This is a genomic window from Pirellulales bacterium, assembly GCA_019694455.1.
Lineage (GTDB): Bacteria > Planctomycetota > Planctomycetia > Pirellulales > JAEUIK01 > JAIBBY01.
The window spans coordinates 57,672-101,779 of record JAIBBY010000012.1; the positions used below are offsets into that span (position 1 = coordinate 57,672).

Sequence of the window (44,108 nt, forward strand, 5' to 3'; positions counted from 1 at the left end):
GATCGGCTTCGTTGTCGCCAACGATTCTTTCACTGGTCGAATCGAACTGAAGTTGGCGACCAACTCGGCAGGCGATGTTGCCGAGGTGGCAGAGCGCCGTAGAAAAGTGACTGATTTCGATGTCGGCGTTCGGGCGATTGCCCGATCGAATGCAATCGATGAAGTTGCGATGGTGGGGCGTTCCCAACTCGTCGGCCTTCATCGAATCGATCAGTTTGTTCTTGCGGCCATATAACTGCCAGCCCGCCTTTTTACCGAGTACCAGCAAGCCATCAGTTCCATAGAAGGCATTGCCGTTCTCGTGCCCTTCTTGCACATACGGCGACCAAAGCCGCATCTCGAAAACAAGTTGCCGCTTGTGCCCGACTGTCCCATCGCCTGCGTACTCGAAGGCCACGTATTGCGTGTCGGGGAATTGTTGATCGTCGTCGAAGCGATACTTGCCGCCCAGCGCCGCGACTCGATTGGGATGGGATTCGACGCCGAGGCCCCAACGGGCGATATCGACTTCGTGAATGCCGTCGTTGCCCATGTCGCCAGTGCCGAAGTCGTGCCACCAATGCCAGCCGTAATGAAAACGATTGGCCTGAAAGGGAACAAACGGCGCCGGCCCGATCCAGGCGTCGTAATCGACCCCGGCGGGCGGTTCGCTCGGTTGGACTCCGCGGCCAATCTCGCCGCGCAGTTGACTGTTCCAGGCCTTGGCGACCAACACATCGCCAATGGCGCCTTGCCGTAGTAGTTCAAACGCCTTTTGAATATGCGCGGCGCTACGGCTTTGCGTGCCGACCTGCACCACGCGATTGTGGCGGCGAGCGGCCTCGATCATCATGCGCCCTTCGCGAATGTTGTGAGCGCAGGGCTTTTCGACATAGACGTGCTTGCCGGCCTGGCACGCCAGGATGGCCGCGGGTCCGTGCCAATGATCGGGTGTCGCGACGATGACGGCGTCTACCGATTTGTCGTCAAGCACTTGGCGGAGGTCGCTGACAACTTGCGGACGCTTTTGAGTGATTTCCTCAATCTTGGCGGCCGCCTCATGGGCACGGCTGGCATCCACATCGCAGACGTAGGCCAACTCGACGTCGGGTTGACCGGCAAAGCTGCGCGCCAGGAACGAGCCTTGTCCGCCACAACCGATCGCCCCAAACACCAGTCGCTCGCTGGCCTCCGCACGCGCGGCGCCCGGCACGGCCATCACCGCCGCGGCGACCGCGGCGCCGGCGAGAAAACCACGACGATCAGGCGCCGCGTCTGGGCGATCTTGGCCGAATTGCATGTGCGAATCCCACAACGTGGCGAGAGTATGGCCGTAATGAGGACAGTGGAACACACGGGCGATGGGTTCGCAAATTTGTCGCCGCGCAAGACGCGACTAAGGCCCCTTGAGACTGGTGAGATAGGCCAGCAAGTCGGCGGCGTCTTGCGCCGTGACTTCCTGCAACACCAATTCGGGCATCAGCGACTTGGTCTGCGCTTCGATCGATTCGATCTGGTCGACTGGAATGCGCATGATGCGATTCTCGGCGTCCTTCAGCACTACCTCGCGGTCGTCGCGTTGGGCCACAAATCCCAGGTGGATCTGGCCTGCGCTGGTCTCAATCAAGTACGGAACATACTCGGGCGCGATCGCCTTGGAAGGTTGCAAAATGGTTTCCAAGAGCGCCGCTCGCTCGTACTTCTTGCCAATGGTGGTCAGGTCGGGACCGATGGCCCCCCCTGCTCCGCCAATGGCATGACACTTGTTGCACTGCGCCGCGGCGCTGCGCAAGAACACCTCGCGACCGCGCCGCGCGTCGCCCGCCAATTCAAGAATCGCAGCGGCGGAAACGTCGCTGCCCAATCGCTTGGGTTTGCGATCCTCGGGCACGAAGCGATCGTACAGCACGCGCACATTGGTGTCTGGATGTTTGATGGCCGCGGCGATGGCCACCTCGCTCAAGGCGCCAGACAACTTGCCAGAATCGATCCACTTGTAAAGCGCGATTGCGCCGGCCGACTCATGCGCCATCTGACCGACGATCTGCCGCCGCATGGCTTCGTCGGCGGCGGCGAACAAATCGGCGAGCGGAAGCCAGGCCTGCATGCGAATCAGCGTGTCGAGCGTCAAATGCCGAGTCATGTCGTCCGGCGATGCAGCTAGCGCCGCGAGTTTACGTTCGGCCTCGGCTGGTCGAATTCGCGCCAGCGCCACGGCGGCCGCCTGCCGATCGGCTGCTTTCAGCGAACTGTCGGCCAGCAAATCGATCAGCGCGTCGCCCTGCGAAGTAATGGCGTGTTCAGCAATCAACTCGATGGCGGCGCCGCACAAGGTGGGCTCGACAAGTACTGCGCGGAGATCGCCATCGAAACCGGCGTCGTCGCGCAGCGGTTTCCAGGCGCCAGCCAGATTGCGACTCACGAGCTTCAAAGTCGTGGCGCGAACCTCGGCGCCAAATTGAGGATTGCGCGCCACGCTCCAAACCGCGCGGCCCGCCTGGGGCGAGTCGATCCATGACAGACGATTCACGATGGCGGGCACGCGTTCAGGCGCGCTCGCTCGTTCCAGTTCGGCGGCCAGCATCGTCGCCGCGCGATCCGAGTCGAGGGCTTGCAACAGATCGAAGCGTTCAAGAGATGTCGATTCTGGCCGCGAAACAACATCGAACAGTTCGGCCTTGTTCGACCTGGCGGCGATGTGCATCGCTTCCGTCAGATAGCGATCGCCATCGCGATAGCCCCTGGCGTACCGCAACAAGGCTTGGCGGCCCGCGTCGGTCGGGGATTGACCGATGGCCAGCAGCGCCTCGCGTTGGACGCCTGGCGATTCGTCTCCCAGCCGCTCCAAGATCAGTGGCATGTATTGTTCGCCATGCCGAGCGAGAATGCGCACAGCCAGTTCGCGATCACGCGGCGCTTTGCTCGAGAGTTGCTGAACGACCGCTTGCCGCGCATCCCCGCCAATGCGGTCTAATAGCCACAACGCTCGTGCGGCCAGTTCTGGCTGAGCTGTTGCAACTAGCGATTGCAAAGCGGGGACTGTTTCCGCCGGAGTCGCCAGCAGATGCTCGCGAGCGAGGAATTGCGTTGCCAGATTGGGACTGGCAAGCGCGGCCAGCGCAGCGCTGGCAGTTGTATACGGTCCGGGTTTCGCGAGCGGTGGCTCTAGCGCCACGCTCGGTTTTAGTCGGTAGATGCGGCCTTGATGGGGGTTGTTGTAGGCATGCCCGCCCACACCGCCGTCGTACCAATCGGCGATGAACAGCGTGCCATCGGGCGCCACGCAAATATCATCGGGGCGAAAGTAGTCGTCGCCTTGGCTGGTAATCAGCAATTCGCTGGTGGCGGTCATGCCAGCGCCCGACGGCGTATGTCGATATGCGCGAACCTCGCGTGGCCCGGCATCGCAGTGCAGCGCGGCGCCGCGCAGCTTGGGAAAGGCGGCGCCTTCATAACAGCAAATGCCACACGGCGAACCAAATCCGGTGACCAGCGTGGCCGGCACAAAGCCGGGCACATGCCCCCGAAAATGCCAATGCTCGCCAAACGGCGTGCCGGGTGGAACTTTGGCGGGAGGATGACCAAACCAACCATAGTCGCCCCCTGCCATGATCCAGCAAATGCGCGCGCTCTGGTTGCCATCGTTGTCGTTGTCGCTGCAAATCACTTCGCCAAATGAATTGACGCATAGCTCGTAAGGGTTGCGAAAATTGACGGCGACCGTTTCGAGTCGCGTGCCATCCAACTCGCCGCGCAGCATGGCGCCCCACTGGTATTTGATATGCGATCCGTCGGCGCCAGTGACGTCGAAACCGCCGTCGCCATGCGCCATCCACCACTTATGATCAGGACCGAGCACCAGGCTGTGCGCGCCGTGGTCGTGATTGTGCCCGCCAAAGCCGGTAAGAAGCTTTTTTGGTGGGCCATCGGCGCGAAGATCGCCATCGTTGTCTTCAAAGACCCACAGGTCCGGACTGGTGGCGACGTACACCTTGGGCCCGGCAACGCAAACGCTCATGGGACAGAACAGTCCTTCGGCGAACACGGTCGCGCGATCCGCACGTCCGTCGCCGTCAGTGTCTTGGAGCACTTTGATTTTGTCGGCTGGCGGCATCTTTGCCTGGCCGCGGTAGTGCTGAATCTCGGCAACCCAGACTCGACCCTGAGTATCGACATCGATGGCGGCCGGATTGGTGAGCAGCGGTTCGGCGGCAAACAATTCCACCACGGCGCCGGCCGGAGATTGCAGCTTTTTGACGGCCTCCTCTGGTGGAAGTTGCGCCAGCGCGGACGATGAGATGAAAATGAAAAGCAGCGTTTTTGCGGCGAATCGCACCATCCACTCCCAGGCCATTCGGTCTTGATGGCTTCAGCTTTAGTAGTTGAATCGCAAGCCACGGGCGCGCAAATCGCGCACCAATTGACTGTTGCCTACATATTGCACGGCGTCGAACCCGGCGTCACGCGCCCCTTCGACATTCCCCAGAACATCGTCAACGAAGAAGATCTCGGCCGGCGCCACGCCAGCCAACTCGGCGGCGGCGTGATAGATCTTTGCTTCAGGCTTGACGGCGCCTATGCGGAAGCTCAATGCCAATGTTTCAAACGGCTTGGGAATCAGGCTATACCGACCGTCCGCAAAAAAATTGTAGTGCAACTCGTTGGTGTTCGAGAGCAATCCTAGTCGATAGCCGGCGCCCCACAGACTGGCCAGCACGCCGCAGGTTGAGACGTTCACTTCAAAGATGTCGCTCGCCGCAACGGCCAGTTGCGACAAGGGTGGCCGGCGCTCGATCTGCTGGCAAATTCGCTCGTAGAATTCAGCCGTGCCAATATCGCCTCGCTCGTAATCGATTTCCAAGCCAGTATCGAACAACGCGTGGCGCACTGACTCTGTTTCGACGCCCGCCACCTGCGCTATCTGCCGGCACATGCGCGCATGGCTGAACTTCAGGAGCACGCCGCCGAGGTCAAAGTACAAAAACTGGATCGCCATACCGCCAATCGCTTCGTGCTGGTTCGTATTTGGGTGCCACAAGATTACGAACCACGGCGGCGAATATCCAGCAGTCCTATATCCCGCGCGCGAAAAAAACCTTCCGCCTGTCGCCAAGCGGAAGGTTCGCATTGCGCCATCACAGCGCCGGCTGTTTGACCGCGTTAGCGGTTGAAGTAGAAGCCGAACCCGCCACCGGGATATCCGTAGCTCGGATACCGGAAGCCCGGAGCGCCAAAGCCGGCGCCATAACCGGCCCCATAGCCCATCCCGTAGCCGGCGCCGTAGCGGAAGCCGCTGCCATAGCTTCCGGGGAATCGACCGTAAGGAGCACAGTGTGGCCGATAATGATTGTGGTGTCCGCCCCAATAGTTGCTCTGCCAACCATTTCCGTAACCGCCGCCATGGCCCCACCCACCAGCCATGACAGTACCGGAGGCAAACGTCATGCTCGCCAGCACGACCAGGGCCAACAGTCCGCGTTTCATCGCATGTTCCTTTCTGTTTGGCGAAGCGCCGCGATGAGGTTCCAACTCATCGCTCGTTGCGAAGGCAATACTTCGCACCGGGCGTGCCAAATATCTGGGACCAGGAGAAACGCCGCAAAACCGGGACAAATCGAGCAGATTGCCATGCCGCGGCGCATTTACACCAGGTCAAAATGATGGCGCGCGCCGTCGTATTGATAATGCAGCGGATGCGAAACTAGCGAGTAGCAGTGACCAAGGCGTCGATGAGGCGGTCGAGATCGTCGTCGTTTTGGTAAACGTGCGGACTGAGCCGCAACCTTCCCGCACGATGATTGACGATCACGTCGCGCGTGGCGCAGTGGCGCCGTAACTGGGCAGGGTCGCGGCCGGGCAGTTCGCACGCAACGATCCCGCTGCTATGGCCATCTTCGCGGCGACTGACGATGCGCGCTCCGATTCGGGTCAGTCGATCGCAGAGACGGTCGGTGTATTCCAGCAGTCGCTCGGAGATTCGATCAATGCCATAGGTTTCCAACAACCGCAGACTGGCGCCCAGGGCCAAGCAGCCCGCCAGATTTTGCGAACCTCCTTCGAATCGAGAGGCGGCCGGCTTGAGATCCAGATCAGTCCTAGTGAAGTCGCCGGCATGGCGCACGCTATGCCAGCCCACATTGAGCGGCCGCAGTTCCTCAAGTCGGCTGCGGCGGATATAGAGCAGCCCGGCGCCTTCGGGGCCGAGCATCCATTTGTGCCCATCGGCGGCGAGGAAGTCGATTCCAAGCTGATCGACCTGAAGCGGCAGCACGCCCAATCCCTGGATGGCGTCGACCAGCAAGGCAATGCCGCGATCCTGCGCAAGCGCGGCGATCTGCTCGAGATGGTTGCGCCAGCCGGTCGCATATCCGACCCAGCTTACGGCAATCAGGCGTGTGCGCTGGTCGCAAGCAGCGGCTAGCGCATTCAGGTCGAGAGCTTCGCTATTGGCAGGCACGCGGCGCGTTTCGACGCCTCGGCTTTGAAGGTTGAGCCAAGGGTAAAGATTCGAGGGAAATTCGTACGGCGGCACGACTACGTTGTCGCCGGGACGCCACGGAAAACCCTCGGCCACCAATCCGATTCCCTGCGTGGTGTTGCCGACCAGAGCTATCTCGTCGACATGTGCGCCAATGAGCCGTGCCGCGGTCTGCCGGGTGGCCTCGGCGCCTAGCTCCCATTGGCTCCACAACTTGGCGCCGCTATTGGCCAATTGCTCGGCGTATTCAACTAGCGCGGACGCCGCCGGCTGAGAAAGGGGCGCCACCGCCGCATGATCGAAGTAGGCGTACCGCTGGGCCACGGGCATTTGAGCCCGAAACTGCTCCCAAGTTGGCGGTGCTACAGTCGACATAGCCAGTCCGATTTCCGCCAGGGCAAAACTGGTGATGAGCAAGGCGAAGTTTGCCGAATCACGTATGCAAGGCGGCGGGCGAACCTCGTGGCCCTGAGGGCCAGCGCCAACTATACTCGGAACACTTGCCGCCCCCTACCGATCCGCTTGCAGGAGTCTGTTGGAATGCCGAAGGCCCTCACCATCTCAGGGCTGGTTGTCTCAGCCTTGTTGATTCTGGTTTTTGGCGCGGATCTGGCGATCGGTGTCCCGCTAGGCGGGGTCAGCAAACTGATGGATAGCTTGTTTGTGGTGGCCGCCGCCATACTGGGGTATATGAGCTGGAGCTCATTTCGAGAGCAAGCATAGTCTCAGCAAAGGCTCAAGCGGCACGGCGATGCAGAATTGACTGGGCGGGTTGCGGTTTGCGTTCTTGTAGCCTGCGCTGGACGTACTCCCGCACATTGACAATGGCCAGTTGCTGCTGCTGGACGGAATAGCTCAAGACGCGTTCGAGCGCCTTGATGCCGGCGGCGCCGGCCTGATCCAACAGCGCGACGTTGATCGCCAAATGAAAGAAACCTCCGGCCGCCGCGGAAGCTAACGAGCGATTGGCGCTGCGCACTGAGCCGCCCAGCGAGAAGCGCTCGCGATCAGGAAAATGAACCGACGCGTCAACTCTCCACAGTCCAAAGCGCGTCGGTTGCGGCGACGCACCGCAAACGCCGGCGCCAGACCTGAACAACCGCAATGACCGAGCAACCAGTGAAACCGATTCGCTTTTCGGAGCAAGTCGCAGGGCGGTAACTCCCCAGCGCGCCGCCACATCGAGATGATTCGATTCCGTGTCGCTGGCCAAGCTGCTTACTTGCAACCCTGCGGCCGCGGCGCGATCGAGTCGTCGTGTCAACTCGCGGTGGTATACGGTTCGGGTCGCGGAGGGGCCTGCCCAGGTGGCATCTGTCGCCAGACCTACCTCTTGCACTGGACTGACGCTTAAGACACGGTCGAGCGACTTTGATGCGGCCGGATCGGGACAGAACCAGGTTGCGGACAAACCTAGCCCACTGAGCAACTTGACCAGGTCTCCCACCCGCGATGGCGCTGCTTCGAGCGGTCGCGGCGCCGCCAGATCGAGCGAGATGACAAACGAGCCAGCATCGGTTTGCACACGCATCGACAATCCATCCATGGACAATCGAAAGGGCCTCGCACCTATACTAGGCAATCGGCGTGGACGGCAGCGGCGCTCGACGATTTCACTCTCGCAGGCGGCCAGATGTGAAGCGACGTCGATCAATCGGATTGCGCGGCCGGCAAAGTTTACCTGGACGCTAAGAACTGGCCGCCGCATCGGCAAGGATCGCTTCAACCATTCCGCGCATGTTGTACGTTTGGGCCTCTAATTGCGGCGGATAGCCCACGGCGCGCAGCGCGTCTGAGGTGATCGGACTAATGCTGACGAGGCGTGTGCGGCGAAGCGCTTCGCCGAACTGTCGCACCACTGCACGGGCAATGGCGCTACTAGTGACGGTCAGATAATCAGCGTCTCCCCCCGAAAGTGCGGCAGCAACGCTTGCATCGGGTTCGTTGGCGTCGCGACTTTGATAGACAATCACCTGGTCGACGTGAGCGCCGGCCTCCTGCAAGCGCTCGCTGAGCACCTCGCGCCCACGGCTAGCGCGCAGCAGCAAACAGTGTTTGTCGCGCACAAGTGGGGCAAGCGCGCCGGCAAGCGCTTCGGCGCGGTAGTCCTGTGGCTGAAGATCAGACTTCAGGCGGTAGCGCATCAGCGCTTCGCTGGTCCCTGAGCCAATGGCGGCAATCCTGGCGCCGCCGAGCGCGCGCAGATCACCGCCCAGCAAAATCAATCGCTCTAGAAAATAGCGCACGCCATTGGCGCTGGAGAACACCAGCCAGTCGTAGCTGGACAGCCGCGCGATTGCGTCGTCGACCGCCGCCTGGTCCGCTGGCGCGCCGATCACGATGGCCGGAGACGAGAGCACCTGGGCGCCTTGCTGCTCCAATAGCCGTCGCAGTTCATTTTGCTGCTCGTCCGCGCGGGTCACGATCACCGTCTTGCCAAACAGTGGCCGACTGGTGAACCAGTCAATGCCGCTCGTTTCCGCGGCGACGGGTCCCACGACAAAGGCGATTGGCGGCCGCAGCTTTTCAAGCTGCAGTCGCTCGGCAACGTCGCGCAGCACGCAGCGGATCGTTTGCTGATCTGGCCAGGAGCAGCGGCGCACGATGGCGACGGGCGTATCCGCCGGTTTGCCGGCCGCAATCAAGGCAGCGCACCAATGCGGCGCCGTGGTCACTCCCATATAGACCACTAGCGTTCCCGGAAACGCGGCCAGGGCGCGATAATCGATTGCCGATGCCGCCTTGCCGTCTTGTTCCTGTCCCGTGACGAAGGCGACGGCCGACGCGATGTCGCGATGGGTGAGCGGCACGCCCGCATAGGCGCTGATGGCGACGGCGGTGGTCACGCCGGGGACGATTTCGAAGGGAACCCGCGCCGCGACCAGGGCTTGCACCTCTTCCGCGGCGCGTCCAAAGATCATGGGGTCTCCAGACTTCAGCCGAACCACCGCTCGACCTTCCTGGGCCGCGGCGATCATGCGCCGATTGATTTCGGTTTGCGACCAAAGGCGTCCCCCGCCATGGCGTCCGAGGCAGACGATCTCCGCTTGCGGCGCGGCATGCTTGAGGACGCGCGGATTGACCAAGTAGTCGTAGAGGACCAGATCGGCCTGTTGCAGGCACTCGACTCCGCGCAGCGTAATCAGGTCCGCATCGCCGGGTCCGGCGCCCACCAGGTAGACCATGGCAGCAGTGGAGCGGGGCTTGAGGGACATGAAATGCGGCCCGTTTGCGTGGATGCGCGATTGAGTTAAAGTGGTGTGAGACTCAAATTCTTCGTCGGCGCCGGCTCATTAGGCGCTATTCGCCTCCCCTCCGCACCGCGCAGTTTCAGCCACTATGGCAAGCCAAGACACCACCGGTCGGCAGCCGATCTCGCCGCAAACCCGCGCTCGCCTGCAGGAGTTGTTTAATCGCGGCAATCAGATGATGGCGAAAGGCAGCTTCGACTACGCGGAGGAAATGTTCACCAGTTGCGTGTTGGGCGATCCGGCGAACGTGCTCTACATCCAAAATTTCCTGGCGAACGAACAGAAGAAATATAACAACAACAAAAAAGGGAGCAAACTCGCCGCCATCAAGGGGGCGGGCCCCCGCGCGGCGATCAAGAAGGCCAGTCTTTCCAAGGATTGGAAAGGAACGATCAAGGCGGGGCTCGATTTTTTGAAGCTCAATCCCTGGGACATTTCGACGCTCAAGGCGATGGCCGCCGCGTGCGACGAGTTGGATTACGAAGACTCGCAATTGGCGCTGCTCAAGGCGGCGCTCGACGCCGACATCAACGACGGCGAAATCAATCGGCTGGCCGGACGCGCGCTGGCGCGCGTGCAGCGCTACGACGACGCCATTCGCTGTTGGGTACGCGTGCAGAAGGCGGTCCCCGGCGACCCCGAGGCCGCGAAGGCGATCGGCGATTTGACCGTTGAGAAGACGATTAACAAGGGGGGCTACGAGGGAGCGGAATCGACTCGCGACGCCAAACTGCAACGCAGCGACGATGCGGCGCCCGTTGGGTTGCAAATGTCGCCCGAGCGACAACTGGAAAAGGCGATCGCCAAAGATCCGGCCGATGCGTCGAACTACGTCAAATTGGCCGAGTTGCATTTGAATAAGGATCAGCTTGATGAAGGCGAAAAGTGGTTGACCAAGGCGGTGGAAGTTTCGGGTCGCGACATCAACCTGATTGAGCGGCTCGAAAATGTGCAACTCGCGCGCATGAAGGAGCATGTGGCGATCGCCGAAAAGCAAGCCCGTGAAAAGCGAACGCAAGAGACGATCGACGCCTTTAACCAGATGAAGGCCGAGCTGAACCATCGCGAGATGGAGGTGTTTCGAGGCCGCGCCGATCGCAATCCCAACCATACGGGCTACAAATACGAACTCGGTGTGCGGCTACATCGGGCCGGGATGTACAAAGAGGCGATTCCGCTGCTACAGCAAGCGCAAAGCGACCTGACCCGGCAAGGCGAAGTGCGGCTGTTGCTGGGAGAATGCTTTCAGCAAATCAAGCAGTACAGTCTGGCCATGAGCAATTATGAAGGGGCCATTGGCTCGATCTCGGCGGTCGACACCGAGCGGCGAAAGCTGGCGTTGTACCGGGCGGGCAAGCTGGCCATTGGCCTGAAAGACGCGGCCCGGGCAAACAAATACCTCACGGAATTGGCGGGTCTTGATTTCGGTTACAAAGACACGGCGGCTCTACTGGACAAACTCAGCGAGATACAGGATAAAGGCTGATTCCAAATCACGTTACCAGCCGTAGTTCGCTGGCCTTTGTCCTAGAAAAGCTGACTCTCCATGCCACAGACCAAGAGCGCCAAGAAACGCTTCCGCCAGGATATCGATCGCCGTGCCCGCAACCGCGCGGGCCGCAGCAAGTTGAAAACGATCATCAAGAAGGCCACCGTCGCCATTGAGGCGGGGCAAGCGGACGAGGCCAAGGCCGCTTATCCCTTGGTGCAAAAAGCGCTCGATCAGGCCGCCGCGAAGAATCTCATTCACCGCAATGCCGCTGCTCGGGTGAAGTCGCGATTGACGGCGCGAATCAAGGCCTTGGGCGCGAAGTAAGTAGCGCCCAGCCAATGGGCGGGACGAGAGGCAACCCTTCAAGCTGCTTCAAAAGACGATTGCGTCGGCTGAGAAAATCGGCCCTTCAACACAGGTGCGGCGGTAGTCCCACTGGCCATCGTCTTGGCGCACTCGCGCCACGCAGCTAAAGCAGATCCCCAGGCCGCAGGCCATTGGGGTTTCTAGTGAAACCAGACAGGGCACGCCTGCGGCACGCGTCAATTTAGCCACAGCGGCCATCATCGGTTCCGGGCCACAGCAGACCACCTGGCAACCAGCGGTCGCGTCGGTCAATGCTTGGTTTAGCAAGTCCGTGACGAGTCCGTGATGGCCGGCCGAGCCATCGTCGGTGCTCAATCGCAAATCAATGCCTAGCGCGCGAAAGTCGTCGAGCCCCGCGTGGTAGTCGGCTGATCGTGCGCCGTAGCACAGGGTCACGCGTTTTGCTACCGCGCCGGAGCGCTGGGGATCGCCGTACTGGCGCATGCCGAGATACTCGCGCGCCAAGGCGAGAAAGGGCGTTTGGCCGATGCCGCCCGCGACCATCAAAAGATGATTCGCAGGCGCGGCCGGAAATCCATTGCCCAGCGGTCCCCACACTTCGAGCGGCATGTCTGGCCGCAGCGCGGCCAGCCGGGCGGTCATTTTGCCGACCACCAGATAGACGACTTCGACGCCAACCGGCTGACCAGCGGAATCTAGTACCGTGTCGTATAAGGCCAACGGCCGGCCTAGCAGCGGATCGTCACAACCCGACAGACGGAGCATGACGAATTGACCGGGCACAATGCGCTTGGCGATTTCGGGGCAGCGAAACCGCAAGCGGAACGTGTCGCGGGCAATGCGTTCGTTTAGCTCAACAACAACTCGGCCCTGCCAGGCTTGATCGGCAAAATGCGCGTGTTCGCAGTGGCTCACTTACGTCGCCCCTTCGGCACGGCGCTTCGGCCGCCGGTTCGATCGCGTCCCTTTTGTGTGCCGCGCTTGGCACGTGTCGATTCACCTACATGTGGCGCAGCCTGAGCGGCGGCCACTTTTTTTCGCACGCCACGGGCGACGCGCACCCGACTGGTCACCGACGGCGTCGACGCCGGATCGCGCGGCTTCTTGCCGCGGCGAACGGCGGCGCGGAGTTCATCGACTTCTTCGGCGGTCAAGCGGCGCGATGTGCCGAGCGGCAGTCCTTTGACCTTGATCCGCCCGATGCCGACCCGCTTGAGCTTGAGCACCTTGTGACCGATCTTGGCCAAGAGGCGGCGAATTTCGCGATTCTTGCCTTCGCGGAGCACAATCTCTAGCTGGGTGCTCTTTTGGTGCTGACTGAGGATGGCGACTCGCTCGGCACGGGCCACCCCTTCGGCCAAGCGGACGCCGCCGACCAGTTGTTCGAGCTCCACGGGCGTTGGCGCGCCGGCGACAATGACCTGATAGGTTTTTTCAACGCCGTAGCGCGGATGCGTTAATTGATCGGCCAGTTCGCCATCGTTTGTGACAAGAATCAAGCCCTCGCTGGAGCGATCCAACCGGCCGACGGCAAAGACGCGCTCGCGACCGGGAGGCACCAGATCGATGACGCGCGGACGACCCGAGGGATCGAAATTGGTGGTGACGACGCCGACGGGCTTGTTGACGAGGTAATAAACCAACCGCGCCTTATCGAGGAGGGCCCCGTCGACGTGAATCTCTTGGCGCTCGGGATTCACCTTGGCGCCTAATTCGGAGACGGCCTGGCCGTCGACCTCGACGCGTCCCGCCAAGATCAACTCCTCGCACTTGCGGCGGCTGCCCACTCCGGCGGCGGCCATCGCCTTTTGCAGACGCATCGCGCCTGCCTCGTCGGCCTGCGTTTCGGCGTCGCGCGCGGCGACGGGTTTGCTCTGACGGTTGGATTTTGGACGGGTGCGGCGCTGCACGTGAGACTTCGACTTTGCGAGTTTGGCAACTGGCGGCCAGTGCGTGGGATGGCTCGCTATTATAGCGGATCATTCGACCACTGGCGGGCGGCTTTTTGCGCAATCGGCGATGCCGGCGCGATGTACTTGCCGCGAATCGCGGCTTGGAGCAATGCGATTAGTACGGCGGCGGGGCCATATTGGGACCAGACATCGCCGGTCCCGACGAGACCGGTCCGGCGGAGGGACGCGGATTGCCCGTCCGGCGGCCAAACCAGTTGCCGGGATTCATGACGCCGCCCGATCCGAATCGCGAGCGATCAACCTCGGGGATTTGCTGGTCGTAGTCGAGTGGCCGCATGCCGCCTGTCGTCGGCCCGGAGTCGTTATCGGGATACGGATCGAACTGGACGGCTTCGTTCTGCTGCCGGTAGACGTTGCCCGGATTGAAGAAGTTGGGCATGGCGACGCTGGAACTGCACCCCGCCGCGGAGATGGCGAGACAAGCCACGAGGGTTGCAAACGCAGTTCGCATAAAATTGCTCTGGAGCCGAAAATCGGCGGTTGGTCGGGGGGCGGATTATAGTTAAGCCGCCGCCGCGCAAGAAGCGGAGTCTTGCGATGGGGTAGGCTAGTTGCAAGCATCGTCGCGGTTGCGCAATGGCTTGAGGCGCTTGCAGGTGGACGTCAGACTCGCAGCCAAAGAGGCAGTTTAGGGAAGATAGACGTCTAGCAGCGTGGCGGATGGCAACGGCGTCAGGTTAACTGGCCCGAGTTCCGCTGGCAGTAGCGCCACCTCGCCGGCGGACACAGGGACGCCAGCAGGATCGCCAGAGATGTTCACGGCGCCGGCCAACACGACCAGCAGATGCAGGCGATTGCCGCCGCCGATTGGCCTGGTTTGATCAAATTGCCAGCGATCGATCACAAAATGATCGCAGGCTACCAGTCGTTCGACCTGATCAGATTCGGTCGCAATCGGGGTTTCGAATAAGCGGGGGCCTACATTGAAGTCGATCACTTCCAGGGCCTCGGCGACGTGAAGGGCCCGTGGCAATCCGTCGCTGCCATGCCGGTTCCAGTCGAAAAGGCGGTAGGTCACATCGCTCGATTGCTGAATCTCGGCAACCACCAGGCCGGCGCCGAGCGCATGGACCGTTCCGGGCGGCAAGAACAGGCAATCGCCGGGGTGTGGCTGCAACGTGCTAAGGCACGCCTCGCAGTCGCCGCGTTGCATCGCTTGCTCAAAAGCGGGCCGATCGACGCCCTGGTTCAGGCCGGCGTGGATCGTCGCTCCTGGTTCGGCATGCAGCACCACCCAGGCCTCGGTTTTGCCGCGATCTGGTGGATCGAGCAAGGCGGCTTGTGCATCGTTGGGATGGACCTGCACTGATAGTGGCTGGGCCGCATCCAGCAGTTTGACAAGTAAGGGAAAGCGAGACTGCGGCGCGTGCCGCCCCAATAGCTGGGGGCCATGCTTCGTGACCAATTCGTGGAGCGACAGACCGGCCAATGGTCCAAAAGCGACCACGCTTTGCTCGTTCCCCTGGTTGGGAGCGCGATCGACGACCTCCCAGCTTTCAGCGCACGTTTGTTCAGGTTCAAGCGGTTTGTTGAATTGGCCAGCCAAACGGTGGCCGCCCCATATGTAGTGCTTGAAAACTGGCCGAAATCGCAGCGGATACATCGGTTTTTCGCCCAAAGATTGGCGACAGAGTAGCAGGCTGCCCACCGCCGCTCCATGTTTGAGGGGAAATTTGCAGAAATTTACTTGGCGCAGTCGTTAGCGCAGTTTACTATCACACACGATTCGGGGGTCATACCGGTATTTGGGATCATCTAGGAGGGACGCTTCATGCTCGTGAGAATGCATCGACTACTTCTATTTAGCGCAGCGTTTATTGCGCTCGGCGCCACTGCTAGCGCCGCATCGGTATCGTACAACACCAACTTCAGCTTTCCGCTCTCGCCGGGCAGCCAAAACGTCTCGCTGCCGCAGTTCAATCCGTCGCTTGGCACCTTGGTGTCCGTGACCCTTGGCCTAAATGCCAATGTTCAGGCCCAAGTGACCGCTGAGAACGACTCCACCATTGGTGGCAATATGGGGGTCGATCTGACGGGCATTATCAAGGCCTCTGGCCCCAGCCTCACGACCAATGCCGCCATTCTGCAATCGGCGGGTCCCGTTGCGGTTGGCCCCACTGATGGCGTCGGCGGCAGCGGCCCGGACTTTGTCAACTTTGGATTGATTAGCGGTTCGGACAGCGCTACAAACTCGTTGCTGTCTGGCTTGGCCCCTTACATCGGGCTGGGCAATGTCAGCATCGCGGTCAGCGGCAATGGCGGCTTCGCCGTCAATGGCGTGTCGAACAGCACCATTCAGGTGTCGAGTTTTGGCGCCAACGGCATCGCGGAAGTGACCTACAACTACAACCCAGTTCCGGAACCGGGCACCTTGGCCCTGGCCGGGATGGGCGCGTTGGCATTGGTCGCCTTTGCACGGCGCCGTCGTTAATCCGTTTGCAATTGCTTTAACAGCAAAGAAAAAGCCGCCATGAGGCGGCTTTTTCTTTGCGCGGTTGGATATACTGCCGCGCATGGATGCCGCGATGCGAACTACTCTTACCGCGCCGCCACAGGTCGTGTGGATTGGCGAGCGCAGCGATGCCCTGTGGAGAACAGCGTTCGATACGCTTGCACAGAACGCGATCGTCACGCGGTGGGAAGATACGCAAGGCATTGCCGCGAGCGGACGATGGCTGCCATGCGACTTGATCGTGGTCGCCGCGTCGCGGTGGGGAGAAATCGAACCATCCGCGCTCGCGCAAGCACGACGGACTTGGCCACTGGCCGGTGTGATCGAGTTGGCCGGCATGTGGCGCGAAGGGGAGGGGCGCGCTGGCCGCGGCATCTCGGGCGCCTTGCGTGTGTATCAGCGCGATTGGCCCGCATTTTGGATGGGGCAATTGGCGCATTGGCGACAGGGCGAATTGCCAATGTGGTCGCTGCCGGTCGCCATGGGCGAGGAAGACCGGGTTCTTGAACGTAAGTCTCCGCAATCGCTGGCGCTGCGCAGCGCTGCCGTTTGCTCGGCCGGTCCTAAACTAGCGACATTGATAGCCGATGCGCTATTGGCCGCGGGATTGAGTCCTTTCCAAGTTAGCGACGTGCAGAAGTTGCTCGATGCAGAACTAATCGTGTGGGATCTCGGACATGCGGACAGCGATTTGAGTTCGCAAGTGCGCGCCGCGCGGCTTGCCAACCCGACCGCCACGATCGTGTTGCTGGCCGACTTTCCACGATTCGATTTCACGCGCCAATGGCTCGACGCCGGCGCGAAGGCAGTGCTTGGCAAGCCGTTCTATCTGGACGAGCTCGTTATCGCCTGCCAGATGGCATCCAGCGCCGCATTCGCAATGAGCCAATGACTTGCGAGAGCGCGCGACGCAGCGCGATTGATTCGACTGGCGAATGGCATGTGGACTACGAGCCCGCGAACCGCAATTTGGAGCGCCTGGATCCGCGACCCAAACCGCGTTAGCGGCGAGAGAGTTTTTTTGCGGCTGCGCTCTTTCGTGGGGCGTATGTTTGCCGACAATGCTCACGGGCAATTCTCTCTGGACCGTGAGCGCAGGAATGCACGAAGACTCAAAGCGACCAGGAAGTTCCACCCCGACGCAGAAGCAGGTTCAGCTCTTCACCGATGGCGCATGCAGCGGCAACCCGGGGCCCGGCGGCTGGGCGTTCATTCTTTTCGATCCGGTTTCTGGCAAGGAGTTGGAGGATTCGGGGGGCAATCCCGAGACGACGAACAATCGCATGGAACTGATGGCGGTCATCGAGGGACTGGGCAAGCTCAAGCGGCCCACTGCGGTGACTGTGCTGACCGATAGCGTGTACGTCGGCAAGGGAATGACCGAATGGCTACCCAAATGGAAACGCAATGGGTGGCGCACCGGCAAGAACGGCCGCGGGGGCGAAGTGAAGAATCAAGACCTGTGGATGGAGCTTGACCGACTGTTGCGAGTCCACACTCTGCGATACGAGCGCGTGGCGGGACATAGCGGGCATCCGCAAAACGATCGCTGTGACAAACTCGCGGTGGCGGCGTATCAACAATACCTCAAGCGCTAGCTGGCGCAGTCGCTTACGCCAGACGCTCGTGGGCATGTTCGTGTCCGGCGTGACGATGGGGCCGGAAGTCGAACAGTTCGATCTCTGGCTGCTGGCCGCGAATGACTTGCGACATCAGTTGCGCGGTCGCCGGCGATTGGTGCAACCCGCCGCGAAAATGCCCGGCCGCCACAAAGGCGTTTTCCAGTTCGCCGAGCCGACCGAGGTAGGGCAGGCCGTCGGGGGTGCCGGGCCGGAGTCCGGCCCAGGCGCGTTCGACGGTGGCGGCGCGAAGCGCTGGAACAAGGCCGAGACCAAAATCCAAGAGTCCGGCGACACCGTCGGCCGTGGCGCGACTGTCGAAGCCGACTTTCTCTTCGGTGGCGCCGATGAGCACACGGCCATCGGGGCGGGGGACAAAGTAGCGGCGACCTTCGTTCAGGATGTGCCGCAGCGGCGGCGACGCGGCGGCGAGCAGCACGATCTGCCCGCGCACAGGGACCATCGGCAGCGGCGCGCCAAGCCGAGCGCCGAGATGCCCGGTCCAGGCGCCGCCGCAGAGGCAGATTGCGCCTGCGGTTCGTGTTCCGCTTTGGGTTTCGATTGCTTCGACCCGGCCGGCGCGAACCTGAAAACCTTCGACAGCGACATTGGCTTCCACGGCCACGCCGCGCTGACGGCAGGCGACGAGCAGGGCTTTGAGATGCCGAGGGTTGCGGACCTGAGCCTCGTCGGGGAGCAGCGCTGCCGCTCGCACTTGCGAGAGCACTTGCGAATCGGCCAGCGCCGGCTCGCGCGCGGCCAGTTCTTTGTTGCTCAACTCTTCAACCGCAAGGCCGCCATTGCGCCACAGTTGCGCAGCCTCGCGCAATAGGGCGGCTTGATCGGCGTCGCGCGCCACATGGATGCTGCCCGTGCGGCGAAAACCGTTGTCGATGCCGGTTTCTTCGCTTAGCGCTTGCGCCCAGATGGGATGCAACTCGTGGCTGAGGCCGACCAATTGATCGTAGGCGTTGGCCGCGGTGGCGCGATTACCGGGGGGCAGGATGCCGGCGCCGGCCCAAGAGGCCTCGTGCCCCGGCTGGCCGCGGTCGAGCACCAAAACGCGGAGGCGGTGACTGGCCAGTTCGTAAGCGAGCGACAGCCCAATGACGCCGCCGCCAATGATCAGACAATCGTGCATTTACTTCGGCGCCCCAAATGAGCGTGTTGTGACGGAGTGCATTTTACCGTAGGCAGCGGTTGGCATGGAGAGGCGGAATTGTACATTCGCGGGCGCGGGAGGATCGCGCTGAATTGATTTGCAACGAATTGCGAAATATGGGGGGGGTAAACTCCGAAAACCGCGACTCCGAAAACGATCGTAAGCAGCCAGCGGCACGCGGAAGTTGAATCGCCGCTTATGGTTCGCGCGAGCGAGGCGGCGAAATGCGCGGCGCGAGTTTTCGGAGTTTTCGGAATCGCCTCCGAAAACGATATTTGTCGTAAGTCGCCAAGGCGCAGCGCCGGATTTCGAACTATTGCTATGCGACAACGGATGCCGTCTGCCGACCGGCCACGGCGTAGACCCCCTCTGTCGGCACGGGTACACTTGCCGTCTTTGGTACCGGTTTACGACGCAAGTCGTTGGTTTGGCCCGCCCGCGTCTGTTGAAGGAGTCGTTTGTGCCGATCGAAATGGACAAGTTGGTTTCCCTTTGCAAGCGGCGCGGGTTCTTGTTTCAGTCGAGCGAGATCTATGGCGGGCTGAATGGCTTTTGGGACTATGGCCCGTTGGGGGTGGAGCTCAAGCGGAACGTCAAGGAGGCGTGGTGGCAGGACATGGTGACCAGCCACGACGAGACGCTGGCGCCGGCGGGGGCCCCTACCCCGTATGAAATGGCCGGCCTCGATTGCACGATCATCATGCACCCGCAGGTTTGGAAGGTCTCTGGGCACTACGATCTGTTTCACGACTTCATGGTCGATTGTCGCGAGTCGAAGCGGCGTTACCGGCACGACCAGGTCTATGGCCGCTGGGTCGAGGCCAAAGGGAAGCTGATCTTCGTCGCCACGCAGAGCCAAGGGACCGACGGCGAGGCCGACACGCAGCAGCGAGCGCTGAAGTTCTTCAACCTGCGGGCCAAGGACGCCGAGCAGCTTGCCTGGCAATCGCCGATGGTCAACCTGACCACCGTGAAGGATTTTGCCGAGGCGCTGGGGCCCGAGGCCAAGGAGTTGGGCACGCTCACCGCGCCGCGCGAGTTCAACTTGATGTTCAAGACCTACGTGGGGGCGTTGTCGGGAGAGGAAGGCGCCGCTTTCCTGCGGCCCGAGACGGCGCAAGGCATATTTGTGAACTTCAAGAACGTGCTCGACAGCACGCGGGTCGGCGTGCCGTTTGGCATCGCGCAGATGGGCAAGAGCTTTCGCAACGAGATCACGCCGCGCAACTTCACGTTTCGCTCGCGCGAGTTCGAGCAGATGGAGATTGAGTTCTTCTGTCACCCGAACACGTCGCGCGATTGGTATCAGTTTTGGCGCGACCGCCGTTTTCGCTGGTACACCGAACTGGGACTGGCGGGGGAGCGGCTACGGCTGCGCGAGCACGAGCAAGACGAACTGAGTCACTACTCGTGTGGAACGGCGGACATCGAATACGCGTTTCCGTTTTTGCCGCCGGGCGAGTTTGGCGAGCTGGAAGGAATTGCCCATCGCGGCGACTTCGATCTGCGCAGCCACATGGAAGGGAAGCTGGTGCGCGACGGCGATCAGCTTGTCGTCGAAAAAGGGGCCGACGGCAAGCCGCGCTACGCCGGCAGCGGACGCGACATGAGCTATTTTGACGACGTGACCCGCGAGCGCTTTGTGCCGCATGTGATTGAGCCATCTAGCGGCGCCGACCGCGCCACGCTCGCCTTTTTGTGCGAGGCGTACCACGAAGACGTGGTGCCCGACGCCGAGGGCAAACCGCGCGAGCGGCTGGTGATGAAGTTCCATCCGCGGCTGGCGCCGATGAAAGCGGCGGTGTTTCCGCTGGTGAAGAAGGATGGCATGCCCGAGGTGGCCATGCGCATCTATCGCGATTTGAAGAAGCGGTACAACGTGTTTTACGACGAGAAGGGAGCGGTGGGACGGCGTTACGCTCGGCAGGACGAAGCGGGGACGCCGTACTGCATCACCGTCGACGGCCAGACGATGCAAGACCAGACGGTGACGATCCGCGACCGCGATTCGCTGGAGCAATGGCGGATCAAGGTCGATGATTGCACGAGCGAAATCGAGCGACGACTGAACGAGTCGCGCGGCTAAGCGCCGCCCAAGCGGGCGGCCGCCACAGGGGAGACAGCACATGGCCCAAGCGCCTGCGACTGGCCCGCGTTGGATACGCGCGCTGATCTTTTTGTTGTCGTTGCTGCTGTTTGTCTTTTACACCTGGCTGCTGTCGTTCATCCTGCGCGACATCGATCGACTGCCGGGCCCCGACTACGAGGCGATTCGGGCGCGCTATGTCGGGCAGCCACTCATCGACCGCGGCGCGGCGATCGGCCAAGAAATCGCCAAGCTGACCACCGAGACGGCCCATGAGCGGGAGAATCAGCAGCTTGTGCAACAGAGCACGGCCAACTCGCAGGCCACGCTGGGGCAGCTAATTCAGTTGCACCGCGCGAGCGTCGAGAAGGGGGTGAACCTCAGCGCCGAGGAGCAGCAGGCGTTTGTCGAGAGCGAAAAGCTGTTTCTCGACAATCAGCGCAAGTTTCAGGCGGCCAATGAGGAGATTGCCCGGCTGACGACGCGGCGGCAGGAACTGGAAAGCGAGGCCAAAGAGGTCGAACAGAAGATCGAGGAGAAGAGCGGGCCGCTCCGCGAGGAGTATCAGCGGCTAAGCGCGCTACACGGCTACCGGCAGGCGGCGCTCAAGCTGGCGGTGCTGCTGCCGGTGCTGATCGTGGCGGCGGTGATTTCGATCCGCAAGGCGGGGAGCGCCTACCGGCCGATCGTGTTTCCGCTGCTCTTGGCCAGTCTGTGGCTGGTCGGGCTGGTGATGCACGAGCATTTTCCGAGCGAGCTGTTCAAGTACATCGCCATCTCGGCGGGCATTCTGGTGGTGATCGCCATCTTGGTGTCGTTGATCCGGGTGATTGTGGCGCCGCGCGGCGCGTGGCTCTTGGGCCGCTACCGCGAGGCGTACAACCGGGGGCAATGCCCGATCTGCGCCCAGCCGATCCGGCGAGCGCAAAACCGCCCGCTGGCGGTGGCGACAACTGGCGGGGCGGCGGCGGGAGCGACCGCGCGGGGCAGCGGCGGCGAGACTGCCGATGAGCCATACTCTTGCCCGGCGTGCGGCACGCGACTATTCGAGCAGTGCGATAAGTGCGAGCACCTGCGGCACACGTTGTTGCCGTACTGCCAGAGTTGCGGGGCGGGGGAAGGGCCGCTGGCCGAGGAAGCGCAAGTGGCGCCGTAAGGCGTTGATCGCTTGGGAGGAAGAGCATGTTCCGGTTACCCCCTAACTTTCCAGACCCCCAGTTCCCCGAGTTTTGGTTGTTCGTAGCCATCGTAGGTATTATCCATGTAGGACTTTTTGTAACGCTGTACTGGTGGGTCGCCAGGTATCGCAATCCGCTGGTCATCGCGGGCGGGTACTTTCTGACGCACACCGTCGTGGCAGCGATCGTGCTGCCGTTTTTGTTTGCCGCTGCCGGCGACCAGGCGTGGGTGCTATCTTTTTGTCTGTGCTGCATTGACTTGCCGAGTTTTGCTTTCTTTGGATGGATATTTGACCAGGGCTCTCGGACGAAGGGGGCCTTGGCTTACATCTTGGTTGGCGGCGGAATGTACGCGATCGTTGGTTTGGTGATCGGTTCGATCGCGCTGCTCTACCGGGCAAATCCACAGTCGAAGTGAGGGCAAAGTGCGTTTCCAGTTCATCATCCCGGTGTACACTGTTCGTGACAGAACGCGAATCCGCTGAGGGTCAGTTCGCATCCGCCGCGATCAAGCAGGCGCAGAGCGCTCGTCGGCCGACAACACAAGGACGAACACATGCGTCCCCGCGTATTGGGCAACGCGTAGTGTCGCGAGCAACGAGACATCAAATAGGGTAGGCATGACGATGTTTAGGCGAATGCTGCTGTGCATGTCGATCGCACTTGTCGCAGCCCGCGATGCTCATGCGGAGATCATCCTGGAAACTGCGTCTGGCTGGGACGGACATTCCGCAATCGGCAACCTTGTTGTAGGCGACACCTGGGGACAGACATTTAGGACGCCGGATAACGTGAGCCACTTATCCGAGGCGTCGTTCTGGGTTCAAACATATCCGGTGAATCCTTATGGGAACGGACCATATACCTTCGACATCACCGGCTATCTCATGGCCTGGGATGGCGAGAAGGGAATTCAGCCGATCCTTGCGGACAGCAAAGTTTCGGTAAACACCTCGGTTGGGGAATTCAGCCGCGTTGATTTTGACTTTCAGGGGGTCAGCGTGGCGGAGAATAGCCAATACGTCCTCTTCTTCATGGTCTCGCCAACGCCCGTGCTGAATTACGTCAATTTCGGATTCGTCGATGGCAACCCTTACGCGGATGGTGGCCTCTCCAGTCCCTACGCTGGGAGCTTCTACCTAATCAGTCTTCTGCCGTGGGGTCGATCTGTAGACGACTTAGCCTTCGAGTTGCGATTTGCGGCCGTCCCGGAGCCTTCTACATTCGGACTTGGATTGCTTGGAAGTTTTGCGCTGCTCGCCGTGTCGCTCCGGCGTGGCCGCCCATGACCAGCGCATCGACTCCGGCCTCTTTGATCGCGCGAACGATGCGGGCCAGTTTTTCGTCCGGGCTCACGGGGGAGAGTCCTCGAACGGCCGACTCCCGTGGGAGAATAGAAGCTTCACGGCCTCGTGCCTCTTGAACGAATCCTCATCCAGTTCCATCGCCAAGCGAGTCAATTCCGGCAAATGGGCGTCGAGCCAGATTTCTTCGGCCTGGTGCGCGGTTTCCGCCGTGCCGCTGAGTAGCAGTTCGTCGATTTCGGCATGCACCGAGTTGGAGTCGAGCAACGGTTCCATCGTGGTAATTCTAGCACGGCCGGCGATTGCGAGCGCCGAAGTAATTGCGGAGCAATTCGCGTCAGATCATCGTGGGTTCGCGGCCCAGGGCAGCGGAGGCGCCGACTCCGGGGGGTACTTTCTGTCGCACGCGGCCGTGGCGGCGATCGTGCGGCCGGTTTTTCTCCACGCGAATGGGGAACAGCCTGGGACATCTGGCGGAGTAGTTTCGAAGGCGAGCAACGCGATTCAACCCACTTCGATACTTGAAGGAAGGGAATGTTATTCTGCGCTCATCCTTGCCCGGTTGATTTTGGCGTGGCCAGCGACCTTCTGCCAAGTCTCAATATAAAAAAGAGAAACAGTACTCGCGGCATGAATGGCCAGTCTCGCAATTCGGGAGTCGACTGGGACGTGGTCCTTGCCTTTGCCGTGTGCGTCTCCCGCATGAGTCCGCAGGGCGCCGATCCCGCCCACCACGCTGAATAGCCCAGAGAGGACTTGCCGAATATCCTGCTCCCATACCTTCGGTAGGTCGTCACGCCCCGGGGACAGCTTTAAGTGCTTGGCGACTTCCGTCACCAAGCCTTTTATGTCCTTATTGACTGGGTATGCTTTGCCCATCTCGTCGAGGATGCACTTGCATACGCTCTCGACAGTGGAACATGCGGACGTGATCGCGTCGGCCGGATCGCGGTCAGCTTCGCTCAGCGCGCGCTCAAAGTCGGCATGTACTGAACCGAGATCCAACGCCTTCGCTTTTTCCTGCAGGGCACTCGCAGCCACCGTGTTGGTCGTAACTGTTACAACCTTGTACACGTTACCGAGCCTACGCAACTCATGTCCGTCGAAACTCAACCGCTTGTTCATGTATACAACGACTGCCGTCAACTTCTCCGGCTCGTCGAGATAGTCGCGAGGATCGGCCACCGCCTCGATCACACGAATGATCGCTGCGTTTCCGTCCGGTCCACGCGCAGCGTTCTGCAAAACGGCCTGTACAGATGGGACTCGGGATGCGCTGCCGATGCGCAGCTCAATGTTCAGACCGCCGAAAAAACTCTCCAACTTGGGACCGCTTCTGTAGTGTCCGACAGCCGGAGTCGAATCGTTAGCGGAGCCGCCGGTCACGACCTCCGTGAGGGCAGTAATCGTTTGAACGCTAAATCGCTTCGTCATCGCCATTCAAAGTATCGGGGTGCCCTGGCCTGCGACATGTCCACCTAATGGGGTTGCCCCTGGATCGCGGAAGCTTGAGTTGGTCGAATCGTATGGCGATGAGCTTAACAGTGCCTATCGGCACAGTACAACACAAGGGTTTCGGTCGGATATGAACTGCGGCGACGCCGTGGCGCGAATCGATGCCGACACCAAGGAACTAACGCTGCGACACCGTGGTTACGCGCGGATACGTGGCAAGATCGTAGGCCTGCCACCGCTCAAGCGGAGCGTGCGCTGGGAGGCGCGGCTGACGCTGCCGGTGGATGACACCGGAGAGTTTCCTTCGCCAGTTGTGGAGCAATCTCCTTTGCAAGACAGGGAGGAATTCGTGTTCCGATTTTCCTGCATTGGAGTGAATCTCGACCTGCAAATCAGCGACACCGGGCGAGTATGGCATACCGTGGCGACGCTGAAGGCGGATGCGGAGGGGGAACTCGATGTCGGAGAGATTGCGGTTGACGCCGATAAGTTGGAGGCCGCGCTGACGGACCCGATGGCCTTGGCGTTTGCCGGCGCCGACATCGACGACGAACAGTTCGTACTGAACGATCGTGGGCATGACTCGCGGGCATGGCTTGCCCATGCCGTCGAAGCAGCGAACCGGGCGAACAAGAAGCTGCTCATCGTCGCAACCGACCCGAATGGACCGTTGTGCCGAGACCTCGCCCAATGGTTGCGCGAAGATCGCGCCGTCACCGACGGCTGTCGGCTGTTGGCGCTGCGTGTATCGCAACCGTTTGGAATCGACGCGCACTCATTTGTGCCTTGGCTGGACGTCAGTTTTGCCGACGCCGAACAGATGGTTATGGCGATTGTGTCACCGCAAGGAATCCTGTTGGAGCGCTGGCGGCCCGGCGAGTTTTCGCACGACGGCCGGATCGATCGCGCAAAAGTCCAAGCGCTGCTCACAAAACATCGAAACTGATGGCCCATGGTGAGGGCGATTGGCAATTGTCAGCGTGTTTTGCAGAGTCCGTCGTCACAATAGCCGCCGCTTGGGCTTGTTCGGGGCCTATTTCTTGCTACCTTTGAGGGTCCGCCGCGAACCCGCGAGACCGGTCGACGTATCTTGTGATATGCCAACGGTCTGCCGGCCGGCGACAGACGCACCCCTAGCTCAATTGGATAGAGCATCGGTCTACGGAACCGAAGGTTAGAGGTTCGAGCCCTCTGGGGTGTACTTTTCTTGGCCTATTCTCTTTTGAGCCAAGGACTTACCTTCTGTTGGCGGCATTCTGGCCGCTGATCGCCGGGGAGGCGATGACGCCTCTGGGCAGCAAAATTCCCTTGCTATTGTCCGGTTTTGATCGCGGGCAACGTCTAGAGAGATAGGGAAAGCTAGCTTGCGCCTATTTCCGCGTAAGCCAAGCACCGGAATTTGGCGGTCAAGTGATGGACGTTGTAATGCTGCAAACCGTTGGGGCAATCCTAGCCATCGGAGTTGTCGCGTCGTTGGCAGCGTTTGCCTTTTTGGTGCGGAAGCAAAGTAGCCCCATGGTTTTTTCCTGCCCTCAGTGCGGCAATCTGTCGTCGCCGTTGACGCATGTGTGTCCACGTTGCGGGCGACCACTGCGCGACGAATGGCCGTGACCGTCTGGCGGCTGCGGCTTTCTTTCTCGCCTCGCGATGCGAGGGTATTGGCCGGCGTTTGTTGCTGGCAAGCGCGCGCCGGCGCCCCCCCAAATTAGTTATGGGTTCGTGGCCAGCGCATGTCTGAACTACGGGAAAAGTGTTTTCCCAGGCGGCACAAAGGGGTAAGCTTAAGAGTAGTCAGTACGGCGATCGGCTGATCGCCTTCGCACGCGCCAGGAGGGTGAGACCATGCGGACAGCACTTGCCATTCGAGACGGGCAGAAATGCGAGGTCGCCTTTCAACTTCTGCGATCGACCTGGCATGTCGATTCTGGAGTGTTGATCGCGGGCGATCCGCGCTTCTTTGCGCCGGGCGACATCTTTGTGCTGGAAACCAAGTCGGGCGTGACGGCCGACCTGGTGGTCGACAAGGTGCGGCCGAATTGCGGCGAGGCGCTGGTGGCGTTCAGCAACGCGTGAATGCGGCCTGTCGGGTCCTGTCGATCTGCGCCGTCTTGCTTGTGTTGACGTCGAGCGCGCGCGGCACGGACGATCCCTTGCCGTCCTGGAACCAAGGCCCCGCGCGCGAGGCGATTATCGACTTTGTGCGCCGGACCACGGAGGATGGCGGTCCCGAGTTCGTGCCGATCGAGGAGCGGATCGCCACCTTCGATCAGGATGGCACGCTGTGGGTGGAGCAGCCGATCTACACGCAGGTGACCTTTGCGATCGATCGGGTGAAGGCGCTGGCGCCGAGTCATCCCGAGTGGCAAAAGGAACAGCCATTCGCCGCCATTTTGAATGAAGATCGCGCGCAGCTTGCGCTGCTTTCGATTCAAGACTTCGCGCAGATCGCCGCCGTCAGTCACAGCGGCATGACGGTGGATGCGTTTCATGGCCTGGTGCGCGATTGGTTGGCCCAGGCCCGTCATCCACGTTTTCGGCAGCCGTACACGGCCTGCGCGTATCTGCCGATGCTCGAAGCGATGCGCTATCTGCGCGCGAGCGGCTATCAGACGTACATCGTGACCGGGGGCGGACAGGAGTTTGTGCGCGTCTACAGCGAGGCGGTGTACGGGGTGGGGCCCGAGCGAGTGATTGGTTCGGCGGCGCAGACGCAATTTGTGAACGATGGCGATGGACCGCCGCGACTGGTGAAACTGCCGAAGATGCTGCTCGTCGACGACAAGGGGGGCAAGCCCGAGGGGATCAACCTGGTAATTGGCCGACGGCCGCGGGCGGCGTTTGGCAATTCGACTGGCGACCAGCAGATGCTGGAATGGACCAAGGCGGGTAGCGGCGCGCGGCTGGCGCTGTTGGTGCATCACGACGACGCGGAGCGCGAATACGCCTACGGCGCCGATTCAAAGATTGGCACGTTCAGCGCGGAACTGATGGCCGAGGCGCGGCAGCGCGGCTGGATCGTGGTGAGCATGCAGCGCGATTGGAAGCGGATCTTCGCTTTCGAAAAGTAGCGAGCGCAGCGGATTGCCGCGGCGTTACGACTTGAAGTTATGACTTGCCGATGCTGCCGCGCTGCGTTTTCATGGCGCGGCCTTGGATTAGTAATGATCCCACCAGGGACAGGGCACACACCGCACCGTGGCCGACATTCAAAGGTTGTGAAGAAATTCGATCGCTTGGCGCATTTCGGCGGCGGGATCGGCGCCGCGATCGCTCTGAATAGCGAAGTAGCCACGATAGGCGCGCTCTGCCAGGGCGCTGAGGACGGCCGGGAAATCGACTGAGCCGCGGCCGATGGGGACTTCCACACCGCGGCCTTGCGCGGCGTCGCGCACGCCATCTTTGACATGCACATAGTGAATGTGCGGCCCCAACAGTTCGGCGGCCTCGGTGGCCGAGAATCCTTGGAGCGCCAAGTTGCCCGGGTTGAGGGTGACGCCCAGGCTGCCATCTGGCAGGGCCTGGATGAGCTTTTGCAGTTGGGCGGGGCTTTCGCTGCCAGTTTCGGCACAGAGCAGCGCGCCGACGCGGTGGCCATACTCGCCCAGGTCGCGGAGCACATCGACCATGAGGGGCCAGGCGGGATCGGTATCGTCATCTGGGACGCGGCCCACATGGTTGACCACAACCGAAGCGCCGAGGGCGTGGGCCAACTGCATGGCCTGGCGAGTGGCCTCGACGCGGCGATCGAGATCGAGAGCGACGTTGTATCCCCGGCGGGTGTAGAAGGAGAGCGCGGCCACGCGGAGGCGGACGTCTTCGAGTTGCTTGCGAAGTTGGCGCACGGCGGTCTGCGACATCTCCTGGGGGCGGACATCGAGACGGGCGTCTAGCTCGACGGCGCTGGCGCCAAGTTCGGCGGCCGTCTGCAACGCGGACCGAAAGGGTTGGCGAAGATTGCGCAATTGGACGGCAATTTTCAGTTCTGGCACGCTGGAGGGCTCCTAACGCGGGTAGCGGCTGCGCAAGTTGTTCTGGAGTTGGACGCGCGGCGGGCACGATGAAGCAGACGAAGCCTGATCGTCTCGATTGGTGGTGTTGACCCGGCGCATGTCGATTTGTTCATTTCTATTAGCGTGCATTCTAGCGGCGGGCCCCGCGCCGCCCAGCGAGGCGCCCGGCGCGCATTTAACAAGCGTTTTTGCGTCTGACTTTGGCGACCCGAGCGACTCGGACTTCAACGGTTGGCCCGATGGCTGGACGCGGCGGCATGGGGGCGGGTTTCCGCGGTTCGTCGAGGTGGCGCTCGATTTCGAATCGCTGGCGGCTGAGATACGGGGGTCGCTGCGGGCGCGGATGAACGGCGGCGCGGTGGAGATATCGTCGCCGGCGATCCCGATTGACGAGCGGCACAACTATGCGTTGAGCGCGGCGATCAAGACGACAGGGCTGACACGCAGCCAAGCTTCGGCGCGATTGGCGCTGCTCGACGAAAACGGAAAAGAGATCGAATCGTTCGCCAGCGCGACGGTCGGGGGCACGGCGGACTGGACGACAGTCAACATTCCGCCGAGCAATGCGGGGGGCGCCGCCGCGCGATTTGCCGTGGTGCGGCTGGTGGTGAACTCCGACGGGCGGCATGACCTGGCCGGCGACGTGTGGTTCCATCATGTGCGACTGTATGAACAGCCGCGATTGCGCATCGAGGCGAATCATCCGCTGGCGCTCTATAGCGAACCGGGCACGATCGAGTTGCAGATTGGGGTGGCGGGGCTGAAGCGCGAGATGACCGACCTGCAGTTGGAATTGCTCGACTTTGCCAATCAGGTATTGGCCCATTCGGAAATGAAGCTGGATCTGAATACATCGCCGGCCGCGGCCACTTCCGTTGCCGCTGGCGCAGAGTCGGCGGAGCCAGGCGCCGGGGTGGAATGGAGCGGGGTAGTAAGCTGGCGGCCGCCGGTGAAGGATTTTGGCTACTATCGCGTTCGCGCCCGACTGGGCGGGGCGGGCGACGAGTTGGCCGAGACGATTTCGCTGTGCGTGTTGGACCCGCAAACCCGATGGGGAGGGCAGTTTGGCTGGTCGTTTTCGGCCGAGGAGCGCGACAAGCTGCCGCCGGCGATAGTCGAATTGATTCAGCAGGCGGGCATCGGCTGGGTGAAGATGCCGCTCTGGCTCGACGAGAAGGATCCGCGGGCGGCGCCGACACGGCGCCTACTGGCGACGCTGAATCTGCGAAACATCAACTGCGTGGGCGTGCTGGCCGCGCCACCGGCGTCGGTGCGCGCGAAGCTGCCGAGCAGCGCTTTCGCAGCCAACGTGTTCACCGCTGATCCGAAGATTTGGTATCCCTCGCTGGAGAACGTGTTCCTGCAGTTCGGCATCGAAACGCGGTACTGGCAATTGGGACGCGACGGCGACCGGTCGTTTGTGGGTTTTCCGGAGTTGAATCGGCGATTGATCGAGATCAAGAAGCAATTGGAAACTTCGGGGCAAGCATTGCACATGGGGATTGGCTGGGACTGGATCGAAGAGTTGCCGGCCGATCAGGGGACGTTACGGTTTGTTGATTTGTCGAGCCACCCTGCGCTAACAACACAAGAGACTCAAAATTACCTTCAAGAAACCACGCGTGGGCAGACAAGTCGTTGGCTGAACATCGAACCGGCTTGGTTGGCGACGCTAGCGAGCCAGGATCGCGCAGCGGCCTTGGTGCAACGGATGGTCACGGCGGCCGCGTTTGGCGCCGATGGAATCTTCTTCGCGACGCCGCTGGATCGCGAAGCGGGGCTGATTGAGGCGGATGGACGCCCGACGGAATTGTATGTGGCCTGGCGATCCACCGCTCAGGCACTAGCGGGGGCGACTCAAATTGGCTCGACGCCGCTGCCCGAGGGGAGCCACAACCGCGTTTTTGTTCGCGGCGACAAGGCGGTGATGGTGGTTTGGCGCGACGAGCCCGCCAATGAGACTTTGTACCTGGGCGAGCAAGTGGTTTGCCGCGACATGTTCGGCGCGGAAGTCCCGCTCGAACGTGACGGAGATCAGGTGGTGCTGCCGGTGGGGCGCGCGCCGCGATTTGTGCATGGCGTGTCGCCAGACATCGCGCGGTGGCGAATTGCGACGACGATCGAACCGGCGCAGTTGCCGAGCACGCCGGGCCAGACATTCACGGCGCGGTTGGCGCTGAACAACACCTTTGGACAGAACGTGAGTGGCCGCGTGCGGCTGGCGACGCCACAGGGTTGGATCGTGCATCCAAGCCAGTTCGACTTTCGCCTCTCCAGCGGCGAGCGATTGGCGCGCGATCTGCGGGTGACGCTCCCGTTTGGAGTGGAAAGCGGCGCGCAGCAGGTGCGGGCCGAGTTTGAGCTGTTTGCCGATCGGCCATACCGCCTTGATAGCTTTGTGCCGGTCGTGGTGGGCGTAGGCGACGTGGAGATCGCCGTCAATACGCAGGTAAACACCGACGGCGTTTTGGAAATTGAACAGCGACTGTCCAACCATACCGACCAACCGATTCGATTCTCGTGCAGCCTGTTCGCCAGAGAACGCAGGCGGCAGCGGTTTGAGTTGGTGGGCCCGCCGCAGGGGCAAACTTATGCGACCTTTCGCGTGCCCAACGGCGGCGCGCTGGTTGGCGAGACGCTGTGGCTGCGCGCCACGGAGATTGGCGGTCGGCGCGTGCTGAACTACCGCTTCGTCGTCGAACCGTAGTCGATTGGCTATGATGTGCGGCAGCGGCGCCATGGGCCGCTGCGCAAGTCGTCACGTTCGCGCCAACACCGAGACGCTCGATGCCATCGATTGCCGAGATTGTTCGATTCCTGGAGGAATTCGCGCCGCCAGACATTGCCGAGGATTGGGACAACGTCGGTCTCTTGCTGGGGGACGGCACGCTTGCCGCGCGCCGCGTGATGACCTGTCTGACGGTGACGGAGGACACGGTTGACGAAGCCATTGAGGAGCGGGTCAACCTGGTGGTGGCGCACCACCCATTGCCGTTTCAGCCGCTGCGGAGGCTGACGACTGACTCGCGCGATGGGGCGTTGCTATGGCGGTTGGCGGGCGCCAAGGTTTCTGTTTACAGCCCGCATACCGCGTTCGACTCGGCCACAACGGGCATCAACGCGCGACTAGCGGCGGGGTTGGGGCTAACGGCGGTCCAGCCACTATTGCCACAGGAGCACGGACCCGGCGCGGGCCGCTGTGGCACGATTGCCCCGGCGATTACGTTGGGGGACTTGGCCAGCGCCGTCAAGAAGTTCCTGGCCATTGAGCGCGTGCAAGTGGTGGGCGAATTGCCGCGTACTGTCGGCCGAGTGGGAGTGGCCTGCGGGAGCGGGGGCGATTTTCTCGCCGCGGCGGACACGGCCGGCTGCGACTGTTTGGTGACGGGCGAGGCGCGGTTTCACACCAGCCTGGAAGCCGAATCTCGCGGCATCGGATTGATCTTGGCCGGACACTATGCGACGGAGCGCTTTGGCGTGGAACAGCTAGCCGACGTGCTACGAGAGCGCTGTGCCGACATCGAGGTTTGGGCAAGCCGGCGCGAACGTGATCCGCACGTTTGGGCTTGAACAAAAGCACCGTAGACGCGCTCGAGTAGCAAGATGCCGGAACTGCCCGAAGTGGAGACGATGCGGCGCGGGATCGCGACGGTGGTGGGCTGCGTCGTGACCGCGGTCGAGCGGGCGCGCTGCAAAAAGAAGCCGATTGCGATTGAGCCAGCGGCCGCCGTCTGGCGGAGGCGAGTCGTCGGGCAGACCATCACCGGGACGGCGCGAGCGGGGAAGCGCGTGGTGGTGGAGCTAGGATCGAGCGACCGAATTGTGTTCGAGCCGAGGATGACGGGATTGGTGCTGGTGGCCGATCCGCCGGGACCGGAGCATTTGCGGCTGACATTGCGACTAGGTGGGGGCGCAGCTCGCGAGCTGTTGTATTGGGACCGCCGAGGATTGGGGCTGGTGACTCTGCACACCGCCGACGAGTACGCGACTCGCTTTGGCGAGGCGAACTTAGGGCCCGACGCGCTGGTGATTGGCGCCGACGAACTGCGAGCGCGACTTGGCAAGAGTCGCCGGGCGATCAAGGTGGCACTGTTGGACCAGCGGGCCGTGGCGGGGATTGGCAATTTGTACGCTTCAGAAATTTTGCATCTGGCGGGCATTCATCCCGCGAAGTCGTGCAATCGCCTCGTACGGTCGGAGTGGCATGCCATGCACGCGGCCATGCTCGAAGTGCTGGAACTGGCGATTCGCTATGAAGGTTCGACGCTTGCCGACGGAACCTATCGCAATGCGCTGAACCAGTCGGGCGGCTACCAGAATCATCATCGCGTATACGACAAGGCAGGCGCCTTGTGCCGGCGCTGCCGGTCGGGGCAGATTCGCCGAGTGGTGCAGGCGCAGCGTTCGACTTTTTTTTGCCCGGTTTGTCAGCCGCTGAGGCGGCCAGCGACTGCGGGAAAAGTTTTGCAACGCTGATTCGCCGCCGGTCTAATGGAGGCAGCCACCGAGTTATCGTTTTAGCGAATCAAATTCGCGCCGGCGCGGAGAACCCATCATGTCGAAGCCAGAATGTCCGGATTGTTCGTTGCGGCCCGCAGTGGATCGCCGCTTGTTTTTGAAGACCACGGGGGCGGCTGCCGCGCTCGGCACGGTCAGTTGGCCGGTTTGGGCCGAGGCCAAGGACACCGCCAGCCCAGCGGGGACGGCCGAAAGCGTCGTGAAGCTGCTGTACGAATCGCTGTCGCCCGAACAAAGAAAATCGGTCTGCTACGCTTGGGACCATCACGATGCGAAGCGCGGATTGCTGCGGACCCATGTGTCGAACAACTGGCACATCAATGACGAGGTAATCAACAGCGACTTCTTCACCAGCGATCAACGGGAAATGATTCGGCACGTCTTTGAGGGAATCATCTCGCCCGAATGGCATGCGAAGTTCGACAAGCAACTGGAAGACGACGCGGGGGGCTATGGCGAGGACCAGAACATCGCCATCTTTGGCGAGCCGGGGAGCGGCAAGTTCCAGTTTGTCATGACCGGCCGCCATATGACGCTGCGCTGCGACGGCGACTCGGCCGAGCATGTCGCGTTTGGCGGACCGCTCTTTTACGGACATGCCGCGGCAGGCTTCAATGAGCCGGCGGATCATCCGGGCAACGTCTTCTGGCCGCAGGCCGTGGCGGCGAACAAGGTGTTTGCCATGCTCGACGGCAAACAGCGAGGGCTGGCGCTAGTCGACACTTTGCCGGACGAGTCGGCAATGGCGTTTCGCGAGAACGGCCGCCCGGGGATTGCAGTCGCGGAGCTTTCGGCGGATCAGAAGGAAGAACTGCAACGCGCGCTGGCGACGCTGGTCGAGCCGTATCGGCAATCGGACCGCGACGAGGTGGCGGCCTGCCTCAAGAAGATGGGAGGCCTCGACCAATGCTCGATGGCCTTCTATCGCGAGGGCGATCTGGGGAAGGACGAAGTGTGGGATTGCTGGCGCCTGGAGGGGCCGGCCTTCGCCTGGTACTTCCGCGGCGCGCCGCACGTGCATGTATGGGTGAACGTGGCGGACGATCCGAGCGTCGCGTTCAACGGCGTCGGTTGACGCCGGGCAACAACGTATTCAAGAACGAAGCCCACAGGGCGCTGGCCCCGTGGGCTTCGTTTGTTTGATGGCGGTCGGTTCCGCGTTTAACGAACTACGCGCGGCTACGGCAATTCGCGAATGCGAATGTTACGGAACTCCACCGGCGAGCCTTCGGACTCAAGGCACAAGAAGCCGGTGGCGGGGTTGCAGTCGGCGCCGCCCGAGACTTCTTCTCCGTTGACCCAGAGGCGGACTTCGCCATTGATGGCGCGGATATAGTAGTGATTCCACTCGTTGACGCCGCGGCTGAGTTCCTTGGTGGGGAAGCTGCGGCTGCCATCGGGCGAGACGGGGGGAAACGGCTTCATTTTCGAGGTGCCGACCGGAAACACATCGCCGTTGGTGGTGAACCAGTCGCCTTTCTTGCCCGACTGCTTTTCGTATTGTTCGCGAAAGCCGTGGTCGAGCACCTGCACTTCGATTCCTCCCTTGGGGAGTTGCCCTGGCTTGAGCCCTTCGAGCGACTTCTCACTGGCCCAGAGAAAAACGCCGGAGTTGCCGCCGCTCTTGAGATGGCGCCACTCGGCGACCAGTTCAAAGTTTGTGTACGGCTTGACGGAGCGGATCACGCCCACAGGCTGCCCGGTGCAATGCGCGGCGCCATCCTTCCAGGTCCACGTATCGGGGTTGCCGTTGACATGAGAGAAGTCGGCTTCTCCCAGCGTCCGCCAGCCGGGCCCCTCGCCATTGATCGAGGCGCTTGGCAACTCGGCGGCAAAGACGGGCGCGGTAAGAAGCGAAATGAACAGCAAGAGTGCGAATCGCATGAAACTTTTCCTCGAGATACCTGGTGAAAATCAAAGTCTGGGAGGGGCCGGCTTGACGCGTGGCTGAAAGGCCTGCACGCCGCGTGTTTTGACCTTCCGTTTGTAAACGCAATCGCCGGATGTGGCAAACAGCGTGTCGAACTCGGGGCCGCCGAAGCAGACGTTCGACACGCGCTCGTTGGGAGTGGGAATGACGCAATTGACGCGACCGGCCTGATCGCAAACCTGAATCCCCAGTCGCGTGGCCACATACAACCGGCCATCGGCGTCGCAGCGCATGCCATCGGCCCCGCTGTCGTCGGCGCCATCGGGGACATGCAGATGGTAGTAGCGCTGTTTATTCGCGAGCGAGCCATCGGGCTGAATCTGGTAGCTGTAGACCCAGCGACTGCGAAAGTCGGCCACGTAGAGCAATGAATTATCGGGCGAGACCGCCACCCCGTTGGCGTACTTCAGTCCGGAGTCGACCTCTTTCTTCTCGCCGCTGGGACTGACATGCCAGACGCGGCTGGCGCCTTCGCCCGGAGCGGTGACGTAGATGTCGCCACTGTGCAGCACCGCTAAATCGTTTCCGCGGATGCCGCTGGCGATGATGGTGGGGGCGCCGCCGGCGTCATAGGCGACGATCTGTTCGGCGCCGGCAGCCACGGCGTACAGCCGACCATCGGGACCAAACACCTGACCGTTGCCGCGTTGCGACTTGGCGACAAACTCGCTGACCTTGCCATCTGCAGCAACGCGGTACACCCTGCTGCGGGGGACATCGCTGAAGAAGAACTCGCCGGTGGGAGACGCGGCGGGCCCCTCGGTGAAGGAGTGGCCTTGAGCGACCAGTTGCCAAGGTTCGCCCGGCAGGAGAATATCTTGCAGTTGCGATGAGCCAGCGCCCGCCTGGGGGGGTTCTGGCCAGTCTTTCCAGAGCCAGCGCATGGCGTCGGGGAAGATCTTGGTGGCGTGTTCGGTGTTGTGGCCGCCGTCGCCCCACTCGTGGCGCACCTCGTACCCGGCGAAAGCGAGCGCTCGCTGCATGGCCTGATTGGCCATCCACCAGTCGCCACCATAGATATTGAGATCGGCGCCGCCATCCTGCAGAAAGACGCGGATTGGCTTGGGCTCGAACTTGCGAATCAGTGTGGGATATTCATTGCCGCCGCGCAGGCCGACATAAGTGCCGATCGCGCTAAAGACGCGACTGAAGGCGTCTGGCCGCTCCCAAGCGGCGGTGAAGGCACAGATGGCCCCACTGCTGGCGCCGCCGATGCACCGATCGGTCGCGGCGGCCGAAAGGCGAATAGCGCGGCCATCGCCGGCGGTTTGTTTTTCGACGTCGGGGAGCAACTCATCAAGCAGAAAGCGGGCGTACTGACCCCCCAGGCCGTCGTATTCATAGCTGCGGTTGAAGCGATCGAGGGCGTCGTCGCCGAGCGCCTTCACCCGACCATGCATGACGAACACGCCAATCGTAATCGGCATTTCACCTCGATGAATCAGTTCGTCGAAAACGCGCGGGGCGTTGAACTGCATTCCGTCCTGGTTGATGTAGACGCAGGCGGGCTTTGCCGGGTCGTACTGCTGGGGAACGTAAATCCAGTAATCGCGCTCCGTGCCCGGAAAGATTTTGCTCTGGTTGAAGGTGTGCTTGACGACCTCGCCTTGGGGGATGGGCGGCGATGAGTCCTCGGCCGCTACAAGCCAAGGGCATGCCAACACCTGCGCAAACAGGACAATTTTGAACACTTTAGAAAGCTGGCGACGCATGCGTGCAATGCTCCCACACGATCACTTACTCCGCAGTAGCCTACGCTTAGCAATCTAGCCACTCGAAGATTTTTGCCATTCGAAAAGTCTGGCGCGACTTGGCAACAGAGTAACTCTTTTTAATCTAGAAATCATTGACACCCCCCCGCCAGGGCAATAGCTTCATGACGCTGCAATTAATTTGCGCATCCTCAAGAGGTAAGCTAATGACGCAAGCGAGTTGGTCAAGATTCAGCTCGACTTAGCTTGTACGCCCTCGGTTCGCCTCATTCTTGAAGGCGAAGGTTCGCAGACTCAACCATTGTTTTCTGCGTGCCAGTGAATTGCGGTCTAGGCAGATAGGCCGCCTGCCGCGCGCGACAGCCTCGTTCGGCTGATTCGCTTTTGACATGCCTGCATTCGCATGGCAACGCGCGAATTTCATGCGACCTCGTGCTCGCAATGGGGAATCAACGGCAAAACACTCCTCCAATGGTCTTGAATGAACATGCACATCCAACGATTTCAGCTTCGCAACGTGACGGTCAGCTTGGTTTTGTTCGCGGTATTCACTGGGGATCACAGGTTACAGGCGGCGCCGATTACCATCGCGAATCCCAGTTTCGAAGCGCCGGTGCAGGTGGACGGGGGGTATGACCTCTTGCTCCCACCGAATCAGCAGGGAACGTATGGTTGGACAATTGGCGACTCCGCCGGAATTTATAACCCGACCGCGCTCGACTATGCGACTGCGGGCGGGAATGGAACTCCTGCTGGCGCCGATGGATCGCAGGTCGGATTTGTATTCGGCTTCGGGGATTACACCATCGAACAACAACTTGCCGGTCCAGACGAGATACTGAACAACGGCGACGATCCTGTTCTTGCCGCCAACGCAATTTATCGCCTGACGGTCGCAGTGGGTCAGCGACAGATCGGCAACCAGTATGGAGCGACTTACGGCGGCTATGACTTTATGCTCATTGCGGGCATAGGAGTCGACGCAAAAGTGATTGCCCGCGAAACCGATGCGGTGACGCCGACGCCGGGCACATTCGTTGATCGGACCATCGTCGTGGATAGCGCGACTTTGGATCCGAGCCTGTATGGCCTGCCGCTGACTATCCTCCTTAGGAAGACCGTACAAAACGCCACTGCCGATACCGATTACGACCATGTGCGGATGGATGCGGAGATCGTGCCCGAACCGACATCGCTCGCACTGGCCCTGTTGAGCGGCATCGGCGCTATCTGGGCGTGTCGCCGCCTGAAGAAGCGATAGCATTAGCGCTTACGGCGCGGGTTGATAGCCCGAGAGCACGGTTTCGATGCGGTAACGCTTGAAGATGAACGCGACGCCACCGGAGCCGGCGACGACCGAGCGCCGGCACTGCGTGTGCCCATTCTCGGATGGCCCCCATTCGAGCGACATGGTCATTTCGTGGACGAACGCGGGCAGCTTGGCCCAGGCGCCGGCGAAGTGAACCGGTTCGCCGGTGGCGGGATCGACCCAGACATGACCACGAAACTTGTTGTCGAGCGGCGCAGTGGGTTCGAACTGAATCTTGACCAGATCGCGGCCGGCAACGCTTTCCATGCCGACAAACTTATATTGGTAGGCTCCGGCGGATTCGTTCTTGGTGAGCGGAAACTCAATCGTGGCCGGCGGGCGCTTCTCCTCGCGAACTGAAGCCGGCGTGATGACTTGGTTGGTGAGCAGGTTCACCTTTTTGGTCAGCAGCCGATGCTCGACGCCGCCAGGGAATCGGACCCGCTCGGTGACTTGTTCATGCAAGGTGGCGACATTCTTTTTGTCGAACTCTTGATTCGTTGACGTTTCGAGGTGCGTGCCCGCCTTGGATCGCGCGTCGATCTCGCTGTTGCGCTCGCGCACCGACTGGCAAAGCCGCTCAAATTCGGCGGGGTTGGCGAAGCGATTGACGGTATTGGATGAGGAGGCGGTAGCGGGCTCAGCGGCGAGAGCGCGACGAGTAATCGAGTCGGACAATTGGCACGCTCCGAGCAAGGCAACGCAGCCGAAGGTGATCCATCGTGACAACCGCATGCTCATCCTTGTCTGGTGGCAGAAAGGCAGCCGCGCCCCGCTTGAGAGGAAGTATATCGCTCGCCGCGCGGCGTGACCAATGCGGCGCCAGCAATGAGTGAGATGCCGGCCATCCGCTGGCATTTCAGGCGGCGCGGGACTGCGGCGCGACCGTCAGCGGCAGGGTGCGATTGGGCTGTGCCGAGCCATCGATTTCGTGAGCGTGGGCGACCCAATACTTGCCAAAATGATTGAGCAAGCGCGCGATGCGAATGAGATGCCAGGGCTCGTTGCGTCCATCGAGCCGCCCGCTGGCCACTAGATCGCAGCGCCGATCGTCGTGGTCGAATCGCATGGAGTACGACCACCCCGCCGACTGATCGGCGACTTCCGCCGGATTGCTCCAGTGCCTGCACACGGACGAAGTGGCCGGGCCTTCGATCACCAGTTCAAGACGCCCGATGTTCCAATGCGCGGCCTCGTCGGCCAGCGCTTGCCAATCGAACTCAAAGCTGGGGTGCTTGGCGCGGCGCGCCATGGGACGGGCGGAATCGAGCAGAGATTGCACAAACCGGGTCAGCGCGGCGGCTAGCGACAACTTGACCAACGCCACCTCATGATGACCAAAGGCGCGTGTGCGGACCAGCGTGACAATGACCGCCAGCACGATGATCCAGCCGAGCGCGTCGAAGCTTAAGAGTGTGGCCGCGGTGGCCGCGGCGCCCGTGGTGAGACAAAGCGCGCCGATGATGCAGAGCGCTTGCCAGTTGCTGAGCCCACGATTGAGCAACTGGTGATGGATGTGTCCGCGATCGGCGGCGTCGAAGCGCAAGCCCGAGAGCCGGCGCCGCACGATGGCCAATGCGGTGTCGAGCATGGGAATGGTGAGCGCGACGGCGGGCGCGGTCAACGAGAGCGTGGCCGAGGTCTTGAGCGCGGCTTGGATGCTAAGGATGCCGATCACCAGCCCGATGATCATGCTGCCCGAGTCGCCCAGATAGATACTGGCCGGGGGTAGGTTGTAGATCAAAAAGCCCGCGAGCGCGCCGGCCAGCACCATGGCGACAATGGCCACGTGCGGATGCCCTGAGGATGAGGCGAGCACCGCCATCATGAGCGAAGTGGAGAGGCCGACGGTGCCGGCCAGACCATCCATGCCATCGAGCAGGTTCAAGGCGTTGATGCAGCCGACGAGCCAGGCCACGGTGATGGGCACGCCGAGCCAGCCAAGCTCGATGGGCACTCCGAACGCCACGACGCGATCGACATAGTAGCCAGCGACAACGACCGGTGTGACCGAGACGATCTGTAGCAGCAGCTTGACGCGGGGCTTGAGATCGCAGATGTCGTCGACGCAGCCAATCAAGCAGACAAATCCGGCGGCGGCGATGATCGCGCCCGATAGTTCGGAGAGTTGCGCGCTGATGCCGCCGGCGAATCGGTGCGCGATGAACAGGCCAGTCACCAGCGCCAAATACAGGGCGACCCCACCCAAGAGCGGAACGGGTTGCTTGTGCAGCTTGCGGCGGCCGTCGGGACGGTCGACGACGCCGAGTCGTAGGGCCGCCCAGCGGGCGAGCGGGGTCAATGCCAGCGCGATGGCCAGCGCAACGGCAAATGTTGCCCACAGTGGATGCATACCGGCGGCTTCCTTGCCTGCTTGTATGACAAATCAGCGCGCGGGGTGAGCGCGGCCGTGGGATCGACGGGGCGCAGAGTATATCGGATGAGGTGGACGGGTCAACGCGGATTTACGGGCAGATTTCGCCACGTAACTCGGCCTTTCTGCAAGTGTGGGTCGCGGTTAAGCTGACCGGCGATGCAAGCACACCACTCCGTAACACCTTCAGGCCACGATCCCTTGTCGGCCGCCGCGCGCTTTCGATCTATCGGGCGGAGGCATTGGGCTTGATGCACGCCGCGATCGGACCGATCTCGACCTACCTGCCGGAGCGTGTCGAAACCAACGAGCAGCTTGGGCGCGAGAACCCAAGCTGGAACATGGAGCAAATCGCGCTCAAGACCGGGGTGTGTCAGCGACACATTGCCGCCGCCGACGAGTTGCCATCGGACCTGGCAGTGGCCGCCGCCGAGCGATTGTTCCAAGAGCATGCCATCGACCGGGCCTCGATCGACTGGATTCTGTTCTGCACGCAAACGCCCGACTACCCACTGCCGACCACCGCCTGCCTGATTCAAGAGCGGCTGGGATTGAACACGCGCGTCGGCGCGCTCGACTTCAACCTGGGCTGCTCGGGCTTTGTATATGGACTCAGCCTGGCCGAGGGTTTGATTCGCGGGGGAATGGCGCGGCGGGTGCTGCTGCTGACGGCGGAGACGTACAGCAAATACATTCACCCCGACGACCGTTCGCTGCGGACCATCTTTGGCGATGCCGCGGCGGCCACTTTGATTGAAGCGGCGGACGAGCCGTCGCTAGGGGGCTTTGTCTTTGGCACCGATGGACGAGCGGCCGACACGTTGATGGTGACCGAGGGGGGCATGCGCGCGCCCGAGACGGCGCTGGCACCCCGCAAGCGACAACGGTGGCGCAGCAAGTTGTATATGGACGGACCGGAACTGATCACCATTTCGCTGGAGATCATTCCCAAGCTGGTCGACGATGTGCTGCGCGCCGGCAAGACGCGGCGCGAAGCAATCGAACTGTTCCTCATGCATCAGGCGACAAGGTTGATGCTGGAACAGATCGCCGGACGCATGCGGCTAAGCGAACAGCAGATGCCGATCATGCTCGAAGAGTACGGCAACACGGTCTCTTCGACATTGCCGCTGTTGATTCACGATCTGCGACGCGCGGGGCGGATCCGCCGGGGCACGCAATCGCTGCTCGTCGGTTTTGGCGTGGGCTTTTCCTGGGCGGGCTGCCTTTGGAAAGATCAATACGCGCCGGCGTGAGTCACGACGCCTGGGACGCTTGACGCAATTCGGCGAGCAGTTGGGCCAAGTGGGGCAAGGGGTAGTGCGCGTTGAGGCCACTGGGGCTAGGAAGCACCCACAGGCGCGTGAGACCAACAGTCTCGCTTTGCAGGCCGATCTTGGCTTTGGGCTGCGCAAAGCCGATGCGATACGCGCCCAGCCCCAAGAACGCGGCGATCCGCGGCTGGTGGCGCTTGAGTTTGCGCACCAAGGCCCGCATGCCGGCTACGTACTCATGGGGTTCAATCTCGTCCGCCGCCGCCGTGGCGCGGGCAACGACGTTGGTAATACCGTAACCTGCGGTCAGTAGCTCGTGCTCCTCAAAGGGGCTCAGTTGCCGCTCGCTGAAACCGGCCTGGTGCAGCGCCGGCCAGAAGCGGTTGCCGGGGCGGCCAAAGTGATGGCCAATGGCGGCGGAATAAAGCCCCGGATTGATGCCGACAAACAGCACTGCAAGGCGGGGCTGGATGAGATCGGGCACCTGACGGACGCGCGCGGCCTGCAACTGTTCGCGGGTTGGCTTCCAAACTCGAATCGGAGACGACTTCATGGAACTATTCGGGCATGCCGCGCTGAATATAGGCGAACAACCGTTTGGCGAAATCGGAGACCAACACGACCGAATCGGGGCGCAGTTCGACATTGTTGAGGAACTGTAACCGCAGCGAAGGAGCGTCGACGAAGTAGTGTGGCACCACACCCACAAAAAAGTAGCCCAGCGCTTCGATGGCCTCCAGTTGGCTAGCGACCGCCGAGTGGCGCATGGGCAAATCGAGCTGAATCACGGCCATGCCGTGCAGGCAAAGCGCGCGTGTCTGCTGTCGCAAGCGCTCGATCAAATCGGGGCCGTAGGCCTTAACAACGATATACGCGATGCCGCGCGAGGCAACACAGGCGACATCGAGTTCCGTTTTCTCCGCCAGCGGCGTTTCGCCGGTGAGTGGCTCAAGCCGCACGCCGACATTGTCGTGGATGGCGGCGATCATCTCGGCATGGCGCGGGGGCAGAAACGCGCGGCTGGTTTGGTAGTCCGCGAGCGGTTTGTAGAACACCACCAGCGAATGGCGCAGGTCGTCGGCCGCATGCAGGTCGTTGAACTGGACACTGCCCGGGGCAAACGCGAGCAGCAGCCCGCACTCGCGCGAGTTCATGCCGAGATTGGCGCGCTGCGTATAGGGATGCACGGTGACGGCGTCGGAGAAGACGCCAGGGAGGCGACGGTCGTGGGCCACGCCGTTGAGCAGCGTTTTCATGCGCGTGAGACAGCCGCCGCCGCGGGCCTCGGGCATGACAAAGGCCTGTCCTTCCTCAGGAATTTCGCGCAGCGGCGAAAAAACGAGCGCCAAATGGCCATAGACGCGATCTCGATCGTCGACCACCACCACGCTGGTCAGATCGCCGGCGGCGTTCATCGCGATAAGCCGCTCGGGAATGTAGACGTGCTCGCCGAAATAGGAGTAGCCATAGACGCGGTAGGCGCAGCGCGCAATTTGCGCGGCGTCTGCCGGTTGAAACAGGCGCACGCGCAGTTGCCGGGGGTCGGGGGATGGTTCTTCGCGCTCCGCATCGGCCAGATGCGCCGGAGGCGGATGCTCGGACCAGCCGCCAGGGAGCGGAAACAGGAGGTCGACCGCCTTGCCATCGCGCCCCAGATTGACGAACCGCAGCTCGGGCAGCAGTCGCTGCATCAAAAAGACGCCGAGCCCCTTGTCCTGTCCTTGCGCGGGATCGAACGGCGGCAGATGGGCAAAGTCGCAGGGGGCGCCGCGGTCGTGCACGCGGATCCTAAGCTGCGCGCGATCGAGAGAGCAGGCGACCGAGAAAGTGGCCTCTTCGTCCGCGCGGTAGGCATGTTTGACGACATTGGAGCAGGCTTCTTCGACCACGATCTCGACGCGTTGGAGCACGGCGGTCTGGTAACCAATCGATCGCAATTGCGCGGCGACGGCGGCGCGAGCCACGCGCGGCGCGTCGAGATGGTTGGGCAGCCGAAGCGAAAACAGTTCGCTGGCGGGCACGGTTTTGGTTTGGTCGGTCACGGCGGATTTCGAGGAGATTCTTTGTCGGCGCAAAAAATACGACATGCGCGGCGCTGAAGCGCCACGCATGTCGTGATCGCATCGTGCCAACTAGCGCTACGGGGTGGCGCCTTCGACGGCTTCGCCCACCTTGTGGGCAGCATCGCTCGCGGCATCGCCCACCGCGTCGGCGGCGTTCTTGGC

The 44,108-nt window shown here is 61.8% G+C and carries 39 protein-coding genes, 1 tRNA gene and 1 pseudogene (1 of these 41 only partly in view); 20 read left to right on the forward strand and 21 right to left on the reverse strand.

Annotation, left to right across the window (positions count from 1 at the left end; all coding sequences use genetic code 11):
* The 5 genes from K1X71_07050 to K1X71_07070 form a co-directional block, all read right to left on the reverse strand.
* Positions 1-1,279, reverse strand: the 5' portion of a protein-coding gene (locus K1X71_07050) for a Gfo/Idh/MocA family oxidoreductase (GenBank protein ID MBX7072891.1). It extends 59 nt beyond the left edge of the window; the window shows 1,279 of its 1,338 coding nt (coding positions 1-1,279); it begins with the start codon at positions 1,277-1,279; its stop codon lies off the left edge, out of view.
* 96 nt (positions 1,280-1,375) lie between these two features.
* A complete protein-coding gene (locus tag K1X71_07055) occupies positions 1,376-4,315 on the reverse strand; it encodes a HEAT repeat domain-containing protein (protein MBX7072892.1) in 2,940 nt (979 codons plus the stop codon).
* 39 nt (positions 4,316-4,354) lie between these two features.
* Positions 4,355-4,975, reverse strand: a complete 621-nt coding sequence (locus K1X71_07060; GenBank protein MBX7072893.1) for an HAD family phosphatase — start codon at positions 4,973-4,975, stop codon at positions 4,355-4,357.
* Between the two features lie 164 nt (positions 4,976-5,139).
* On the reverse strand, positions 5,140-5,463 hold the full coding sequence (locus K1X71_07065; protein MBX7072894.1) for a hypothetical protein: 324 nt from the start codon (positions 5,461-5,463) through the stop codon (positions 5,140-5,142).
* Positions 5,464-5,680: 217 nt separating this feature from the next.
* Positions 5,681-6,832 (reverse strand): aminotransferase class V-fold PLP-dependent enzyme, encoded by a 1,152-nt coding sequence (locus tag K1X71_07070; protein ID MBX7072895.1) that lies wholly within the window; start codon positions 6,830-6,832, stop codon positions 5,681-5,683.
* A 165-nt stretch (positions 6,833-6,997) separates the two neighbouring features.
* Between K1X71_07070 and K1X71_07075 the strand changes: the two genes are divergently transcribed.
* Entirely contained in the window at positions 6,998-7,180 is a 183-nt protein-coding gene (locus K1X71_07075) for a hypothetical protein (protein MBX7072896.1), read from the forward strand.
* A gap of 13 nt (positions 7,181-7,193) precedes the next feature.
* Here the strand turns inward: K1X71_07075 and K1X71_07080 are convergent, their stop codons facing one another.
* Both K1X71_07080 and cobA read right to left on the reverse strand, forming a co-directional pair.
* Positions 7,194-7,988: a hypothetical protein gene (locus tag K1X71_07080; protein MBX7072897.1), complete on the reverse strand. Its 795-nt coding sequence runs from the start codon at positions 7,986-7,988 to the stop codon at positions 7,194-7,196.
* Positions 7,989-8,145: 157 nt separating this feature from the next.
* Positions 8,146-9,672, reverse strand: coding sequence for a uroporphyrinogen-III C-methyltransferase (gene cobA, locus K1X71_07085; protein MBX7072898.1), 1,527 nt, complete (start codon positions 9,670-9,672; stop codon positions 8,146-8,148).
* Positions 9,673-9,796: 124 nt separating this feature from the next.
* Between cobA and K1X71_07090 the strand changes: the two genes are divergently transcribed.
* Together K1X71_07090 and rpsT are read left to right on the forward strand one after the other, a co-directional pair.
* Entirely contained in the window at positions 9,797-11,194 is a 1,398-nt protein-coding gene (locus tag K1X71_07090; protein ID MBX7072899.1) for a hypothetical protein, read from the forward strand.
* A 60-nt stretch (positions 11,195-11,254) separates the two neighbouring features.
* Positions 11,255-11,524, forward strand: coding sequence for a 30S ribosomal protein S20 (rpsT, locus tag K1X71_07095; GenBank protein ID MBX7072900.1), 270 nt, complete (start codon positions 11,255-11,257; stop codon positions 11,522-11,524).
* 48 nt (positions 11,525-11,572) lie between these two features.
* Here the strand turns inward: rpsT and K1X71_07100 are convergent, their stop codons facing one another.
* The 4 genes from K1X71_07100 to K1X71_07115 form a co-directional block, all read right to left on the reverse strand.
* Entirely contained in the window at positions 11,573-12,442 is an 870-nt protein-coding gene (locus tag K1X71_07100; protein ID MBX7072901.1) for a dihydroorotate dehydrogenase electron transfer subunit, read from the reverse strand.
* Entirely contained in the window at positions 12,439-13,437 is a 999-nt protein-coding gene (locus K1X71_07105) for an rRNA pseudouridine synthase (GenBank protein ID MBX7072902.1), read from the reverse strand. The genes K1X71_07100 and K1X71_07105 overlap by 4 nt, the downstream gene beginning before the upstream one ends.
* Positions 13,438-13,594: 157 nt before the next feature.
* Entirely contained in the window at positions 13,595-13,927 is a 333-nt protein-coding gene (locus K1X71_07110) for a hypothetical protein (GenBank protein ID MBX7072903.1), read from the reverse strand.
* 201 nt (positions 13,928-14,128) lie between these two features.
* The gene (locus K1X71_07115; protein ID MBX7072904.1) at positions 14,129-15,103 is read right to left on the reverse strand and encodes a class I mannose-6-phosphate isomerase; all 975 of its coding nucleotides are present in this window, start codon (positions 15,101-15,103) and stop codon (positions 14,129-14,131) included.
* A gap of 168 nt (positions 15,104-15,271) precedes the next feature.
* Here K1X71_07115 and K1X71_07120 point away from each other — a divergent pair, with 168 nt between their 5' ends.
* The 3 genes from K1X71_07120 to rnhA all read left to right on the forward strand — a co-directional run bounded on the left by K1X71_07120 (position 15,272) and on the right by rnhA (position 17,550).
* Positions 15,272-15,931, forward strand: coding sequence for a PEP-CTERM sorting domain-containing protein (locus K1X71_07120; GenBank protein ID MBX7072905.1), 660 nt, complete (start codon positions 15,272-15,274; stop codon positions 15,929-15,931).
* 94 nt (positions 15,932-16,025) lie between these two features.
* Positions 16,026-16,844: a hypothetical protein gene (locus tag K1X71_07125; protein MBX7072906.1), complete on the forward strand. Its 819-nt coding sequence runs from the start codon at positions 16,026-16,028 to the stop codon at positions 16,842-16,844.
* 208 nt (positions 16,845-17,052) lie between these two features.
* Positions 17,053-17,550: a ribonuclease HI gene (gene rnhA, locus K1X71_07130; protein ID MBX7072907.1), complete on the forward strand. Its 498-nt coding sequence runs from the start codon at positions 17,053-17,055 to the stop codon at positions 17,548-17,550.
* Between the two features lie 13 nt (positions 17,551-17,563).
* On the opposite strand, the gene thiO is transcribed toward rnhA, so the two are convergent.
* Entirely contained in the window at positions 17,564-18,712 is a 1,149-nt protein-coding gene (gene thiO, locus K1X71_07135; protein ID MBX7072908.1) for a glycine oxidase ThiO, read from the reverse strand.
* Positions 18,713-19,205: 493 nt separating this feature from the next.
* Here thiO and K1X71_07140 point away from each other — a divergent pair, with 493 nt between their 5' ends.
* From K1X71_07140 to K1X71_07155, 4 genes are all read left to right on the forward strand, one after another.
* Positions 19,206-20,819 (forward strand): glycine--tRNA ligase, encoded by a 1,614-nt coding sequence (locus K1X71_07140; protein MBX7072909.1) that lies wholly within the window; start codon positions 19,206-19,208, stop codon positions 20,817-20,819.
* 40 nt (positions 20,820-20,859) lie between these two features.
* Positions 20,860-21,975, forward strand: coding sequence for a hypothetical protein (locus tag K1X71_07145; GenBank protein ID MBX7072910.1), 1,116 nt, complete (start codon positions 20,860-20,862; stop codon positions 21,973-21,975).
* 26 nt (positions 21,976-22,001) lie between these two features.
* The gene (locus K1X71_07150; GenBank protein MBX7072911.1) at positions 22,002-22,415 is read left to right on the forward strand and encodes a hypothetical protein; all 414 of its coding nucleotides are present in this window, start codon (positions 22,002-22,004) and stop codon (positions 22,413-22,415) included.
* 232 nt (positions 22,416-22,647) lie between these two features.
* Positions 22,648-23,286 (forward strand): PEP-CTERM sorting domain-containing protein, encoded by a 639-nt coding sequence (locus K1X71_07155; GenBank protein MBX7072912.1) that lies wholly within the window; start codon positions 22,648-22,650, stop codon positions 23,284-23,286.
* Between the two features lie 63 nt (positions 23,287-23,349).
* On the opposite strand, the gene K1X71_07160 is transcribed toward K1X71_07155, so the two are convergent.
* Together K1X71_07160 and K1X71_07165 are read right to left on the reverse strand one after the other, a co-directional pair.
* Entirely contained in the window at positions 23,350-23,577 is a 228-nt protein-coding gene (locus K1X71_07160) for a hypothetical protein (protein MBX7072913.1), read from the reverse strand.
* Positions 23,578-23,838: 261 nt separating this feature from the next.
* Complete coding sequence (locus tag K1X71_07165; GenBank protein MBX7072914.1) at positions 23,839-24,735, reverse strand: abortive infection family protein; 897 nt, start codon at positions 24,733-24,735, stop codon at positions 23,839-23,841.
* Between the two features lie 151 nt (positions 24,736-24,886).
* Here K1X71_07165 and K1X71_07170 point away from each other — a divergent pair, with 151 nt between their 5' ends.
* The 4 genes from K1X71_07170 to K1X71_07185 all read left to right on the forward strand — a co-directional run bounded on the left by K1X71_07170 (position 24,887) and on the right by K1X71_07185 (position 27,824).
* Positions 24,887-25,702 carry a hypothetical protein gene (locus tag K1X71_07170; GenBank protein MBX7072915.1) on the forward strand — a complete coding sequence of 272 codons (816 nt, stop codon included), beginning with the start codon at positions 24,887-24,889 and terminating at the stop codon, positions 25,700-25,702.
* Between the two features lie 181 nt (positions 25,703-25,883).
* Positions 25,884-25,957 (forward strand) — tRNA-Arg (locus K1X71_07175).
* A 641-nt stretch (positions 25,958-26,598) separates the two neighbouring features.
* Complete coding sequence (locus tag K1X71_07180; protein MBX7072916.1) at positions 26,599-26,829, forward strand: hypothetical protein; 231 nt, start codon at positions 26,599-26,601, stop codon at positions 26,827-26,829.
* Between the two features lie 35 nt (positions 26,830-26,864).
* Positions 26,865-27,824: a haloacid dehalogenase-like hydrolase gene (locus tag K1X71_07185; protein ID MBX7072917.1), complete on the forward strand. Its 960-nt coding sequence runs from the start codon at positions 26,865-26,867 to the stop codon at positions 27,822-27,824.
* Positions 27,825-27,962: 138 nt separating this feature from the next.
* Here the strand turns inward: K1X71_07185 and K1X71_07190 are convergent, their stop codons facing one another.
* Positions 27,963-28,745 carry a sugar phosphate isomerase/epimerase gene (locus K1X71_07190; protein ID MBX7072918.1) on the reverse strand — a complete coding sequence of 261 codons (783 nt, stop codon included), beginning with the start codon at positions 28,743-28,745 and terminating at the stop codon, positions 27,963-27,965.
* Positions 28,746-28,863: 118 nt separating this feature from the next.
* Between K1X71_07190 and K1X71_07195 the strand changes: the two genes are divergently transcribed.
* The 4 genes from K1X71_07195 to K1X71_07210 all read left to right on the forward strand — a co-directional run bounded on the left by K1X71_07195 (position 28,864) and on the right by K1X71_07210 (position 34,359).
* Positions 28,864-31,473, forward strand: a complete 2,610-nt coding sequence (locus tag K1X71_07195) for a hypothetical protein (protein ID MBX7072919.1) — start codon at positions 28,864-28,866, stop codon at positions 31,471-31,473.
* A gap of 80 nt (positions 31,474-31,553) precedes the next feature.
* Complete coding sequence (locus tag K1X71_07200; protein MBX7072920.1) at positions 31,554-32,336, forward strand: Nif3-like dinuclear metal center hexameric protein; 783 nt, start codon at positions 31,554-31,556, stop codon at positions 32,334-32,336.
* Positions 32,337-32,369: 33 nt separating this feature from the next.
* The gene (locus tag K1X71_07205; GenBank protein MBX7072921.1) at positions 32,370-33,242 is read left to right on the forward strand and encodes a formamidopyrimidine-DNA glycosylase; all 873 of its coding nucleotides are present in this window, start codon (positions 32,370-32,372) and stop codon (positions 33,240-33,242) included.
* 79 nt (positions 33,243-33,321) lie between these two features.
* A complete protein-coding gene (locus tag K1X71_07210) occupies positions 33,322-34,359 on the forward strand; it encodes a DUF3500 domain-containing protein (GenBank protein ID MBX7072922.1) in 1,038 nt (345 codons plus the stop codon).
* Between the two features lie 104 nt (positions 34,360-34,463).
* Here K1X71_07210 and K1X71_07215 read toward each other — a convergent pair.
* Together K1X71_07215 and K1X71_07220 are read right to left on the reverse strand one after the other, a co-directional pair.
* Positions 34,464-35,099 (reverse strand): annotated as a pseudogene (locus tag K1X71_07215) (DUF1080 domain-containing protein).
* A gap of 99 nt (positions 35,100-35,198) precedes the next feature.
* Positions 35,199-36,926, reverse strand: coding sequence for an SMP-30/gluconolactonase/LRE family protein (locus tag K1X71_07220; GenBank protein MBX7072923.1), 1,728 nt, complete (start codon positions 36,924-36,926; stop codon positions 35,199-35,201).
* A gap of 481 nt (positions 36,927-37,407) precedes the next feature.
* On the opposite strand from K1X71_07220, the gene K1X71_07225 reads away from it, so the two are divergent.
* The gene (locus K1X71_07225; GenBank protein MBX7072924.1) at positions 37,408-38,187 is read left to right on the forward strand and encodes a PEP-CTERM sorting domain-containing protein; all 780 of its coding nucleotides are present in this window, start codon (positions 37,408-37,410) and stop codon (positions 38,185-38,187) included.
* Positions 38,188-38,196: 9 nt separating this feature from the next.
* Here the strand turns inward: K1X71_07225 and K1X71_07230 are convergent, their stop codons facing one another.
* Both K1X71_07230 and K1X71_07235 read right to left on the reverse strand, forming a co-directional pair.
* The gene (locus tag K1X71_07230; GenBank protein MBX7072925.1) at positions 38,197-38,970 is read right to left on the reverse strand and encodes a hypothetical protein; all 774 of its coding nucleotides are present in this window, start codon (positions 38,968-38,970) and stop codon (positions 38,197-38,199) included.
* A gap of 124 nt (positions 38,971-39,094) precedes the next feature.
* Positions 39,095-40,588 carry an undecaprenyl/decaprenyl-phosphate alpha-N-acetylglucosaminyl 1-phosphate transferase gene (locus K1X71_07235; protein MBX7072926.1) on the reverse strand — a complete coding sequence of 498 codons (1,494 nt, stop codon included), beginning with the start codon at positions 40,586-40,588 and terminating at the stop codon, positions 39,095-39,097.
* 269 nt (positions 40,589-40,857) lie between these two features.
* Here K1X71_07235 and K1X71_07240 point away from each other — a divergent pair, with 269 nt between their 5' ends.
* Complete coding sequence (locus K1X71_07240) at positions 40,858-41,865, forward strand: ketoacyl-ACP synthase III (GenBank protein ID MBX7072927.1); 1,008 nt, start codon at positions 40,858-40,860, stop codon at positions 41,863-41,865.
* 1 nt (position 41,866) lies between these two features.
* Here the strand turns inward: K1X71_07240 and mug are convergent, their stop codons facing one another.
* Entirely contained in the window at positions 41,867-42,436 is a 570-nt protein-coding gene (gene mug / locus K1X71_07245) for a G/U mismatch-specific DNA glycosylase (protein MBX7072928.1), read from the reverse strand.
* A 4-nt stretch (positions 42,437-42,440) separates the two neighbouring features.
* Positions 42,441-43,925, reverse strand: a complete 1,485-nt coding sequence (locus K1X71_07250; protein MBX7072929.1) for an ATP-binding protein — start codon at positions 43,923-43,925, stop codon at positions 42,441-42,443.
* Positions 43,926-44,108 lie beyond the last annotated feature (183 nt).

Excerpts from the sequence above, each read along its gene's own strand:
- K1X71_07150 (MBX7072911.1), top strand. The coding sequence starts at position 22,002 with ATGTTCCGGTTACCCCCTAACTTTCCAGACCCCCAGTTCCCCGAGTTT.
- K1X71_07170 (MBX7072915.1), top strand. The coding sequence starts at position 24,887 with ATGAACTGCGGCGACGCCGTGGCGCGAATCGATGCCGACACCAAGGAA.
- K1X71_07075 (MBX7072896.1), top strand. The coding sequence starts at position 6,998 with ATGCCGAAGGCCCTCACCATCTCAGGGCTGGTTGTCTCAGCCTTGTTG.
- K1X71_07080 (MBX7072897.1), bottom strand. The coding sequence starts at position 7,988 with ATGCGTGTGCAAACCGATGCTGGCTCGTTTGTCATCTCGCTCGATCTG.
- K1X71_07180 (MBX7072916.1), top strand. The coding sequence starts at position 26,599 with ATGCGGACAGCACTTGCCATTCGAGACGGGCAGAAATGCGAGGTCGCC.
- K1X71_07200 (MBX7072920.1), top strand. The coding sequence starts at position 31,554 with ATGCCATCGATTGCCGAGATTGTTCGATTCCTGGAGGAATTCGCGCCG.
- K1X71_07065 (MBX7072894.1), bottom strand. The coding sequence starts at position 5,463 with ATGAAACGCGGACTGTTGGCCCTGGTCGTGCTGGCGAGCATGACGTTT.
- K1X71_07125 (MBX7072906.1), top strand. The coding sequence starts at position 16,026 with ATGCGAACTACTCTTACCGCGCCGCCACAGGTCGTGTGGATTGGCGAG.
- K1X71_07230 (MBX7072925.1), bottom strand. The coding sequence starts at position 38,970 with ATGCGGTTGTCACGATGGATCACCTTCGGCTGCGTTGCCTTGCTCGGA.
- cobA (MBX7072898.1), bottom strand. The coding sequence starts at position 9,672 with ATGTCCCTCAAGCCCCGCTCCACTGCTGCCATGGTCTACCTGGTGGGC.
- K1X71_07145 (MBX7072910.1), top strand. The coding sequence starts at position 20,860 with ATGGCCCAAGCGCCTGCGACTGGCCCGCGTTGGATACGCGCGCTGATC.
- K1X71_07210 (MBX7072922.1), top strand. The coding sequence starts at position 33,322 with ATGTCGAAGCCAGAATGTCCGGATTGTTCGTTGCGGCCCGCAGTGGAT.
- K1X71_07060 (MBX7072893.1), bottom strand. The coding sequence starts at position 4,975 with ATGGCGATCCAGTTTTTGTACTTTGACCTCGGCGGCGTGCTCCTGAAG.
- K1X71_07225 (MBX7072924.1), top strand. The coding sequence starts at position 37,408 with ATGAACATGCACATCCAACGATTTCAGCTTCGCAACGTGACGGTCAGC.
- K1X71_07235 (MBX7072926.1), bottom strand. The coding sequence starts at position 40,588 with ATGCATCCACTGTGGGCAACATTTGCCGTTGCGCTGGCCATCGCGCTG.
- rpsT (MBX7072900.1), top strand. The coding sequence starts at position 11,255 with ATGCCACAGACCAAGAGCGCCAAGAAACGCTTCCGCCAGGATATCGAT.
- mug (MBX7072928.1), bottom strand. The coding sequence starts at position 42,436 with ATGAAGTCGTCTCCGATTCGAGTTTGGAAGCCAACCCGCGAACAGTTG.
- K1X71_07195 (MBX7072919.1), top strand. The coding sequence starts at position 28,864 with ATGTCGATTTGTTCATTTCTATTAGCGTGCATTCTAGCGGCGGGCCCC.
- rnhA (MBX7072907.1), top strand. The coding sequence starts at position 17,053 with ATGCACGAAGACTCAAAGCGACCAGGAAGTTCCACCCCGACGCAGAAG.
- K1X71_07155 (MBX7072912.1), top strand. The coding sequence starts at position 22,648 with ATGTCGATCGCACTTGTCGCAGCCCGCGATGCTCATGCGGAGATCATC.
- K1X71_07165 (MBX7072914.1), bottom strand. The coding sequence starts at position 24,735 with ATGACGAAGCGATTTAGCGTTCAAACGATTACTGCCCTCACGGAGGTC.
- K1X71_07220 (MBX7072923.1), bottom strand. The coding sequence starts at position 36,926 with ATGCGTCGCCAGCTTTCTAAAGTGTTCAAAATTGTCCTGTTTGCGCAG.
- thiO (MBX7072908.1), bottom strand. The coding sequence starts at position 18,712 with ATGCACGATTGTCTGATCATTGGCGGCGGCGTCATTGGGCTGTCGCTC.
- K1X71_07140 (MBX7072909.1), top strand. The coding sequence starts at position 19,206 with ATGGACAAGTTGGTTTCCCTTTGCAAGCGGCGCGGGTTCTTGTTTCAG.
- K1X71_07115 (MBX7072904.1), bottom strand. The coding sequence starts at position 15,103 with ATGTATCCGCTGCGATTTCGGCCAGTTTTCAAGCACTACATATGGGGC.
- K1X71_07070 (MBX7072895.1), bottom strand. The coding sequence starts at position 6,832 with ATGTCGACTGTAGCACCGCCAACTTGGGAGCAGTTTCGGGCTCAAATG.
- K1X71_07120 (MBX7072905.1), top strand. The coding sequence starts at position 15,272 with ATGCTCGTGAGAATGCATCGACTACTTCTATTTAGCGCAGCGTTTATT.
- K1X71_07160 (MBX7072913.1), bottom strand. The coding sequence starts at position 23,577 with ATGGAACCGTTGCTCGACTCCAACTCGGTGCATGCCGAAATCGACGAA.
- K1X71_07205 (MBX7072921.1), top strand. The coding sequence starts at position 32,370 with ATGCCGGAACTGCCCGAAGTGGAGACGATGCGGCGCGGGATCGCGACG.
- K1X71_07090 (MBX7072899.1), top strand. The coding sequence starts at position 9,797 with ATGGCAAGCCAAGACACCACCGGTCGGCAGCCGATCTCGCCGCAAACC.